Origin of the sequence: Brevundimonas sp. (assembly GCF_030704825.1) — a bacterium.
Classification (GTDB): Bacteria; Pseudomonadota; Alphaproteobacteria; order Caulobacterales; family Caulobacteraceae; genus Brevundimonas.
Genome location: NZ_JAUYNX010000027.1, coordinates 1 through 51,228 on the forward strand (window position 1 = coordinate 1; position 51,228 = coordinate 51,228).

Below are 51,228 nucleotides of genomic sequence, written 5' to 3' on the forward strand. Positions count from 1 at the left end.
TGACGATGAAGATCAGGTACAGGATGCCCAGCGGCGAGCGCGACTTGGCGCGGAAGGCGTGCGCGAACAGGCCCTTCGCCAGCCGCTGCACCGGCAGCGATTGCAGCCAGACCTGGCCCGGTCCCTTCAGGTGGGCGAAGAACAGACCCTCGCCGCCGAACAGCGCAGTCTTGGCCTTGCCGACGTAGCGGATGTCATAGGTCGCCGAAGTCTGCAGCGCCGCCAGGCAGCCGGTATCGACCTTGAGCGCATCGTTGGGGCCCAGGCTGAATTCGGTGAGGGTGCCGCTGGCGTGCACGAAGGCGAGGCCGCTGCCGCTGAGCTTCTGCATGATGAAGCCCTCGCCACCGAAGAAGCCGACCCGCAGGCGCTTCTTGAAGGCGATGCCGACCCGCACGCCCTGGGTGCCGCCGAGGAAGGCACCCTTCTGGCAGATGATGGCGCCGCCGTTCTCGGCCAGATCAATGGCGATGATCTTGCCGGGCGAGGGCGCGGCGAAAGCGACCCGCTGCGGCTGCAACGTCGGGTTGTGGAACAGCGTCGAGAACATGCTCTCGCCGGTGAAGGCGCGCTTGAAGGCGCCGACGATGCGCGACAAGAAGGGCTCGTTGGCGCCATCACCCAGCACGGTGTCCATGGTCACCGCGTCGTCCATGAACATCATCGAGCCCGGCTCGCCGACGGCGGCCCCGCCCGGCGGCAGGGTGAGCTGCACGTACTGCAGGTCGGAACCTTCGATGCGGTATTCGAACGCGGTGTCGCTGCTCATGGCTTTCCCTTGCGTGTGGAGTTCTGGTTGTGGCGCCGCGGCCCCGCCCGCGGACGCCAGGGCACTTTACAGGGCCAGGCGCCGCAGGTCGCCGATCAGCTTCACCAGGGCCACGGTATAGCGCGCGGCATAGGCACCGTCGATGACACGATGGTCATAGGACAGTGACAGCGGCAGCATCAGCCGCGGCTGGAAGGCCTTGCCGTCCCAGACCGGCTTCATCGTCGCCTTGCTGACGCCGAGGATGGCGACTTCCGGCGCGTTGACGATGGGCGTGAAGCCACCCGTCACGCCGAGACCGCCGAGGCTGGAGATCGAGAAGCAACCGCCGCGCATCTCGTCGGGCTTGAGCTTGCCGTCGCGCGCCTTCTTGGCCAGCTCGGCGCAGTCCTGCGCCAGCTGGACGATGCCCTTGCTCCAGACATCCTTCACCACCGGCACCACCAGGCCGTTCGGGGTGTCGGCGGCAAAGCCGATGTGGCAGTACTGCTTGAGGATGAGCGCATCGCCTTCGGGAGCCAGCGAGCTGTTGAACTCGGGGAATGCCTTCATCGCCACGCCAACCGCCTTCATCAGGAAGGGCAGCAGGGTGAGCTTGACGCCGCTGTCCTCGCTGGCGGTCTTGCGGAAGGCTTCCAGCTCGGTGATGTCGGCCTCGTCGAACTGGGTGACGTGCGGGACGTTGAGCCAGCTGCGCGACAGGTGCGCGGCGCTGAGCTTGCGGATGCGCGCCAGCTCCTTGCGCTCGATGGGGCCGTACTGGCTGAAGTCCTGCGCCGGAATCGGTGGGATGCCGCTGCCTCCGGCGGTTATCGCAGCAGACGCAGTCTGGGGCGCGGACATACGCAACTTCACGTAAGCCTGCACGTCTTCGACGGTGACGCGGCCTTTCTGGCCACTTCCCTTCACCAGCGCGACATCGACGCCGAGTTCGCGCGCGAACTTGCGGGTGGCGGGGCCGGCGTGGCCGGCGTCCGCAGCGGGCACTGCTTGGCTCCCTCCCCCCAACGTGGGGGAGGGTTGGGGTGGGGGGGGACTTTGCTTCGGAGGTTCGCTCTTCACAGCGACAGCCCCCCCACCCTTGCCCTCCCCCGCGAGGGGGGAGGGGACGCTCTGTGCAGGCGGCGCGCTGACAGCCACGGCACCGGCACTCTCCAGTTCGCAGATGAAGTCGCCCGGATTGAGCTTGTCGCCGTTCTTCACCTTCAGCCCACGCACGATGCCGGAAGCGGGTGCCGGCACCTCCATCGTCGACTTGTCCGACTCCAGCACGATCAGCGGCGCGTCCTTCTCGACGTGGGCACCGTCGGCGACCAGCACCTCGATCACCGGCACGTTCTTGAAGTCGCCGATGTCGGGGACGGTCACGGTGAGACGGGAGACGGGAGACGGGAGACGATCCGGGCCGGCAGCGGCAGCGGCCGGTACAGCCGGTGTCGATGTGGGCGATGCAACCGGCGCTGCGGCCTTCGAGGGCGCAGGCGGCGGTGCCATGGGAGCCGGCGCGGCTGCTTCGCCCGCCACTTCCAGCTGACAGATCAGATTCCCCTGCGAGAGCTTGTCGCCAACCTTCACCGCCAGCCCGCGCACGGTGCCGGCCGCTGGCGCCGGTACTTCCATGGTCGCCTTGTCGGATTCGAGCACGAGCAGGACGGCGTCCTTCTCGATGACGTCGCCGTCCTTCACCAGCACCTCGATCACCGGCACATCGCTGCTGCCGCCGATGTCCGGAACCTTCACCTCCAGGAGCTTGCTCATGGCTTCAGGCCTTCCACGGAGCAACACGCTCCGGCTTGATGCCGTAGATCTTGATCGCCTGCGTGACCCGCTCGGCCGGGATCGCGCCCTGCTCGGCGAGCGCCTTCAGCGCCTTGATGGTCACCCAGCGGCGGTCAATCTCGAAGAAGTCGCGCAGCGCCGGGCGGTTGTCGCTGCGCCCGAAACCGTCGGTGCCGAGCACGTGATAGGGCATCGGCACATAGGCGCGGATCTGCTCGGGCCAGGCGCGAATCCAGTCGCTCGACGCGATGGCCGGGCCAGTCATGCCGGTCAGGCATTCGGTGACGTAGGCGACCCTGGGCGTGGCCTGCGGATGCAGCAGGTTCCAGCGCTCGCAGTCCTGGGCATCGCGCGCCAGCTCGGTGAAGCTGGGCACGCTCCAGACATCGCTGCTCACGCCCCAATCGGCCTTCAGAATCTCGGCCGCAGCCAGCACCTCGCGCAACAGCGCGCCGCTGCCGAGCAGTTGCACGTGCGGGCCACTCACCGCGCCCTCGGCCGGCTTCAGCAGGTACATGCCGCGGACGATGCCGCTCTCGCAGCCGGCCGGCATCGCCGGCTGCTGGTAGTTCTCGTTGTAGACGCTGAGGTAGTAGTAGACGTCCCGGTGTTCGGCGTACATCTCCTTCATGCCCTGCTGGATCAGCACGACGAGTTCGTAGGCGAACGCCGGGTCGTAGGTCCGGCAGTTGGGGATGACGCTGGCGAAGGTATGGCTGTGACCGTCCTCGTGCTGCAGGCCTTCGCCGTTGAGCGTGGTGCGGCCGGCGGTGGCGCCCATCAGGAAGCCGCGGGTGCGCATGTCGGCAGCGGCCCAGGCGAGATCCGCCACGCGCTGGAAACCGAACATCGAATAGAAGATGTAGAAGGGCATCAGCGCCACGCCGTGGTTGGCGTAGCTGGTGCCGGCGGCGATCCAGCTCGACATCGAGCCGGCCTCGGTGATGCCCTCTTCCAGGATCTGGCCCTTGATGTCTTCCTTGTAGAAGGACAGCTGCTCGGCGTCTTCCGGGTTGTACTTCTGGCCGACCACGGAATAGATGCCGAGGCTGCGGAACATGCCCTCCATGCCGAAGGTGCGCGCCTCGTCCGGCACGATCGGCACCACGCGCTTGCCGACCTTGGGATCGCGGCAGAGCGTCTGCAGCAGCTGCACGAAGGCCATGGTGGTGCTGATCTCGCGCTCGCCGCTGCCCTGCAGCAGCTTGTCGAAGGCTTGCAGCGCCGGCACTTCCAGCGTTTCTTCGATCACCTTGCGCGCCGGTAGCGGACCGCCCAGGGCCTTGCGGCGTTCCTGCAGGTACTTGACCTCGGGCGAGTCCGGCGGCGGCCGGTAGAACGGGGTGTTGGCGACCTGCTCGTCGGTGAGCGGCAGCTGGAAGCGGTCGCGGAATTTCCTCAAGGCTTCCTCGCCCACCTTCTTCTGCGAGTGGGTGATGTTCTGGCCCTCGCCGGCCTCGCCCATGCCATAGCCCTTGACGGTCTTGGCCAGGATCACGGTCGGTGTGCCGGTGTGAGCACTGGCCGCCGCATAGGCGGCGTAGACCTTGTGCGGATCGTGACCGCCCCGGTTGAGCGCGCCGATCTGCTCGTCGCTCCAGGTCGCCACCATCCGCTCCAGCTCCGGGTACTTCTTGAAGAAGTGCTCGCGGGTGTAGGCGCCGCCCTTGGCCTTGTAGTTCTGGTACTCGCCGTCGACCGTTTCGTTGAAGGCCTGCAGCAGCTTGCCGCTGGTGTCCTGAGCGATCAGCGGGTCCCAGGCGCTGCCCCAGATCAGCTTGATGACATTCCAGCCGGCACCACGGAAGGCGCCTTCCAGCTCCTGGATGATCTTGCCGTTGCCGCGCACCGGGCCGTCGAGGCGCTGCAGGTTGCAGTTGACGACGAAGATGAGGTTATCGAGCTTCTCGCGCGCGGCTATGTCGAGCGCGCCCAGCGACTCCGGCTCGTCCATCTCGCCGTCACCGCAGAAGCACCAGACCTTGCGGCCCTCCATGTTGGCGACGCCCCGGTTGTGCAGGTACTTCATCAGCCGCGCCTGGTAGATCGCCTGGATCGGGCCCAGGCCCATCGACACCGTGGCGAACTGCCAGAAGTCCGGCATCAGCCAGGGGTGCGGATAGCTCGACAGGCCGGGTGCCAGGGCTTCCATGCGGAAGCGGTGAAGCTGCTCCTCGCCTAGGCGGCCCTCGACGAAGGCGCGGGCATAGAGGCCCGGCGTGTTGTGGCCCTGCACATAGATCAGGTCGCCGCCGAGTTCGTGGTCGGCGCCTTTCCAGAAATGGTTGAAGCCAACGTCGTAGAGCGTCGCCGCCGACTGGAAGGTGGCGATGTGGCCGCCGATGCCAGCGTGCTCGCGGTTGCTGTTGACCACCATCGCCAGCGCGTTCCAGCGGATGATCGAGCGGATCTTCCACTCCAGCGCGTGATCGCCGGGCGAGCGCGCCTCCAGGTGCGGCGGGATGGTGTTGATGTAGGCGGTATTGGCCGAGAACGGCAGGAAGGTGCCGTTGCGGCGCGCCTTCTCGTTCAGGGTTTCGAGCAGGAAGTGGGCGCGCTCCGGGCCCTCGCGCTGCAGCACCGAGGCGAGGGCGTCGAGCCATTCCCGGGTCTCCTGCGGATCGGTGTCCGCACTCGGTGTTTGCTCTGCCATGGCCCCGCTCTCCTTACCGGCGAATTCGACTCGGGACTGTAGACCTCGACCCGACGATACGTCCAATATATGAAAGCGCGTCTTGTCATCTGTTATAGGTATGGCTCATGGAGCTACGGCACCTGCGTTACTTCGTCGCGGTCGCCGAGGAGCGGCACTTCACCCGCGCCGCCAAGACCCTGGGCATCGGCCAACCGCCGCTGTCGCAGCAGATCCAGCAGCTGGAGCGCGAGCTGGGCGCGCCGCTGTTCCACCGCCTGCCGCGCGGCGTCGCGCTGACCCCGGCCGGCCAGGCTTTTCTCGACGACGCCCGCCGCATCCTGCGTGAAGCGCAGCAGGCGATCGAGCGCGTGCGCCGTGTCGCAAGTGGTGAGCAGGGCCGCATCCGCGTCGGGCTGATCAACTCCGCACCGTTTCATCCGCTGGTGCCGAGGGTGATCCGCGAGTTTCGCCGGCGCTATCCCGAGGTGGCGCTGAGCCTGGAGGAACGCACTACACCGGCCCTCGCCGCCGCCGTGCGCAACGAAACCGTGGACGTGGCCTTCGTGCGGCCGCTGCTCGATTCCGGCGAAGGCCTGTGCGTGGAGCCGGTGCTTGAAGAGCCGCTGCTGGTGGCGCTGCCGGCCGGCCACGCGCTCGCGCGGCGCAAGCGCCTGCCGCTGCTGGCGCTTTCGCTGGAGCCCTTCGTGCTGTTCTCGCGTCCGGTCGGTGCCGGTCTGCACGACGAGATCATCCAGGCCTGTCACGCCGCCGGCTTCAGCCCGAGGGTGGTGCAGGAGGCATCGCAGGTGACTTCCATCGTCAACCTCGTCGCCTCCGGACTGGGCGTGTCAATCGTCCCGGCCTCGATGCAGCAGATGCAGATCGAGGGCGTGACCTACCGGCCCATCCAGGGCATCAGCGCCAGGGCGCGGCTGAGCCTGATCTACCGCGAAGCCGATCGCGCGCTGCCGCAGATTCTCAACCTGCGGCAGCTCACACGGCGTCTCCGCGAGCCGCCTTCAGGCGCCGCCGACGGATTCGTGGCATCGCCAGCAGCAGCAGGGCGAACAGACCGCTGAGGCCGAAGGCGCCGCCAAAGCGGCCCTCGCCGTCGCCGCCGCCCGAACTTCCGCCCGAGCTGCTACCGGAGCTGCCTGCGACCTCGACGATCCCGGCCGCGACGTTCGGGCTGACCAGTCCGCGCGAGTCGCGCACCTGCAGGCTGGCGCGGTAGTTGCCGTCGCGGGTGTAGCTGTGCGCCAGCCTCGGGCTGGACTGCACCACCTGCGGGGTACCGTCGCCCGGATCGAACACGTACTCGATCAGGCTGTCCTCGGCGTCACTGCTGGCACTGGCGTCGAGCATCGACATCAGCGGCGCGCCGCCCTTGGCCGGAGTCACAGCGAGTCGCGCGGTCGGCGCGGTGTTGGTGCGGCAGAAATCGCCGGCGCGCAGCTCGTAGGGGTCGGATGCCTCGGCGGAGTCGAGCACGTTGGTGCTACGCACGATGTGGGTGCCCTGTGCCAGCGCGCCGACATGGACATTGGCCGAGACAGCGGCGAGCAGGTCGCCGTCCTTGAGATCAAACAGGGCGCGCGGCACCACCAGGGAGATCGTGCCGTCGTCGGTGGCGCTGCTGGCCGGGTCGAGCGTGCCTTCGACCGTGTACTGCTGCACTACCGCCACCGCCACCACGGTCTCGGTGCGGCTGCCGTAGACAAAGCTCATCTGGGCGCCGTCGCTGACCATGCCGACAAAGCGGTCGTTGGGATTGGTCAGCGGCTGGTCCGGAGTGTGGAACAGCACCGTATACATGCCGGTCGGCACCGGCGCCGCCAACGAGGCGACTTTGATTTGCACGATCAGCTTGTCGGCGGCGTCCGGCGGCTCGGCGATGCTGAGCGAGATCAGGTCGGCGCCATCGAGCGTGCCGTCACCGACGGCATCGGTGACCAAGCGCAGGCCGGGAATCGCGCAGCTGGTTTGCGCCTCCGGCACGACAATGGGCAGCTCGACCGTGTTGCTGGCGATACCCTCGCCCTGTGCGTTCACCGCCGTGACCTTGTAGTAGTACTTCTCGACCGTCGGGTCGGCCGTGAGATCGACATAGCCCGGGGTGCCGGCGGTGGTGCCGACAAAGCTCTCCGTGCCGGGCGCGGTGCCGCGGAACACGCGGTACTGGCTGATCGCCGCGCCGCCGTTTTCCGGCGGCTTCCAGGTCAGCTGGGTGCGTTCCGGCGTGCGGCTGCCGGCGAGACAGGCATTGGCGGGCGCGCGCGGTTCGACCGGGTCGAACTCGGCATACAAGGGTTTGCCGCCCACCTGGCGCGCGATCTTCGGGAAGGCCGCGAAGGGGTTGAGCGAGGGATTGCGGTCGCAGGCGCCAATGCAGCCATCGGCGTAGCCGTAGAGCGGATAGCCTTGCGCATCGATGCTGATCTCGTTGAAGTCGAGCAGGTTGCGATTCGGGTTGCCGCCACCCGAGTTCCAGATGCCCCCGAAGCCCTGCACTGGGTCGTTGGGCGTGGCATTGATCGTGGTCCAGGTCTGGCCGCCGTCGTAGGTGGTCGAGAAATACAGGTACCAGACGCCGGGGAAGTCCAGCGACACCGGATTGCCCTCGGTGTTGGTGCCGACGTAGGCGCAGGTGGCGCGGTCGCCGTCGCCGGCAATGGCGTGGGTGAACATCACATGCTTGATGCCCATGTCCTTGCCGACATCGACCACGCGCTCCCAGGTGGCGCCACGGTCCTTGGTGACGGCGACGCGGGCATTGCGGTCGCCGTCGGAATAGCAGAAGTACGCGGTGTTGTCGGTGGCGATGGCAACCGAGGGGTCGCGGATCGCTGGTGCGCTGTCCGGCACCGGGCGCTGGGTCCAGGTGCTGGCCGCATCGGTGGAGACGCTGATCGCAACATTGGGACCGCAGGCCTTGCTCGGCAGGTAGACGGTGCCATCCGGCGCAACTCGCACGTGGCCGTGGATGCCGGCGCACTGGGCCACCGTGTAGACCGGCGTCGGCGCGCCAAATGTCAGGCCGCCGTTGTCGGAGCGCGCGCAGGAGGCGAAGGCGATGTCCTGACCGCAGTAGTAGAAGGCGTTCGGGTAGAGCGGGTTGGGGATCGCATCCAGCGGCGGCGGGTAGGGCCCTGCGGCAATGGTCTGGTGGTCGACCGCGGAGGCGAAGGGTCCGCCCTGGTTGGGAATCCAGGTAGCGCCGTCGTCGTCGGAGTAGGCCATCACGCTGTTGGCGCCGGCCAGCTGGCCGATCCAAGTGCGGCCGGTCTCGTGGCCGCGCACCAGCGAGTCGGTGACGCCGATCGGATCGAGCGTGGTGACCGAGGTCAGCGGGCTGCTGCGGTTCTCCCATTCGCCGTCACAGGCCTGCGGCTGCGCCGGTTCGAGATCCTGCGGGTATTTCAGGAAAAGGGTCTTGAGGCCGGACAGGATGAAGGACTGCTTGCTCAGCGGGTTGTAGCCCACCGAGGGTTCGCCGGTGTTGCCGGACAGACCTTCCGGCGGGGCGTACACCTGGTAGCGCGGGATACCGGCGCCGATGGGATTGGGCAGCAGTCCATCGCCATTGCCCGGCTCCAGACTGACGCGACCGAAGACGACGCTGTTGTTGGCGGCCAGCGGCGTGATGTCCAGCCGCAGGTGACGGCTGCCGCTGCCGGCCGGGAAATAGAGGGTCATCGAGCCAAGGTCGGTGCTGTCGCTGGTCACCACCGCTTCCCCGCTATCGATGTCGGTCAGGGTGAAGGTGAACAGGTCGAGCTTGAAGTCCCAACCCAGGCCGATGCGAACCTGCGCCTGCGGATTCGTCATCGCGTAGTCAGCCGGCAGCTCGACGTTCAGCTCGTAGCTGTCACAGCCATCGGTGAAGGAGCAGAACACCCCGCCCGAGGTCAGGAAGGGTCCGCTCTCGAAACTGGTGGCCGGAGCAGCCGGGCTGATCGTGGCGCTGGCCGGCTCGGCGGCATGGCCGGTGACGGCGCCGAGCAGCAGCAATAGGGCGAGGCAGGAACGGGTGCGAACGGACATGGCGAAACTCCGCAGGAAGGCTTCGGCATCCTTGCCGTGCAGACTCGACCCTGAGTGGACTTACCTTAATTCAAAGCTTGAGGTCTTGTGCACTGTTCCGGGGTCCTGCTGCGGCGTCAGCGCCGCGGCAGCTCCATCGCCGGCGCCTCGAAGCCCTTGGTGCGCAACCAGTCGCGCAACGCATAGCCGGTGCCGGCGGGCCAGTACCGGACGTCACCGAAGGCGACGTGCTTCCAGTCCGCCAGCTCCTCATTGAGTCGGACGGTGCCGGTGGCCGGGACGTGGTAGGCGACGATCAGCTGGTTGTTGCGGACGAACTCGTAGACGCCAATATAGTTCGCGCCCTGGGGAGTGAGGCCCAGCTCTTCCTCGACCTCGCGCTGCACGCCGACTTCCGGCGACTCGCCCTGCTCCAGAAAGCCGGTGATCAGGGCGTAGAAACTGGCCGGCCAGGCGACGTTGCGGGCAAGGATGATCTTGCCCTCGTGCTCGACCACCGCCGCCACCACCGGCACCGGGTTGTTCCAGTGGATGAAGCCGCAGCTGGTATCGACGCAGACGCGGCGAACGCGACCGCCGTGCTCGGCATCGGTCAGGGGCTTGGAACACTGCGGGCAGTAGGCATACGGTTTCATGCCAAAAGCCTAGCAGTGCCGGACGTCATTTGCCGATGCAGAAGCGCCGGAAAATCTCGCCCAGCAGCTCGTCGCTGCTCTGCGCGCCGGTGATCCGGCCCAGGGCCTGCTGGGCCAGGCGCAGCTCTTCGGCGGCGAGCTCCGCGTGCGCGCCTTCGCGCAGCCGCTGCCGGGCCAGCCCCAGGTGCAGGCTGCCGGCGCGCAGGGCTTCAAGATGCCGGGCCCGGGCCAGGAACAGGCCTTCGCCAACATCGCACAGGCCGGCCTGTGCTTTCAGCGCGGCCACCAGCAACTCCAGCCCGAGGCCGGCCCGGGCCGACAGCCGCAACTCGCGGCCCGGCTCCAGTACCGCAGGTTCATGACCGGCGAGATCGCACTTGTTGCGCAGCAGCAGGCGCGGCATCGGCGGCAGCCGCGCCAGCAGGGCTTCGTCCTCGGCCGTGACCCCTTGGCGGTCGTCGACCAGGAACAGCGCCAACTCGGCCTTTTCCAGCGCGGCCCAGGCGCGGCGGATGCCTTCCTGTTCGAGCGGGTCGGTGGTCTCGCGCAGGCCGGCGGTGTCGATCACGGTGATCGGCAGACCGTCGAGCACCAAGTGCTCGCGCAAAAGGTCGCGGGTGGTGCCGGCCTGCTCGGAGACGATGGCGGCGTCGAAGCCGGCGAGGGCGTTGAGCAGGGTGGATTTGCCGACATTGGGCTGGCCGACGATGGCCACGCTCAGGCCCTCGCGCAGGCGCCGGCCCTGGGCGGCTTGCACCAGGGTGTCCGCGAGCAGTGCTTCGGCAGCGGCGAGGCGCTCCGCCAGTCGGGCGTCGGCCAGCCAGTCGATGTCCTCGTCGGAGAAATCCAGCGCGCCCTCGACAAATACGCGCAGCTCGGTGAGCTGCGCCACCAGGCGGTGGATGCGCTGCGAGAACTCGCCATCGAGCGTGCGCTGGGCGGCATGCACCGCCTGGGTCGAGGCGGCATCGATGAGATCGGCGATGGCCTCGGCCTGGGCGAGATCGAGGCGGCCGTTGAGATAGGCGCGTTCGGAGAACTCGCCCGGCGCGGCGATGCGCGCGCCCCGAGCGACCGCGACCCGCAGCAGCTCGGCCAGCAGCACCGGGCCGCCGTGGCCCTGCAGCTCGACCACGTCCTCGCCGGTGAACGAGGCGGGGCCGGGGAAACAGAGCACCAGGGCCTGATCCAGCACCCGGCCGGCGTCATCACGTAGCGGCCGCAGTCCGGCCTGGCGCGGCGGCGGGAGGCTGCCGGTGATCCGCTCGGCGATGGCGAACGCGGCGGGCCCGGACAGGCGCAGGATGCCAACCGCGCCGCGCCCGGCGGCGGTGGCGATGGCGGCGATGGTGTCGGTGGGATTCATCCGCCTGTCCAGCGCCGCCGATGACTCAGAGCTTGTGAAGAAACCGTAGCGAGCATGCCCAGTCGCAAGGAATAGGAGCACAGAAACCGCAGCGCACTACAGTGCGTGAGGATTGCGAGCACCGCATGGCACTTGGCCCCGCGTCGGGACTGGCAGTGCCAGTCCCGCTTGGGCCAAGTGCGCGAATGGGCAGCGCAGTAGGTTTATTCACAAGCTCTCACTTTTTGGCGGCTTCCTTCGCCACTGTCTCGTGCTCCAGCTTGCGGGTGATGTACCACTGCTGGGCAATGCTGATGACATTGCTGACGAACCAGTACAGCACCAGGCCGGCCGGGAAGAAGGTGAAGAAGGCCGCGAGCGCGATCGGCATGAACTGCATCATGCGCTGCTGCATCGGGTCCATGGTCGCCATCTGGCCGCCGAGCTTCTGCTGCAGCCACATGGAGATGCCGAACAGCACCGGCAGCACGTAGAAAGGGTCAGGCGCGGAGAGATCATTGAGCCAGAGGCCGAGACTGGCCTGGCGCAGTTCCACCGATTCCAGCAGCACCCAGTACAGGGCGATGAACACCGGGAACTGCACCAGCAGCGGCCAGCAGCCGGCCAGGGGGTTGAAGCCCTCCTTGGTGTAGAGCTCCATCATCGCCTTGTTCAGACGTTCGCGATCCCCGGCGTAGCGTTCGCGGATGTCGGTGATGCGCGGCGCGAATTTCTTCATCTTCGCCATCGAGCGGAACTGCGCTTCCGACAGCTTGTACATCAGGCCCTTGACGATCAGGGTCAGCAGGATGATGGCGATGCCCCAGTTGCCGAACAGCGCGTGCAGCTTGGCGAGCAGCCAGAACAAGGGCTTGGCGATGGGGGTGAGGATGCCGTAGTCCTCGGTCAGCTCCAGACCGGGGGCGATGCTGTCGAGATGACCCTGGAGCTTGGGGCCGATATAGAGGCCGGTGCTGAAGCTCTGCTCGCCGGCCGGCGCCACCGCCTGCAGCGGGCCGTGGTACTGGCCCAGATAGCCCTTCACGCTGCTGGGCTTGCCGGCGTAGCTGGCCTTTTCACCCGCAGGCGGAATGACGGCGGCGATGAAGTAGTGCTGCAGCATGGCCAGCCAGCCACCGGTCTGGCTGGTTTCGAGCGGCTCCTTGTTGAGCTTCTTGAAGTCGATCTTGCGGAAACGGTAGCCGCCGCTTTCCTTCTGCTCGTAGAAACCAAGGCCGAGGAAAGTCGATACGAACGGCACCTCCGGCCCGGCGGCGACCGGGCTGCGCTGCATGCGCACATAGGGCGAGGCCTGCACCGGCGCGGCGCTGCCATTGACCAGGGTCTGCACCAGTTCGATCTGGTAGCTGCCGCGCTTGAAGCGATACAGCTTGCGCAGACGCAGGCCGTCGGCGCCGACCGCTTCCAGCGGGACGTCGAGGCTGTCGCTGCCCTCGGCCAGGGTGTAGCTGGTGGCCGGCGAGCTGAACAGGGTGTTGGCGGTCACCAGCGGCTTGTCGCTGCCGGCCAGGCCGCTCTGCACGATGAAGAAGTGCGGGTCTTCCTCGCTGATGAGCGCGAGGTCGATGTCCGGCTGCGCCTTGGACACCGGGTAGCCAATCAGCTCGACCCGGCGCAGGTCGCCGCCGGCGAGAGAGATGTCCAGGCGGAGCTTGTCGGTGACCACGTGCAGTCGGGCACTGGAGCTGACGGCGGGCGCTTGCTCGGCCACTGCGGGCGCCGGCTGCGGATTCGCTGCGGTCGTGGCCGTCGCTGCGGATACGTCGGCCAGCACCGGCTCATCGGTGGTCGAAACCGCAGCCGGGGTCGTGGCGACGAGCGGCTTCGGGTGGTCCTTCTGCCAGGCCTGGTAGGTCAGGAACAGCAGCACGCCGAAAATGGCGATGAGGAAAAAACGGCGGTTTTCCATGCTCGGGACGCGTCCTTACTACTGTTTCGCGGGAGAGGCGGGATCGGGGTACAACTCAGGGGACCGGATCGTAACCGCCGGCGTTCAAGGGGTGGCAGCGGCAGATACGCTTCGCCGCCAGCCAGCTGCCTCGAGCAGCACCATGCCGCTCCAGCGCTTCGATGGCATAGCTGGAGCAGCTGGGAATGAAACGGCAACGCGGCGGCAGCAGCGGACTGATCAGGCGCTGATAACCACGGATGGGTACGATCAGGACTTGGCGCATGTGCTGTCGAGCTTGGCCCAGAGCCGCTCCACCGCCTCGACCTCGGCGTTGGCGGAATCCGTCAGCCGGCTGCGGAGGAACACCACCATGTCCACCGCCTGCAGACCGGTCTGGCGGTGACGGAAGCGCTCGCGGAGGAGCCGCTTGAGCCGGTTGCGCTGCACGGCGCGCTTGGCGAATTTCTTGCCGAGCGCGAAGCCGATGCGCGGATGCTCCAGGGCATTGGGCGCCAACACGGCGCTGAGCGGTCCCTGATGTAGACGGCGCCCCTGCTTGAAGGCGCGGTCAAACTGCGCCGGCGTCAGCAGCCGGACGCGCTGGGGAAAGCGCGCTCGGCTCACCGAACTGCTCCAGTCCGCTTACGGAATGAGGCGCTTGCGGCCCTTGGCACGGCGACGGGCCAGCACCAGGCGACCACCAGCGGTCGCCATGCGGGCGCGGAAGCCGTGGGTACGCTTGCGGCGCACGGTGTGCGGTTGATAAGTGCGCTTCGACATGGGATGTCTCGGGGGTGAGAATGCAAAAAGGCCGCGAAGTGTAAGCAGTCGACCCACAGCGAGCAAGTTTTAGACGATCATGGCGGCCGAACGGCGCACCAGCCTTGGCCTGGGCAGTCCGTTTATTTCATTGAGACAGCAGAACTCGCGGGATAGACTGCGAGGCCCCCCTTTATTTCCAGCGCGCATCCGATGTCGGGCGATACCCTGTGGTCAGATTGCGTGCTCCGGCTGGAAGCCCTGCTTCCGGAAGCGGAGGTGAACGCCTATCTGCGGCCCCTGCATGCGGTGCGTTCGCCCGACCAGCTGACCCTGTTGGCGCCCAACCGGGTGGTGGTGGACCGGGTACGGCGCGACTACCTGCCAGCGATTCGCCGGACGCTGAGCGAGTTGCTGCCCTACGACCTGACCCTCAACGTCACCGTCGGCGCGCCCTCTGCAGTACGCGCAGCAAGCCCCGAGCGGGTCGAGGAGCCGGCGGCCGCTGCGGTCAACGGCTCGTTCGCCAGCGGTCGGTTGGATCCGCGCTACACGCTCGACGCCTTCATCGAGGGCAAGTCGAACTCGCAGGCCCGCGCGGCAGCCGAATACGTAGCCAGCGCCCCGGGCGGGCAGTACAACCCCTTGCTGATCTACGGTGAATCGGGCCTGGGCAAGACCCACCTGATGCACGGCGTCGGCCACAGCATCCTGCGCAGCAATCCCAAGGCGCGGGTGGTGTACGTCGGTGCCGAGCAGTGGCTGAACCAGTTCACCTCCTCGATCCGGCTCGGCCGCGCCGAGGAGTTCAAGAACCATTACCGCACCGCCGATGCGCTGCTGATCGACGACATTCATTTCATCGCCGGCAAGGAGCGCACCCAGGAAGAGTTCTTCCACACCTTCAATGCGCTGATCGACGGCCGCAAGCAGATCGTGCTGACCTGTGACCGCTACCCGAAGGAGTTGGATGGCCTCGACGAGCGCCTGAAGACCCGCTTCGCCTGGGGACTGTCGGTGCCGGTGGATTCGCCGGACCTGGAAACCCGGGTGGCGATCCTGCTCAGCAAGGCCGAGCAGCAGGGCCTGAAGCTGAAGGAAGACGTTGCCTTCCTGATCGCCCGCCGGGTGCGGTCCAATGTGCGTGAACTGGAGGGGGCCCTGAACCGGTTGGCCGCCACGGCGCGCTTGAGTGGCAGCCAGGTAACCCCCGAGTTCGCCACCGAGAGCCTGCGTGACATGTTCGCGGTGTACGACCGCGCAGTCACCCTGGACAACATCAAGAAGGAGGTCGTGGCCTACTTCAACATCCGCCTCAACGACCTGTCTTCCGCCCGACGCACCCGTTCCCTGGCCCGGCCCCGGCAGATCGCCATGGCCCTGGCCAAGGAGCTGACCCAGCACAGTTACACCGAGATCGGAGATGCCTTCGGCAAGGACCACACCACGGTGCTGCATGCGCACCGGAAAGTGGCCGAACTGAGGGAGTCGGACCCCCGGGTTCGGGAGGATTACAGCAACCTGTTGCGTAAGCTAACAAACTGAGCACGACAGGGCAGATGTAAGGCTGACAAGTTGTGGATAAGCTTTGCGTAGGACGGGCCCGTGGTTTTATCCACCGGCAGCGCACAGGCTGATAAGGCTGGAAATGGCCTTGGAGCGGAGGCAGTTTGAGGATATAAGTCGATGAATAAAAAGACTTTCCTAAAGTTGTTCACCGAATCCATGTGGCGTTAATACAGTTATTGTTGAGGACTCTAGTTCATGCATATCCGTCACGTTCGCAACGAGTTGCTCGGTGCCCTGCAGACCGTCGTAGGGGTCGTGGAACGCCGGCAGACCCTGCCCATCCTGAGCAATGTGTTCCTGGAAGCGAGGGACGCGGAACTGGTGGTCCGGGCCACGGACCTCGAGATCGAGATGGAGGTCAGCACGCCGGTCCAGAACCTCAAGCCCGGTAAGGTGACGGCCCCGGCACGCAAGCTCTACGACATCCTGCGAGGCCTGTCCGAGGGCGCCGAGATCAGCTTCGAGGTGGTCGAGGAAGGACGCATGCTGGTGCGTTCCGGCAAGAGCCGCTACACCCTGGCAACCCTGGGGGCCGAGGAGTTCCCTTCGCTGGCCGGGATCCAGGCGGACACGCAGCTGACCCTGACGCACAAGGCCCTGCGCGATCTGATCGAGCGGGTCTCGTTTGCCATGGCGCAGCAGGATGTCCGCTACTACCTGAACGGAATGCTGCTGCACATTGGCCCGCGTTTCGTGCGCGCGGTGGCGACCGATGGTCATCGTTTGGCGATGTCGGAGCTACTGATCGAGACCGGCCTCAAGGAGGAGCAGCAGATCATCCTGCCGCGCAAAGCCGTGCTGGAGCTGGCTCGCCTGCTGGATGGCGGCGATGCCGAGGTCACGCTGAGCATCGGTGGTGGCCAGATCCAGGTGCAGCTGCTCAACCTGCGCATCACGTCCAAGCTCATTGACGGGCGCTTCCCGGACTATGAGCGGGTGATTCCGGATTCCCAGGATCGTCGCGTGCTGGGCAATCGGGAGAAGTTGCGCTCGGCCCTGGCGCGGGCTGCGATCCTGTCCAACGAGAAGTTTCGTGGCGTCCGCCTGCAACTGGAGCCGGACCTGCTGCGGATCCAGACCCAGAACCCGGAGCGCGAGGAAGCCGAGGAAGAGGTCGAGGTGCAGCTCGAAGGCGAGAGCATGGAGATCGGCTTCAACGTCACCTATCTGCTCGATGCCCTCGACGCGATGAAGACCGAGAACTTCGTGCTTGAGCTTCGTGGCCCGGACGCCAGCGGCCTGCTGTTTGAGGCCGGCGAAACCCAGAGCAAGTACGTGGTCATGCCGATGCGCCTCTAGTCCGGAGGCGCTTCGACAGATTCGATGCGGATCACGCAGGTAGCAGCGGAATCGCTGCGCAGCTTCGAGCGCCTGCGGTTTCAGCCGCATCCCCATATCAATATCTTCCACGGCGCCAATGCCGCTGGAAAGACCACGGTCCTCGAAGCGGTTTATCTGGGGGCCAGGGCCGGCAGCTTCCGCGCTCGCCGTCTGGATGAAGTCATCCGCGAAGGCGCGACCAGCGCCAAGGTTTCGCTAGCCGTTTGCGGCGATGACTTTCCTGCACCCCCAGTTATCTGGGGTGTTTCCTGCCGACGCGGCGAGGCGCAGATTCAGCGCTTTGATGAAGCGGCGAACCGCCGCGAACTCGCCGAGGCGATTCCGGTTGCTCTGGTTGACCGTCAACTTCATCGCGTTTTTGAGGAAGGCCCGGTTTACCGCCGTCGCTATCTGGACTGGGGATTGTTCTACGTGGAACAGTCATTCTTCGGACTCTGGCGTCGCTACGAGCGAGCACTGCGGCAACGCAATCAGGCGCTGCGCCAGAAGCTCAGCCTTCGACAGATTCAGGCTTGGGAGCCAGAGTTGGTCGCGTCTGGGGAGGCCCTCCATCAATTGCGGCGCGAACACCTGACGGTCTTGGAGCAGGAAGCGCGGGTCTGGTTGATGGAGATGCTGGGCAGCGACCGCTTCAGTTTGCAGTTGGTGGCCGGCTGGGACGAAGCCGTTAGCCTGAGCAAGGCGCTCGAATCCGGTTTTGAGGGCGACCGCAAAATGGGCTTCACCCACGCCGGTCCGCATCGGGCCGAACTACGGCTGCGATTCGAGGGCCACGAAGCCCGCAGCTTCGTCAGCCGCGGACAGCAGAAGATGCTGTCGGTGGCGATGGTACTGGCCCAGGCCGCGCTGGTCGCGCGCCATCGCCAACAGCATCCGGTCATCCTGCTCGATGACCTGGAAGCCGAGCTGTCCCAGGACTGGCAAAACCGCCTGCTGGCCGCATTAAAGCGTTACCCCGGACAAAGCCTGGTGACGTCGCTAGAATGGCGTGTTGCACCGGGCGTCGCGGGACTGAGTCCCTCCGACTACCGCTTGTTCCACGTGGAACAAGGCACTCTGGGTGTCGTGGAGACGCCCCAATAGATGCGCTGAAAAGCAGCGAACACGCTGCGATTGAGTAGGAATCTCGATGTCTGACCAAGAAAACAAGTACGACGCCTCCAGTATCCAGGCTCTGGAGGGTCTGGAGGCCGTGCGCAAGCGTCCCGGCATGTACATCGGCAATACCGATGACGGTTCCGGCTTGCACCACCTGGTGTTCGAGGTGGTCGACAATTCCATCGACGAAGCCCTGGCCGGTCACTGCTCGCAGATCGACGTGATCATGCACTCGGACAGCAGCATCACCGTCACCGACAACGGTCGCGGCATTCCGGTCGATCTGCACCCCAAGTTCAACGTCTCGGCCGCCGAAGTCATCATGACCGTGCTGCACGCCGGCGGTAAGTTCAACCAGAACTCCTACAAGGTTTCTGGCGGTCTGCACGGCGTTGGTGTCTCGGCGGTGAATGCCTTGTCCAGTCGCTTGCTGCTGTCGATCTGGCGCGATGGCTTTGCCCATGAGCAGGAATACGCCTGCGGCAAACCGGCCACGCCGCTCAAGCAGTTGGGCCCGAGCGACCGCCGTGGCACCGAAGTGCGCTTCTGGCCCGACGCCAGCATCTTTAAGCTCACCGAGTTCCATTACGACATCCTGGCCAAGCGTCTGCGCGAGCTGTCCTTCCTCAATTCCGGCGTCCGCATCTGCCTGCGTGAGGAACTGACCGGACGTGAGGACGTGTTCGAGTTCAAGGGCGGCATCCAGGCCTTCGTCGAGTTCCTCAACAAGGGCAAGACTGCAGTCCATCCCACGGTCATCCACTTCAGCAACCAGCAGGAGCGGGTGACGGTGGAAGTCGCCCTGCAATGGAACGACAGCTACGAGGAGCGGGTGCTCTGCTTCACCAACAACATCCCGCAGCGCGATGGCGGCACCCATCTGTCCGGCTTCCGCACCGCGCTGACCCGCTGCCTCAACGCCTACATCGAGAAGGAAGGCCTGGCCAAGAAGGAGAAGGTCGATTTCGCCGGTGAGGATGCCCGCGAAGGCCTGACCGCGATCATCTCGATCAAGGTGCCGGAGCCGCGCTTCTCCAGCCAGACCAAGGACAAACTGGTCACTGAGGAAGTGCAGCCGGCGGTCAGCTCGGCGATGAGTGAGTCGTTCAGCAACTTCCTGGTGGAGAACCCCAAGGAATCGCGCGCCATCGCCGGCAAGATGATCGAGGCCGCCCGCGCCCGCGAAGCCGCCAAGAAGGCCCGCGAGATGACCCGCCGCAAGGGCGTGCTCGACATCGCCGGCCTGCCCGGCAAGCTGGCGGATTGCCAGGAGAAGGATCCGGCCAAATCGGAGCTGTTCATCGTCGAAGGCGATTCCGCCGGCGGCTCGGCCAAACAGGCCCGCAACCGCGAGAACCAGGCGGTCCTGCCCCTGCGCGGCAAGATCCTCAACGTCGAACGCGCCCGCTTCGACCGGATGCTGTCATCCGAACTGATCGGCACGCTCATTCTGGCGCTCGGCACCGGCATCGGCCGCGACGATTTCAACGCCGACAAGCTGCGCTATCACAAGATCATCCTGATGGCCGACGCCGACGTCGACGGCGCCCACATCCGGACCCTGCTGCTGACCTTCTTCTACCGCCAGATGCCAGAGCTGATCGAGCGCGGCCACGTCTATATCGCCCAGCCGCCGCTCTACAAGGTCGCCAAGGGCAAGCAGTCCCGCTACCTCAAGGACCAGTCCGAGATGGACTCCTACCTGATCGAGGAAGGATCATCCGAGGCCGAGCTGGACCTGCCGACCGGCGAGCGCCGCACGGGTCTCGACCTGCAGGCCCTCGTGCGCGAGGCCAAGGCCTTCAAGGCCGGGGTCGACCGCCTGTCGCAGCGCGCCCCGGCCTTCGCCGTCGAACAGGCGGCCCTGGCCGGCCTGTTCGACGAGGACCCCGCCGACCCGTCGAAGGCCGCCGCCCGCCTCAACCTCTACGCCGAGGAAGGCGATGGCGAATGGACCGGCCAGCCCGGCGCCCAGGGGGCCGTGGCCTTCGAACGGGTGCGCCGCGCCGTCACCGAACGCATCGTGCTGGAAGAGGCTCTGATCCGCTCGCTGGACGCCCGTCGCCTGTCCGAACGCTCGGCCGCCTTCGAGGGCCTGTTCGACAGGCCCGCCACCTTCCGGCGCAAGGACAAGACCGTCACCGTCCGCGGCCCGCTGGACCTGCTCGAGGCGGTCCTCGACGCCGGCAAGAAGGGCATCGCCATCCAGCGCTACAAGGGCCTGGGCGAGATGAACCCGGAACAGCTGTGGGAAACCACGCTCGACGCCAACGCCCGCACCCTGCTGAAGGTGCAGGTCGAGCATCAGGAAGATGCATCGGATCTGTTCGCCAAACTGATGGGCGACGTGGTCGAGCCGCGCCGGGAGTTCATCCAGGCCAATGCGCTCGACGCGGCGGTGGACGCCTGACGACCCGGCCGGGTCCTAGTTCCGGCCGGCGTCGATGAAAGCCCTGACGGTGGCCCAGATCGGCGGCTGGGCGCGGACGCCGTCGCATACGATCGCCTTGATGAACGCCGGCGATGTGTTGGGGCGCACGTCTTCCCAGGCCGCGCCTTCCTCGGGATAGCGACCGATCTCCGCGCCGTCGGGGCCGTATTCCACCATGCCGGCCGTCCGCCATTTGCTTGTGCCGCACTGGATCTCGTAGGTCTCGACGGTGTGGCTGTAGTCGCCCGCGTCGCCGGCGCGGGGCGCCGTCGCCGCCAGCACCGTGGTGGTGTCGCCGTTCACGACGATGCTGTCGACGTCGGCCATGAAGACATTGTTCTGGCTGCGGGCGAACGGATGCCACTCCTCAGCCGCGGCGGACGTCCCACCGGCCGCCAGAACGATCAGGCTCAATACAAGATATTTCACGATGACCTCCCCGGATCCCCCTGCCCATGATGCTCCCCCGGACAACTTTGGCAAGGGTGGACAAGGGCCCTGGTCGATGGTCGACCGGCGGACGATCCGTGTGACGCCGGGCGTGCTCTGGACCGCCCCGGCGCCCGGGAAGCGGCGCCGGCGACCAGCAAGCCCCCGGACGTCGATCGCCGGGTTTCGGTACTTGTGCAGTGCAACATTCCGTGTAACCAATAGGGCGTCATACGTTTGAACGTGGCGCCTGACGGTTCGTCCCCAATGAGGGGAGACGCTCCGGACATTCAGCAGATTTCGGCAATGAAGCCGCCCGGGGGCGCTCTGACATGAGCCGCGCCGAGGCGGCTTTTCCGCGTCCGCGATCCGACCCGATTTTGCGACCTGGTGAACGACAGGAATGAAGATGATCGACAAGCGCAAGTTTCTGACCGCCGGGGGCTCGCTGCTCCTGACTTCGAGCGCTGCGGCCCTGCTGGCCGGTTGCGGGGACAGGAAGGCGACGCCGGGCGCGGCGCCCGCGACGCCCGGAGCGGTCGAGAAACCGAGTCTCACGCTGGGATTCATCAAGCTGACGGACATGGCTCCGCTGGCCATCGCCAAGGAAAAGGGCTTCTTCGCCGAGGAGGGGCTGAACGTCGCCCTGGAGCCGCAGGCCAACTGGAAGGTGCTGCTGGACGGCGTCATCGGCGGGCAACTGGACGCGGCGCACATGCTGGCCGGTCAGCCGATCGCGGCGACCATCGGCCTGGGGACCCGGGCGGAGCTGATCGCCCCCCTGTCGCTGGACCTGAACGGCAACGCAGTCACGGTGTCGAACCGCATCTGGGCCCAGATCGAACCGACCCTGCCCAAGGGCGCCGACGGCCGGCCGACGCACCCGATCCCGGCCTCGGTCTTGCGGCCCGTGGTCGACCGGTTCCGGTCGGAGGGCAAACCGCTGAAATTCGGCATGGTCTTCCCGGTCTCGACCCATAATTACGAGCTTCGCTACTGGCTGGCGGCGGGTGGGATCCATCCGGGCTTCTATCTCCCCGGCGATGTGGGGGGCACGACGGGGGCGGACATCCAGCTGTCGGTGACGCCCCCGCCGCAGATGCCGGCGACGCTCGAGGCCGGCACCATCGAGGGCTATTGCGTCGGGGAGCCGTGGAACCAGGCGGCGGTCAAGAAGAGGATCGGCGTGCCGATCATCACCGACCACGACATCTGGGCCCGGAATCCGGAAAAGGTCCTGGGCATGACCAGGGCCTTCGCCGCGCGGCATCCGGCGACCACCACCGCGCTGATCCGGGCGATCATCAAGGCCCAGCACTGGCTGGACGCCGACGATGGCGCCAACCGCTCAGAGGCGGTGCAGATCCTGGCGCGGCCCAACTATGTCGGCGCCGACGCCGAGGTGATCGCGGCCTCGATGACGGGACAGTTCACCTACGCGCCGGGCGACACCCGGCCGGCGCCCGATTTCAACATCTTCTTCCGCGACTTCGCCGGCTATCCGTTCGCCTCGGACGCGGTCTGGTATCTGACCCAGATGCGGCGCTGGGGGCAGATCGCCGAGGACCATCCCGATCAGTGGTATGTCGACACGGCCAGGGCCGTGTACCGGGCCGATCTCTATCTGGCGGCGGCCAACTCCCTGGCGGCCGAGGGCGCGATTCCGGCGGCCTCCATCCCGACGACCGACGGGTTCAAGGGCGTGCAGACGGGCTTCATCGACGGCGTCGCCTACGACGGGCGGGCGCCCAACGCCTATCTGGCGAAATTCGCGATCGGCCTGAAGGCAGGGCAGACGGTCACCGCCGCCGGCGTTTCGGCGGCGTGATCGAATCGCGGGGATGCAGGAGATGACGATGAGCCAGCTCAAGTCCGCGGCCGGATCGATCGAGAAGTCGTTCAAACGGCCCACGCCGACGGTGCTCGAAACCACCCTCCAGAAAACGCCGAAGGCGCAGCCGCCCGGTGGGGCGGGTCCTGTTTCGGGGTTCGCGGCGGTCGGTCCAAAAGCCCGGGCGGTGATCCTGCCCATGGTCGGGATCGTGGTCTTCATCCTGTTGTGGGCGCTGACCGCGCCGATGGTGAAGACCTCGCTGGGCGCCTTGCCGGGACCGGTCGCCGTGGCCGGGCAAGGCGTGTCGCTGGTCGGGGAATGGCGGGCGGGACAGGCCGAAAAGTCGGCGTTCTACACCGCCCAGTCCGACCGCAACGCCGCACTCCAGGCCGCCGGTCGCGGGAGCGAGGCGCAGCATTTCCGGTATTCGGGCTCGCCCGGCTTCATCGATCAGATCTTCACCTCGCTGTTCACCGTGGCGTTCGGGTTCGGCCTGGCGTCCCTGGTCGCGACGCCGCTGGGCCTGGTCTGCGGTCTGTCGAAGGGGTTCAACGCCGCGTTCAATCCGCTGGTGCAGATCTTCAAGCCGATCAGCCCGCTGGCCTGGCTGCCCATCGTGACCATGGTGGTGTCGGCGACGATGACCAGTCCCGATCCGATGCTGCCCAAGAGTTTCGTCATCTCGGCCATCGTGGTGATGCTGTGCTCGCTGTGGCCGACGCTGATCAATACGGCGGTGGGCGCGGCCTCCATCGACAAGGACCTGCTGAACGTCGGCCGGGTGTTGCGTCTCAGCCCTTACGCCCGGCTGCGGCGGCTGATCCTGCCGTCGGCGCTGCCCTACATCTTCACCGGCATGCGTCTTTCGCTGGGCGTGGGCTGGATGGTGCTGATCGCCGCTGAAATGCTGGCCCAGAACCCGGGTCTCGGAAAGTTCGTCTGGGACGAGTTCCAGAATGGCAGCGAACAGTCGCTGGCGCGAATCATGTTCGCGGTCATCGTCATCGGCGTGATCGGCTTCCTGCTCGACCGGCTGATGATGGCGCTGCAGGCGCTGGCCTCGCGGAACCACGGGAAATGAGGCCCCCGATCCTGTCGTTGAGAGGCCTGTCCAAATCCTGGGTCGGCGCCTCCGGCGAGGAGACCCGGGTGCTGGCCGGCGTCGACCTGGAGGTCGAGGAGGGCGAGTTCATCGCGGTCCTGGGCTTCTCCGGCGCCGGCAAGACCACCCTGGTTTCCGCCATCGCCGGGCTGATCCAGCCGGACGCCGGCCAGATCCTGATCCGGGGCGCGCCCTGCGCCGGACCGGGACCGGATCGGGGCGTGGTGTTCCAGAGTTACTCGCTGTTCCCCTGGCTGACAGTCGAGCAGAACGTGCGGCTGGCCGTCGACGCCGTCCATCGGTCCATGCCCGCGGACGAGCGCGCCGAACTGACGCGGTCCACGGTGAACCTGGTCGGCCTGGGTCACGCCCTGGACCGGAAACCCGCCCAGCTGTCGGGCGGAATGCGCCAGCGGGTCGCGGTGGCGCGAGCCCTGGCGACGAAACCTGAAATCCTGCTGCTGGACGAGCCGCTGTCGGCGCTGGACGCCCTGACGCGGGCCAAACTCCAGGACGAGATCGAGCGCATCCGCGGCCAGGAAAGGCGCACCATCTTCCTGGTCACCAACGACGTGGACGAAGCCCTCCTGCTGGCCGACCGGATCGCGGTCCTGACCCCGGCTCCCGAGGCCCATATCGGCCGGATCTTCGAGGTCGGCCTCGCCCGGCCGCGCGTCCGCACCGACCTCAACCACGACGAGGCCTACAAGGCGCTGCGGAACGAGATCGTCGGCTATCTCGGGCGTCTCGCCGGCGGGGTGAAGGAGACGGCGCCGTCCAATGTGATCGATCTGCCGACCGTGACGCCGCTGGACCTGACGGCGCCGCCCAAGGCCTACCAGGACGCGGCCTACAGCCCGATCAACCGGCGCTATCTCGAGTTCTACAACCTGTCCAGGGTCTATCCGAGCCCGAAGGGCCCGCTGACGGTCGTGGAGAACATCAACCTGCTGATGGACCGCGGCGAGTTCATCTCCCTGATCGGACATTCGGGGTGCGGCAAGTCGACGGTGCTGACGATGGCCGCGGGACTGAACCGGATCTCGGACGGCGGCATCGTGCTCAACGGGCGCGAAATCGAGATCGCCGGACCGGACAAGGCGGTGGTGTTCCAGTCCCCGTCGCTGATGCCCTGGCTGACGGCGCGCCAGAACGTGGCTCTGGGGGTCGAGCGGGTCTATCCCCACGCGACGCGGGCCGAACGGGCCGACATCGTCGCCTACTACCTGGAGCGGGTCGGCCTGGGCGACGCGATGGACAAGATGGCGGCCGACCTGTCCAGCGGCATGCGCCAGAGGGTCGGCATCGCCCGGGCCTTCGCCCTGTCGCCCCGGCTTCTGCTGCTCGACGAGCCGTTCGGGATGCTGGACAGCCTGACGCGATGGGACCTGCAGGACGTGCTGGTCGAGGTCTGGAACCGCACCAGGGTCACCACCGTCATGGTCACCCATGACGTCGACGAGGCCATCCTGCTGGCCGACCGGGTGGTGATGATGACCAACGGACCCAACGCCACGATCGGCAGGGTGCTGAAGGTCGATCTGCCGCGCCCGCGCGACCGGCGGGCTCTGCTGGGCCACCCACAGTTCTACGCGTATCGCGAGGAGGTGCTGCAATTCCTGGCCGACTATGAACACGGCGCGCACGCCGACGCCGCCTGATCGTCCTCTCCCGATCAGCGGCGACTGACCTTTCACATCCATGGGGGATGCCATGAAGATGCTCGAACTCGCTCTCGGCGGAGCTCTGTTCGCCGCCCTGTCGACGCCCGCGCTGGCCCAGACCGCCCCGCCCCGGGACGGGATCACGCCGATCGTCGAGGGCCGGGTGCGCTATGAGGGCGTGGACCGCGACGAACCCCTGACCGACGCGGACGCGGTCACGGCGCGGCTGCGGCTCGGATTCGAGGCGAGAAAGGGCGTCTGGTCGTTGCTGGCCGAGGCCGAGGGCGTGCTGGCGTTCGCCGACGACTACAACGACACCAACGCCGGCAACGGCGTCGAGCCGTTCGCGATCATCGCCGATCCGGCGAACCTCGAGCTGAACCGGCTGCAGGTTCAGTACAGGACCGCGCCCCTGACCATCACCCTCGGTCGGCAGAGGATCAATCTGGACGACCAGAGGTTCGTCGGATCGGCGGGCTGGCGCCAGAGCGAACAGACGTTCGACGCCGTTCGGGCCGAGGGAGCCGTCGGGCCGGTCAGGCTGGACCTGACCTACAGCAATGCGCAGCGCACGGTCTTCGGCGCCGACGCCGGGCCGCGCGAGAGCTTCGACGGCGAATTCGTCTTTCTCGGCGCCGGGTTGTCGGCGGGGCCGGTGACGCTGAAGGCCTTCGGCTATCTGCTGGATTTCGACGAGGCGATCCAGTTCGCCAATTCCAGCGACACCTTCGGGCTGCGCGCCACCGGGGCGATCCCGCTGGCCGGCCATGCCCCGATCACGATCGCCGCGAGCTATGCGCGCCAGACCGACGCCGGGTCCAATCCCGGAAACTACGACGCCGACTACCTGGCGCTCGACGTCGGCGGGGCGGTCGCCGGGTTCACGGTCAATGCGGGTTACGAACAGCTCGGGGCCGACAACGGGCGCGGCTTCCAGACCCCGCTGGCGACGCTGCACAAGTTCAACGGCTGGGCCGACGTCTTCCTGACCACGCCCGCGCAGGGGCTTCAGGACGCCTACGTCAGCGTCGGGCGGCGCTTCGCGAACGTCACCGGACTGCCGGGCCTGAACGCGGTCGTCACCTATCACGACTTCACCAGCGACGTCGGCGGGATCGACTACGGGACCGAGTGGGACGCCCAGATCGGCTACAAGCCGGGCAAGTTCGGCGTCGCCGCCAAATATGCGAACTACCAGGCCGAGGGCTTTTCGGTCGACGTCCGGAAGATCTGGCTCCAGCTGGAATGGGCGCTGTGATCGGGCGCGGCGGCTGATGCGGGTCTTTCTCGCCGGCATCCCGCTGGAAGGCGCGCGGGTCGTGGTGATCGGCGGCGGCGAGGCGGCGCTGGCCAAGCTTCGGCTGTTTGTCGGCTCGCCCGCCGATCTGGTCTGGTTCGCGCCGGGCGATGCGCCGGGCGCCGACCGGAGGCCTCAGGGCGCGCCCTCCCCTTTCGCCCGGACGCCGACGCCGGAGGACCTGGCCGGCGCGCGGCTGGTCTTCGTGGCTCTGGACGATGAGGCCGAGGCCTCACGGGTCGCCGGGCTGGCGCGGGCCGCGGGAGCGCAGGTCAATGTCGTCGATCGTCCGGGGTTGAGCGATTTCCAGACGCCCGCGCTGATCGACCGGGACCAGGTCGTCATCGGCGTCGCCACCGGCGGGGCGGCTCCGATCCTGGCCCGCGACGTCCGCGCCAGGATCGAGGGGGTTCTGCCGGAAGCGCTCGGGCCCCTGGCCGCGCTGGCCGGACGGATCAGGGAACGCGTCAAGGCCGGCGCGCCGGACTTCCTGGCGCGCCGCCGGTTCTGGGAGAAGGCGTTCCGGGGGGCCGCGGCGGATATGGTCGCGGAGGGACGGATCGAGGCGGCGCACGACGAAATGATCCGGCTGCTGGACGCGGCGGCGCCCGGGGCCGGCGTCGTCCATCTTCTGGGGTCGGGGACGGGCGATCCCGAACTGCTGACCCTCAAGGCGCTCCGGATTCTGCAGGACGCCGATGTGATCCTGCATGACGCCGGAGTTCCGCCCGGCGTTCTGGCGCGGGCCAGGCGGGATGCGCCCCGGCGTGATGTGTCGGCGATGACCGCGCCGGAGGTCCGGGACCTGATCGCCGGACACCTGGCGCAGGGCGAGCGGGTCGTGCGGCTCTACGTCGGCGATCCCGGGGCGCCCGGGCCGGCGGCGTGCGAGCGCGGCGCCCTGAAGGACACAGGCGTCGAGGCCTTCGTCATCCCCGTCGTCCCGGACCCCCGCCACGTCTGGACTCTTGATGACCGCCACGGCTTACTCGTTCCGGGACCTTCAGATTGCGTATCGCCATAGTCGATGACAGCGGACTGCGTGCGGCCATCCTGAAAGAGGGACTGGCCGAGGCGGGCTATACCGACATCGAGGTCGTGGCCCCTCACGGCGGCTTCGTCGCCCGGCTCGAGCGGATGGCTCCGGACATCGTGCTGATGGACCTGGGCGACCCCAGCCGCGACGCGCTCGAGGAAATGCTGACCGTCAGCCGCGCCCTGGCCCGGCCCATCGCCATGTTCGTGGACCGGTCCGACGACGCCATGATCGGCGCCGCCATTGACGCGGGCGTGTCGGCCTATGTCGTCGACGGCCTGCGCAAGGAACGGGTCAGGCCGATCCTGGAACTGGCCATTCGCCGGTTCAACGCCTTCAACGCCCTGAGGGTGGAGCGCGACGACGCCATCACGGCCCTGGCCGACCGCAAGACGCTGGATCGGGCCAAGGCCATACTGATGCAGGGCCGCGGCCTGACCGAGCCCGAGGCCCACGCCCTGTTGCGCTCCACCGCCATGAACCAGAGCCGCCGCATCGTGGAGGTGGCCGAGGCCCTGATCACGGCCCACGCCCTGCTGGACCCGCCCAAAGGAACAGGCCGATGACCCCGATCTCCATCGCCTTCCTGCCCCTGACCGACAGCGCCGTCCTGGTGGCGGCGAAGGAACAGGGGTTCGCCGCCGAGGCCGGCCTCGATCTGAATCTGGTCCGCAGCACGTCCTGGGCGACGGTGCGGGACCGGCTGGTCTATGGCCAGGTGCAGGCCGCGCACATGCTGGCGCCGCTCGCCGTCGCGGTGACCCTGGGCCTGAGCCAGCAGCCCGCGCCGCTGGTCGCGCCCTTCCGCCTGAACCTGAACGGCAACGCCCTGACCCTGTCGCCGGAGTTCGCCGCGGCCCTGGATCCGGTGCTGGCCAACCGGGTCGAGGACCCGGTCGCGACCGCCCATGATTTCGCCTCGGCGATCGGCATGCACCGCAGGAAGCCGGTCATCGGGGTCGTGCACCGGTTTTCGACCCACGCCCTGATGCTGCGCTACTGGCTGGGGTTCGCCGGGGTCGATCCGGACCGGGATTTGACGCTCAGGGTCCTGCCGCCGTCCCTGATGGTGGAGGCGCTGCGCGCCGGAGAGATCGACGGCTTCATCGCCGGCGAGCCGTGGAACAGCGTCGCCGTGGCGGAGGGACTGGGCCAGATCGCCGCCTTCGGATCGCGGCTGTGGCGCCGCGGGGTCGAAAAGGTGCTGGCGATGCGGGCCGACTGGACCGAGACCCGTCCCGAGGCGCTGGACGCCCTGCTGGTCGCGCTGGACCGGTCGGCGGCCTGGTGCGACGCGCCGGAGAACCATCCGGCGCTGGCGGCGATGCTGGCCGCGCCGGCCTATGTGAACCGGCCGGTCGAGGTCATAACGCCGGCCCTGTCCGGGCGCCTCGTTCTGGGTCGGGGCGAGCCGCCGCTGTCCGAACCGGACTTCCTGATGCTGCACCGCGAGGCCGCCAACGCCCCGTCGCCCGACCATGGCCTCTGGATCTACTCGCAGTTCGTCCGTTGGGGGATGGTCGAAGCGTCAGACGCTGCGCAGGCGGCCGCGGCCGCTGTCTTCAGGCCCGACCTGTATCGCCGCGCCGTGGTCGACAGGACGCTCCCGGGGCCGGTCGAGGGATTTTTCGACAACAGACCCTTCGATCCGGCCCGCATCGACGACTATGTGGGGGCCTTCAAGCCGGGCCAGGCCTGACCGGCCGGATTGCTGCACTGCAAAATATCCCCTTGCCGCATGAGGTGAAACGAGTCACCTTCGGAATCCGGGGCAAGGACGCCCCGGCGTTTTCGGACTTCCACCGCAGGATCGTCCGACCATCGCACCCCTGACCTGCGTCAGGCCCGGGGTGATCGAGATTTGGCAAAGCCGCCATGCAGCCGCTGGGAAAACCAGCGTCCGCATGGCGGCTTTTTCGTTTTGAGGCCCCGGAATGGACGGTTTCACAAGGACCATGGAGCGCCGGGCGGCCCTGCCGCTGGAGGCCCGGGAGCATCTGGTCGTCATCGGCAACGGCATGGCCGGGTGTCGGGCGGTCGAGGAACTGCTGGCGCGGGACGCCGGGCGGTATCGCGTCACCATCTTCGGGGCCGAGCCCCATGTGAACTACAACCGGATCATGCTGTCCCCGGTGCTGGCGGGCGAGAAGACGTTCGACCAGATCGTGATCAACGACCGGGCCTGGTACGACGACAATTCCATCGAGCTGATCGTTTCGGACCCCGTCGAGGCTATCGATCGGGCGGAAAAGACGGTGACGGCGCGGTCGGGGCGGGTCGTCGGCTATGACCGGCTGCTGATCGCGACGGGGTCAGATCCCGTCATCATCCCGGTCCCGGGTCACACGCTGGACGGGGTGATCAGCTTTCGCGACATGACGGACGTCGACCGCATGGTGGCGGCCGCGGACGCGGGCGGAGACGCCGTGGTCATCGGCGGAGGGCTTCTGGGCCTCGAGGCCGCGCACGGTCTCACCCTGCGCGGCATGAAGGTCACCGTCATCCACCTGATGCCGACCCTGATGGAGCGTCAGCTCGACGAGGCCGCCGGCTGGCTGCTGAGGTCGGCGCTGGAAGGGCGGGGACAGACGATCGTGACCGGCGGCGACACCGCCGAGATCGTCGGCGAGACCCGGGTGGAAGGCGTGCGGCTCAAGGACGGGCGGCTGATCCCGGCCTCGCTGGTGGTCATGGCCGTCGGCATCCGGCCCAATGTCCGGCTCGCGCGGGAGGCCGGACTGGCGGTCGGGCGCGGAATCCATGTCGACGACCACATGGCGACGTCCGATCCGGCGGTGCTGGCGGTCGGGGAATGCGTCGAGCACGAGGGTCAGGTCTATGGCCTGGTCGCGCCGCTGTGGGACATGTGCCGGGCGCTGGCCGACGGCCTGACCGGGCGGCACACGGGCTATCGCGGCTCGGTCACCTCCACCCGGCTCAAGGTCTCCGGAATCGACGTGTTTTCCGCCGGCGACTTCTCGGGCGGGGAGGGCGCCCAGGACATCGTGCTGCGGGACGCCTCGCGCGGCGTCTACAAGCGGGTCGTGGTCAGGGAGGACCGCATCGTCGGCGCGGTGCTGTACGGCGATACCGGCGACGGGGGCTGGTATTTCGACCTGATGAGGAAGGCGGAGGACATCAGCGCCGTCCGCGACATGCTGATCTTCGGCCAGGCCTTCGCCCTCGGAGGTGGGGCCGGGGACCCTAACGCGGCCGTTGCGGCGCTCTCGGACGACGCCGAGATCTGCGGCTGCAACGGCGTTTCCAAGGGCCGGGTGGTCACGGCGATCACGGAGGGGGCGGCGACGCTGGACGCCGTGCGGTCAGGCTGCAAGGCCTCGGCGAGCTGCGGGTCCTGCACCGGCCTGGTCGAGAGCCTGCTGGCGGTGACGCTGGGCGACGACTACGGCGGCGAGCGGGCCGTCAGGACGATGTGCAAATGCACCAGCTTCGGCCACGACGACGTCCGTCGCGAGATCCTGGCCCAGGCCATGCGGTCGATCCCCGAGGTGATGCAGAGGCTGCACTGGTCCACCCCCGACGGCTGTTCCACCTGCCGGCCGGCGCTGAACTACTACCTCCTGTGCGCGCTGCCGGGCGAATATGACGACGACCAGCAGAGCCGGTTCGTCAACGAACGGATGCACGCCAACATCCAGAAAGATGGCACATACTCCGTCGTGCCGCGGATGTGGGGCGGGGTCACCAGTCCGCGCGAACTGCGCGCCATCGCCGACGTGGTCGAGAAATACGACGCCCCCCTGGTCAAGGTCACGGGCGGCCAGCGACTCGATATCTTCGGGATCAGGAAGGCCGACCTGCCGGCCGTCTGGGCCGATCTGAACGCCGCCGGGATGGTCTCGGGCCACGCCTACGGCAAGTCGCTCAGGACGGTGAAGACCTGCGTCGGCTCGGACTGGTGCCGGTTCGGCACCCAGGACTCGACCGGTCTGGGCATCCAGACCGAGCGGATGACCTGGGGCAGCTGGATGCCGCACAAGTTCAAGATCGCGGTCTCGGGGTGCCCCCGCAACTGCGCCGAGGCGACGATCAAGGACTTCGGGGTCATCTGCGTCGACAGCGGCTATGAACTCCACGTCGGCGGCAACGGCGGCATCAAGGTCCGGGTCACGGATCTGCTGTGCAAGGTCGCGACCGAGGCGGAGGCGTTGCACTACTGCGCCGCCTTCATCCAGCTGTACCGCGAGGAGGCGCGGTATCTGGAGCGCACAGCGCCCTGGATCGAACGGGTCGGGCTGGAGACGATCAGGGCGCGTATCGTCGACGACGCCGGGGGCCGCGACGCCCTGGCCGCGCGGTTCCACCATTCGCAGCGCTTCAGCCAGGACGACCCGTGGGCGGCGCGGGCGAACGGCGCCGAAAGCGAGCAGCACCGGCCGCTCAGCCTGACGGAGCCCGCGTGATGGCCGCCGGTCGCTGGATCGACGTCGGGCGGGTCGAGGACATTCCCCGACGCGGCGCCCGGACCGTCGTCATCCCGGGCGGCGACGAGATCGCCGTCTTCCGTGCGGGGGACGACGCCGTCTTCGCCCTGATCAACCGCTGCCCGCACAAGGGCGGCCCGCTGAGCCAGGGGATCGTGCACGGCCACAGCGTCGCCTGTCCGCTGCACAACTGGAACATCGCCCTGGCGACAGGTGAAGCGCAGGGCCCCGACAGCGGCTGCACGCCGACGGTCGAGGTCCGGATCACGGATGGACGGATCCTGATCGCCGCCGCCGCGACCCTGATCGAAATGGTCTGAAGTGACGGGGCCGGTCTCCACCACCTGTCCGTATTGCGGCGTCGGATGCGGCGTCATGGCGACCGTGACCGGCGACAGGACGGTGGAGATCGCCGGAGACCGCGACCATCCGGCCAACGGCGGCCGGCTGTGCTCCAAGGGCACGCATCTGGGCGAGACCGTGGGGCTGGAGGGCCGGCTGCTGCATCCGATGATCGGCGATCGCCGGGCGGGCTGGGACGAGGCGCTCGATCTGATCGCCGGGCGCTTCTCCGCGGCGATCGCCGAACACGGCCCCGACAGCGTCGCCTTCTACGTCTCGGGCCAGTTGCTGACCGAGGACTACTACGTCGCCAACAAGCTGATGAAGGGGTTCATCGGCTCGGCCAATATCGACACCAATTCGCGGCTGTGCATGTCCAGCGCGGTGGCGGCGCATCTGAGGGCGTTCGGCGAGGATGTCGTGCCGGCCTGCTACGACGACCTGGAGCAGGCCGATCTGATCGTCCTGACGGGATCCAACACCGCCTGGTGCCACCCGATCGTCTGGCAGCGGATCGAGGCGGCGCGGGCGGCGCGGGGCGCCAAACTGGTCGTCATCGACCCGCGCCGGACCGAGACCGCCGACCTGGCCGACCTGCATCTGGCCCTGCGGCCGGGCAGCGACGTGGCCCTGTTCAACGGCCTGCTGGCAGGGCTGAAGGCGCGCGGCGCCCTGGACCGGAGCTATCTGTCCGCGCAGGTCGCCGCGCCCGAAGGCTTCTGGGACGCTCTGGAACGCGGGGGCGGGCTCGAGGGTACCGCCGCGGCCTGCGACCTTTCGCGCGCCGAACTGGAGACCTTCGTCGATCTGGTCGCCGATCATCCGCGCATGGTCACCCTGTTCAGCCAGGGCGTGAACCAGTCGACGCAGGGCACGGACAAGGCCAACGCCATCATCAACGTCCATCTGGCGACCGGCCGCATCGGCAAGCCGGGGGCCGCGCCCTTCTCGATCACCGGCCAGCCCAATGCGATGGGCGGCCGCGAGGTCGGGGGGCTGGCCGCGACCCTGGCCGCGCACATGGATTTCGCGGCGGACAATGTGGATCGGGTGCGCCGGTTCTGGCGCGCGCCGAGCATGGCGACGAGCCCCGGCCTGAAGGCCGTCGACCTGTTCGGGGCGGTGGGCGACGGGCGGGTCAAGGCGATCTGGATCATGGCCACCAATCCGGCGGTCAGCATGCCCGACGCCGGCGCGGTGCGGGCGGCGCTGGCCGCCTGTCCGTTCGTGGTGGTGTCCGACATGATGGCGGACACCGACACCGGCCGGTTCGCCCACGCCCGCCTGCCTGCGGCCGCCTGGGGCGAGAAGGACGGCACGGTCACCAATTCCGAACGGATGATCAGCCGCCAGCGTCCGTTCTTCGCGGCGCCGGGCGAGGCGCGGGCTGACTGGCGGGCGCTGGCCGATGTCGCGCGTCGCATGGGCCATGGCGCGGCGTTCGGCTGGGATACGCCCGGTCAGGTGTTCGACGAGCACTGCCGGCTGACGGCATTCGAGAACAACGGCGCGCGCAGACTCGATCTGTCGCCTCTGATCGGCATGGATGAAGCCGCGTACGCGGCTCTGGAGCCGACCCGCTGGGGCCGGGATCGCGAGTTCGCCGACGGCCGGTTCTCGACCCCCGACGGTCGGGCCCGAATGGTCGCGGTGACGCAACAGCCGCTGACTGCGAACGGCATGACCCTGAACACCGGCCGGTATCGCGATCAGTGGCACACGATGAGCCGTACCGGCCTGTCGCCGCGCCTGTCGCAACACCGGCGTGAACCCCTGGTCGAGGTGCATCCCGACGACGCGGCCCGGCTCGGGCTGGCCGAGGGCGATCTCGCGACAGTGACGACGGCGCGGGGCCGCAGCGTGTTCCGCGTCTCGGTCACCGACGCCCAGCGCCGCGGCGAGGCCTTCGTTCCGATCCACTGGACCGACCGAACGGGCTCCGGCGGGCGGACGGGACTGCTGCCGGACGCCTCGGTCGATCCGGTCTCGGGCCAGCCGGGGTTCAAGCTGACGGCCATGACCCTGGCGCAGCTTCGGACCGAATGGCGGGCTTTTCTGATCGTGCGGGGAACGCCGGCTGTCGAGCCCGACTGCGTCTGGTGGGCTGCGGCGGCCGTGCCGGGCGGGCGGCTGATCGAACTGGCCGGCGACGGAGACCCCTCCGTTCTCGAGGCCCTGTTGCCGAAAGGCGAGCGAATGACCGCCGTCGACCCGGCGCGCGGTTCCTTGCGGACGGGGATCCTGGCCGATGGCCGGTTGCAGGGCGCGCTGTTCGTGGCCCGGGACGGATCCCTGCCCGGTCGGGACTGGCTGATCGCCCAATTGTCCGAGGCGGCCGCGCCGTCGGGTCTGCTGGCCGGACGGGCGCCCGGGCCGGCCGCGGATCGCGGACCGATCGTCTGCGTCTGTTTCGACGTCGGCGCCCGCACGATCCTGACCGCCATCGCCGCCCGCAGCCTGACCACGGTCGCCGAGGTCGGCGCGGCCCTGTCGGCCGGAACGAACTGCGGCTCCTGCCGTCCCGCCATCGCCAGACTGATCGCCGCCTGAGGAGGACCGCCCATGCCTCGCCGCCCCGACACCCGGAACGCCGGCCCGCCCGGCCCCCGACTGATCGCGCCCGGAGAGGTGTGGCTGGTCGGCGCCGGTCCGGGCGACCCGGACCTGCTGACCCGTCAGGCCGAACGGCTGATCCGCGCCGCCGACATCGTCTTCCACGACGCCCTCGTGGGGCCGGGCGTTCTGGCCCTGATCCCGGCCGGCGTCGAGCGCGTCGGCGTCGGCAAGCGGGCCGGCGCGCACTCGAGGGATCAGGGCGGGATCAACGACCTGCTGCTGGCGGCGGCGCTCGCCGGGCGACGCGTGGTCCGGCTCAAGGGAGGAGACCCCTCGATGTTCGGCCGCTCGGCGGAAGAGGTCGCGCACCTCGCCGCGCATGGCGTCCGCGTCCAGGTCGCGCCCGGGATCACGACCGCCAGCGCGGCCGCGGCCCGCGCCGGCGTGTCCCTGACCCTGCGGGGCCTGGCCCGGCGGGTCCAGTTCGTCACCGCCCATGCCCGCGCGGGCGAGAAGCTCGACCTCGACTGGGACGCATTGGCCGATTCCGCCGCGACGCTCGGCGTCTATATGGGTCGATCGGCCGCGCCCGAGCTAACCCGCCGGTTGCTGGCCCGCGGCATGGCGGGGGCGACGCCCGTGCTGGTCGCGGTCGATGTCAGCCTGCCCGGCGAGCGGCTGTTGTTCACGCGGCTCGACCTGCTGCCGCTCAGCGTCGCCGCCCTGGCCGAGGACGCGCCGACGCTGCTGCTGATCGGCCATGCGGTGGGTCGACCCGATCAGACCGGAACCTTCCGGCCCGACCAGGCGGCGGCTCCCGTCGCCGGCGCCGCGGCATGACGGAACGGATTCTCGGCGCCGTGCTGGCGGGCGGGCGTTCCAGCCGGTTCGGATCGGACAAGGCCATGGCCCTGTTCGAGTGCCGTCCGCTGCTGGACCACGTGGTCGACGCCCTGTCGGACCAGGTCGACATGGTGGCGGTCTGCGGCCGCGACCTGGCCGGACGACTCTGCCTCCCGGACCGGCCCCGTCCAGACCTCGGGCCCCTGGGCGGGCTGGCGGCGGCCCTGCGCCACGCCCTGGATCATGGATACCAGGCCGTGGTCAGCGCCGGGTGCGATGCGCCGATGCTGCCCGCCGACCTGGTGCTCCGGCTCCAGTGCGGCGGACCGGTCAGCTATCTGCGGGGCTCGCCGATCACGGGACTCTGGCCAGCTGCGCTGTCGCCGTCGCTGGACAGGTTCATCGCCGGCAGCCCCGGCCGCTCGGTGCGGGCCTGGGCGGATTCGGCGGGCGCGGTCGCGATCGACCTGCCCCGGCCGGTCGCCAATATCAACACGGCGCGGGATCTCCGGCGTCTTGAAATGACGCGCTGACGCCATGTTCCTCTCTGGCGGGATCAAGCAGGTGATGCGACACAGGGGTGTCCGCGTGGGCGGCCAGGGCCTCGGGACAGTCGATGAGGTGCGCCGTGCCTTTTGATGGGGATTCCGCGCCCGCCGCGCCGCTGGTCGATCCGTTCGGCCGGACGATCGACTATGTGCGGGTGTCGGTTACGGACCGCTGCGACCTGCGCTGCACCTATTGCATGGCCGAGCGGCAGACCTTCCTGCCGCGCGCCGACCTGCTGACGCTCGAGGAACTCGACCGGCTGTGTTCCGCCTTCATCGATCTGGGCACGACGCGGCTGCGGCTGACGGGCGGCGAGCCGCTGATCCGGAAGGGCTTCATGGACCTGGTCGCCGGCCTGTCCCGGCATCTCGACGGCGGACGGTTGAAGGAACTGACCCTGACCACCAACGGCGCCCGGCTGGCGCACCATGCCGAGGCCCTGGCGCGCTACGGGGTGAAGCGGATCAATGTGTCGATCGATACGCTGGATCCCGACGACTACCGCCGGATCACGCGAGGCGGGAACCTGGCGGACGTGCTGGAAGGCGTGGAAGCGGCGCTGGGCGCGGGGCTGAAGGTCAAGATCAACACCGTGGCGCTGAAGGGCGATAACGCCCACGCCCTGCCCGGGATGATCGCCTGGGCCCACGGTCGGGGCATGGATCTCACCCTGATCGAGACCATGCCGCTCGGCCAGATCGAGGCCGACCGGACGGATCAGTACCTGCCGTTGTCCCGGGTGCGCGCCGCGCTGGAAAGGGACTGGACCCTGAGGCCTCTGGCCCAACGGACAGGCGGTCCGGCGCGCTATGCGAGGGTCGAGGAGACGGGCGGCGTACTGGGCTTCATCACGCCGATGACCCACACCTTCTGCGAGACCTGCAACCGGGTGCGGGTGACCTGCACCGGGACGCTGTTCCTGTGCCTGGGTCAGGACGACCACGCCGACCTGCGCGCCGTGCTGAGAGACCATCCCGACGACGATGCGCCGCTGCGGGACGCGATCCGCGCGGCCATCGCGCGGAAGCCGAAGGGTCACGACTTCGCCATCGGCGAGCGCGGCGCGGCGCCGGCGGTGTCGCGACCGATGTCGATGACGGGCGGCTGAACGCCGGGGCGCGGACGGTCGACGCGCCGGGTCCCCGTCGACTGATTTCACGCCGGCGTCCGAAACCTTCCGCCGGTTCGGGGATTCCCCTCCCATGGCCCTCACGCTCGATACGCTTCTCGAAGGTTCTCCGGCTTACGGCGTCGTGGACGCCCGGGACGGGGCGGTGCTGTTCCGGCGTCCGGGACATGAGGCGGCCTTCGAGGCCCTCGCCGCCGAGGTGCTGGACGCCTCGGGCGAGGCGTTCGAGGCCATTCCGCTGACCGGCGACGGCCCGCGCTGCGACCGCCTGTTCGTCGCTCCGCTGCGGGAACACCGGTCCTTCGACCCGCGCTGACGGCCGCCGGCCCCGCCGGTTCGTTGACATCGGGACGGTCCCGGGTTCAAGCCGTGACGATGAACACACGGCCCAAGCTTCGACGTCTGCTGGACCTGCCTGGCGTCGCCGATCTGGAACTGAAGGCGCTGATGAAGCCGCGCCATGCCGATCCGGACGCGCGCGCCGAATTTCCCGACATCGACGCGACGGCCCGGGCCGCCTTCGGCCTGACCGTCGAGGCGGCCGAGGCCATCTCCCTGCCCGCCGACTGGGACGGTATCGAACAGCTTGAGGGCTTCGACCTGATCGACGCCTTCGCGGCCGAGGGCTGGGATGTCGCGGACGACCGGCGCAAGCCGCTGCGCATGCTGTCCCACTTCGCCCTCCCGCTGGCCCTGGCGATGCGGGGCATCGCCGGCGAACTGCCTTTCCAGCCGGAGGATACGACGCCCGACCCCTGGGGCGCCGGCATGGCCGCCGAGGCCAAACGCTTCCGCAAACGCTAGGATTTGGCCGGGATCAGCAGCCCGCGCTGCACCGCCGGCCGCGCCAGCCCGCGTTCCAGCCACGCCGGAACGGCCTTCAGGCCGTCGAACCCGACCAGATCGCGCGCCTCGTAGAAGCCGATCAGATTGCGCACCCAGCCCAGGGTGGCGACGTCGGCGATGGAATAGTCGTCCATGATCCAGTCGCGGCCCTTGAGGCGTGTCTCCAGCACGCCGAGAAGCCGTTTCGATTCCGCGACATAGCGTTCCAGCGGACGCTTGTCCTCCCAAGCCTTGCCGGCGAATTTGTGGAAGAAGCCGACCTGGCCGAACATCGGGCCGATGGCGGCCATCTGGAACATGACCCACTGCAGGGTCTCGTAGCGGGTCGCCGGATCGGCGGACATCAGCTGGCCGGTCTTCTCTGCCAGGTAGATCAGGATGGCGCCGGACTCGAACAGGGCCAGCGGCTTTCCGCCCGGGCCGTCGGGATCGATGATGGCGGGGATCTTGCCATTGGGATTGAGCGACAGGAATTCCGGCGTCCAGCTCTCGTTCTTTCCGATATCGACCAGATGCGCCTCATACGGCAGCCCGATCTCCTCCAGCATGATCGAGACCTTCACCCCGTTGGGCGTGTCGAGCGAATAGAGCTGCAGGCGGTCGGAATGCCGCGCGGGCCAGCGCCGGGTGATCGGAAAAGCGGACAGATCGGCCATGGAGGTCTCCGGCTGGGGTCCGGCTGGATGTAGGCGGGCCGCCCCCAATCGCAACCGTCCGGGTGGCGTATCGATGCGTCCGATTTTGACGCAGGTGCGTGGCAGGGTGAAGCCAGACACGGGGCGATCCGGACGCATCGGACCCTTCGGACGCTTCGGACGATGTTTTCGCGCTGAACGCTCCGGACGGAGCGGACGCTTCGAACGCTTCGGACGGTGTTTTCTGCATCCGGACGCGCCGGCCTCCCGACTGGACCCGGCGCGCCGGCGCGGGCAATGGAGACGCATGACTTTTCCGATCCCCTCCCCCGCCGACTGGCGCGGCCTGGCCGAGAAGGCGCTCAAGGACCGGCCGCTGGAAAGCCTGGTGCATCTGGACGCCGACGGGCTGGCGGTGCGGCCCCTGTATGCAGCCGCGACCGGCGGGGCGGCGGTATCCGCGCCTCGGCCCTCAAACGCCGATGGTCGGGCCTGGGACGTGCGGACCCTGGTCGAGGGCGACGAGGCGGGCGCCGTCAACGCCGCAGTCCTTGCCGACCTCGAGGGCGGGGCGGCCTCGGTGCTGCTCAAGGGCGCGGTTCTGGCGGATTCGGAGCCTCTGGCGCGCGCGCTCGAGGGCGTGGCGCTGGAACTGGCGGCCGTGGGCCTGGACGCCGGGCTCGACGGCCCCGAGGCGGCCAATGCGCTGGCGGTCGCGGCCAAGGGCTCGCCCCGCGCGAAACTGATATTCCACATGGACCCGCTGTCCGCCTTCGCCGAAGCCGGCGCGGCCCCGCGCGCCATCGACGAGCACCTGATGCTGGCGGCCAATACGGCGGCGCGTCATGCGGGGGCCTATCCCGAGGCTTCCTTCTTCATGGCCGGCGGGCGCGTCGTGCACGAGGCCGGCGGGTCGATCGGGCAGGAGCTGGGCTTCGCGGCGGCCAACGCGGCCGCCCTGATCCGGGCGGCGGTCGCGGCGGGGATGTCGGCCGAAGCGGCGCTGAAGGGCACGGTGCTCGGCGTCTCGGTCGACCAGGAGTATTTCGACGGCTTGGCCAAGGTCCGCGCCCTGCGCCTGATCTGGCGCTCGATCGGCAGGGCGTTCGGCGCCGAGACCCCGGCGGTGATCGAGGCCCGTTCGTCGCGGCGTATGCTGTCGGCGCGCGATCCCTGGCCCAATCTGCTGCGGCTGACGGCGGCGGGTTTCGCCGGCGCGGTCGGCGGGGCCGACGCCCTGGTCCTGGACGGCCTGTCGCGCGCCAACGGCCGCTCGGACGCCTTCGCCCGGCGACAGGCGCGCAACACCCAGGCGGTGCTGATGGAGGAGGCCAACCTCGGACGGGTCGACGATCCGGCGGCCGGCTCATGGTACCTCGACGCACGCACCCGTGATCTGGCCGAGGCCGGCTGGGCCGAGTTCCAGCGCATCGAGGGCGAAGGCGGCCTGATCGTCGCCCTGCGCACCGGTGATATCCAGGACCGCGTCGCCGCCGCCCGCGCCGAGCGCGAGGCGGCGTTGGCGAGCGGGACCGCACAACTGGTCGGGGTGACGAAATTCGTCGACCCGGACCCGCGTCCGGCGCCTTTCGAAGCCGCCGGCAGGCCGGTGAAACGCGCTGGCGGCGACGCCTGCGACCCCCTGATCCCGATCCGGTTCGCCGCGCCGTTCGAGACCCAGGCATGGGAGGCGGCCCGATGAGCGCGCCCGACTTCACGAGGGTCGCCCTCGACCTCGGCCCCACCGGAGCCGGTCCGGTCCGCGACGCCTGGAGGACGCCCGAGGGCCTGACCGTCGCGACCGCCTATGGCCCTGACGCCGTCGAGGGCCTCGACTTCATCCACGGCCTGCCCGGCATCGCCCCCTATGGGCGGGGCCCCTATCCGACCATGTATGCGTCCAACCCGTGGACCATCCGCCAGTACGCCGGATTCTCGACCGCCGAGGCGTCCAACGCCTTCTATCGTCGCAACCTCGCCGCCGGTCAGAAGGGGCTGTCGATCGCCTTCGACCTGGCCACCCACCGCGGCTATGACAGCGACCATCCGCGGGTGAAGGGCGACGTCGGCATGGCCGGCGTGGCCATCGACAGCATCTACGACATGCGCACCCTGTTCGACGGCATCCCGCTGGACCAGATGTCGGTGTCCATGACCATGAACGGCGCCGTCCTGCCGATCCTGGCCCTCTATGTCGTCGCCGCCGAAGAACAGGGCGTGCCCCACGCGGCCCTGACCGGGACCATCCAGAACGACATTCTCAAGGAGTTCATGGTCCGCAACACCTACATCTATCCGCCCGGGCCCTCGATGCGGATCGTGTCGGACATCTTCGCCTGGACCGCGGCCGAGACGCCGAAATTCAACTCCATCTCGATCAGCGGCTACCACATGCAGGAGGCCGGAGCCTCGGCCGATCTGGAGCTGGCCTACACCCTCGCCGACGGCGTCGAATATCTGAAGGCCGGGGTCGCCTCGGGCATGGACGTGGACCGGTTCGCACCGCGCCTGAGCTTCTTCTGGGCCATCGGCATGAACTATTTCATGGAGGTCGCCAAGCTGCGCGCCGGCCGTCTGCTGTGGGCCGAGGCCGTGTCGAAATTCGGCGCGAAAGACCCCCGCTCCCTGTCCCTGCGCGCCCACTGCCAGACCTCGGGCTGGTCGCTGGCGGCCCAGGACGTGTTCAACAATGTGCCCCGCACCATGGTCGAGGCCATGGCGGCGGCGGGCGGCCAGACCCAGAGCCTGCACACCAACGCGCTGGACGAGGCCCTGGCCCTGCCCACCGATTTCTCGGCCCGGATCGCGCGCAACACCCAGCTGCTGCTGCAGATGGAGACCGGCCTGACCCGCGTCATCGACCCGTGGGGCGGCAGTTTCTATGTCGAGCGCCTGACCCACGAGCTGGCGGAGAAGGCCCGCGTCCTGATGGCCGAGGTCGAGGCGCTCGGCGGCATGGCCAGGGCCATCGAGGCCGGCGTGCCCAAGATGCGGATCGAGGAGGCCTCGGCCCGGACACAGGCGCGCATCGACACGGGCCAGCAGACCGTCGTCGGGGTGAACCGCTATCTGTCCGACGCCGTCGACGACATCCCCATGCTGAAGGTCGACAACGCCGCCGTCCTGGCCGCCCAGATCGATAAGCTGAAGCGGCTGCGCGCAGAGCGCGACGGGGCGAAGACCCGGGCCGCCCTCGACGCCCTCACCGAGGGCGCGCGCGGGACCGCCAATCTGCTGGAACTGTCGGTTCAGGCGGCACGCGCCTACGCCACCGTCGGCGAGATTTCCGATGCACTGGAAGCCGCCTTCGGCCGTCACGTGGCGAGCGTGAAAACGGTGTCGGGGGTCTATGCGAAAGAGGCCGGCGCCGATCCGAAGATCAGCCGCGCCCGCGACATGGTCGCCGCCTTCGTCGAGAACGACGGCGGCCCGCCGCGCATCCTGATCGCCAAACTGGGTCAGGACGGCCACGACCGGGGCCAGAAGGTCATCGCCACCGCCTATGGCGACCTCGGCCTCGAGGCTGTCGCCGGCTCGCTGTTCCAGACCCCGTCCGAGGCCGCGAAGGAGGCGGTCGAGCGCAACGTCCACGCCGTCGGCGCCTCATCCTTGGCGGCGGGTCACCTGACGCTGGTGCCCGAGTTGAAGGCCGAGCTGGAGAAGCTGGGCCGGGCCGACATCATGATCGTGGTCGGGGGGGTGATCCCGCCGTCGGACGTCCAGACCCTGATCGACATGGGCGCGGCCGCCGTCTATCCGCCCGGCTCGGTCATCGCCGATACGGCCATCGACCTGATCGAAAAGCTGAACCAGCGCCTGGGCTACGCCCAGAAGACCTAGGGCCTTTGGTTCGCCGGCAGGGCGGCGACTTCCTCGGCGGTCAGTTTGCGGCTGATCCGCACGCGGCAGACCGAGGTGGAGGCCGAGTCCGGAAGCACGACCCGGGCCCAGTCGTCGGTGCACAGCCGCGTGCCGACGGTTCCGCCGTCCGGGACCAGGGCCACCCGGTTGGCGAAGTCCAGATCGGGGCAGCCTCCTGCGGCATTGAGCTCATAGATGTCGTCGTGGCCGGCGCGAAGGAAGACCTGGTCGGGCCGGCCGGGGCGGAAATTGGTGACTTGGCTGACGCTGAAACACTGTCGGGCTCGCGGCGGGGCCTCGCTTCCGCCCGCGCCGCCGTCCGCGGTGGGGGCGCAGGCGGCCAGAAGGGCGAACAGGCTCACGGCGACGGGGAGCGGGGCGCGCATGACAGTCTCCTGAGAGGCGATACCGGAGCTCAACCGTCCGCCTTTCCAGCAGGTTCCACAAGCCCCTCGCCAACGGCGAAGCGCAAGGGATCGACGCGCGCCGCCGAGCTGGCCGGCAGGGGCGACGGGGTGTCGGTCGCCAGCGCCGCGACATGCTCGGCCAGCAGGGGCGCGGCGCAGAAGCCGCGCGAGCCCAGTCCGCCGAGAACGAAGAGGCCGGGCGCCAGAACGCCGGCCAGCGGCAGCCGGTCAGGCGTCGTGGCCCTCACGGCCGTGCGGGCGCGGGTCGGCCCCGCCCGGGCGATGCCCGCGGCCAGCCGCGGCAGGCGCGCGGCGAGGGTCGCCAGATTTCGCGCGCTGGCCCCGGCCGTGGGGAGGCCGCCGGTCTCGCCGCGATCATGGGTGGCGCCGAACAGCAGGCCGGAGCCGGTGGGGACTGCATAGCCGCCCCAGGCCACAGGGTCGGTCCGGACGCCCTCGACCCAGTCGGCCTGGCCTTGCACCGGCGACAGCGGCAGGTGGGAAGCCAGGGCGGCGGTCCCCCATCCGGCGGCGACCACCACGGCGCCGGCTTCGATGATCGCCTCGCCCGCCTCGTCCAGCAGGGCCCAACCCCGGCCGGCGGGTTCGATCCGCCCGACCGTCGCGACGATCCGGTCGGCAGCGGCCAACCAGGCGTCGAGGATGGCTGCGGGCCGGACGGCCATGGCCTCTTCCATCCAGAGACCTCCGCCGGTTGCCGGCTCGCCCAACCGATCGGCGCAGGCGGCGGCGTCGAGGGCGGTCATGGCGCCGGCGGGCCAGAGATCCTGACCCGGGATCGCCCGGAACCGCCGGGCGTCCCGGGGCGACTGTTCCAGCTGCAGCACCCCCCGGGCGACGACGGCGCCGGGGACGGCCGCGTACAGCGCGACGGCGCGCTCCAGCGCCTGGGCGTACAGGCCGGCGATCTCGCCATCGCCGACATCAAGACGCGGCGTGACCAGCCCGGCGGGGAAGCCCGAGCCGCCGGCGCCGGGCCGGTCGGCCTCGATCACCGTCGCCCGGACCCCGAGCGCAGCGAAGGCGCGGGCCAGCGCCGCTCCGGCGATGCCGGCCCCGACGAGGGCGACCGGGGAAACGGCGGCCGGGTCGACGGCCGTCCCGGGAGCCCGCGCCTCCAGCCGTTCGCGCTTGCGGCCGTGACCGGGGCGCTTTTCGACGGTGAAGCCGCGCTCGGCCAGACCGCGCCGCACCGCCCCGGCGACGGTGAAGGTCGCGGCTCTCGCCCCCGGCGCCGAGCGGGCGGCGATCCCGTCCAGCACCGCCTCGGACCACATGGCCGGATTGGTCGAGGGGGCGAAGCCGTCCAGAAACCAGGCGTCGGCGCGGCCGGTCCACCGGGACAGCGCCCAGACGACATCGCCGACGGCCAGATCGAGGGTGGCTCCGAAATCGGGCAGGTCGAGACGATGAAACCCCGGCGTCGTCGCGGGCCAGACATCCAACAGCGCCCGGGCAGCCTCGGCGACATCCGGCCAAGCGGCGAGCGCCCGCGCCGCATCGTCGCGGGTCAGCGGAAAGCCCTCGACCGAAAAGAGGTTCAACCGGGCGCCGGGCGGTCCCTCCCGCCGCCACAGGTGCAGCAGGGCGGCGATGTTCAGGCCCGTGCCGAAGCCCAGCTCGGCCACGGTGAAACGCCCTCGCCCGTTCCAGGCCTCCGGCAGACTGCAACCGGCGAGGAAGACCGCCCGGGCCTCGGCCAAGCCGTCCTCCCGCGAGAAATAGACGTCGTCGAACCGCCCCGAGCGCGGCTCGCCCTCGTCGGTCCAGAGCAGGCGGGGCGAGCGATCTTCAGCCATGCAAGACCGCTATACCGGTCGCGCCGGGACGCAACGAAAAAGGGCCGTCCGCCCGGGACGACCCTCTCGTTTCAGGCGCCGGCGATCACTGGGCCGGCGCGGTCGGGGGGTTCAGTCGCCGCGCGGTCTCGGTGACGTTGTTGCCGGCGGTGTCGCCCGGCTGGGCGACGGGCGCCGCGGCGCCGTCGGTCATCGGCGGCGCGCCGGGGGCCGGGGTCAGGGTCTCGCCGGACGTGGAGGCGGACGGGGCGTTGGCGGCGGCGGCGGCCTCGGCGGCGGACTGTTCGGCGGTCACCGAGGTATCGGCGGCGGCGCCGGAGGCTTCGGCCGCTTCGGTCGCAGCCTCGTCGGTGGCGGCCTCGTTGGTCCGGTTGCAGGCGGTCAGGGTGAGCGCGACGGCGGTCGCGGCGATCAGGGCGGCAATGCGCATGGGCGAATCCTCTCGGGTTGGCGGCGACGACGGCGACCCGCTCATCGGGAGGCCGACGGCCAAGCTTTGGCCGAAACTAGAATGCCATCGTTCGTCCGATGTTCCGAACGCCCTCGGACAAAGAAAAAGGGCCGCCCGCGAGGGCGGCCCTTCCTCTTCGGACCCGAAGGTCCGTCGTATCGTCTCAGTCTTACTGAGCCGGGGCAGCCGGAGCGGCCGGGGCCATGGCGGCGTCGGCGGCCGGGGCCGGAGCAGCGGCGGCGTCGGCGGTCGCGGCGGCGGCCGTGGCGTCGGCGGCGGCGGCGTCGGCGGTCGCGGCGGCGTCCGTGGCGGTGTCGGCGGCGGCGGCGGCGTCGGCCGAAGCTTCTTCAGCCTTGTCTTCGGCGGCCGGGGTGCAGGCGGCCAAGGCCAGAGCGGCGACCGAAGCGGCGACCAGAGCGGTGATGCGCATGTTGTTTATCCTTCAGAAGGTTCACGCGAGGTCATGAATCCTCGCAGTCCCGAGATAACGGCCTCGTGAGCAGAAGCGCAAGCGAAATTCTCACGCGTTCGTGAACCGGCGTCCTGCAACGCCGGAAAACTTCCCGCAAACGCGAAAGCGGGCCGGGGTCTTCGACCGCTATTGCGGGGGCGGGCTGGTCGCCGGCGAGGTCGTGCCGGGTTCGACCGGCAGGGTTGGCGGCGTCTGCCCGGGCGGATAGACGCCGTCGGAGTTTCCGGGCGCCGCCGGGCTGGCCGGGGGCGCGGCAGGCTCCTCCGGCACGGCTACTGCGGCCGTGTCTTCCGCAACTTCAGGTGCGGCGGCCGCGGTGTCCCCGGTCTCGCTACGGGGCGTGCAGGCGGCCAGGGCGAGAGCTCCGGCCGCAGCGGCGATGATGATGCGCATGGCGTCCTCCCGGCGATCATCCGGCCGAACCCGCCGCCCGGCCACGCGATCGCTCAGGACCCTAACCGGCGAGGCCGGACGGCGTTCCCGGATCCGTGATCGTCCGTGAACAACACAGACGATTCGGGGTCAGCCGGCTCCGGATCACGCTTCGGCCGGCGCCGCCGACAGGGATTCCTCCATTTCGAGGAAGGACGGCTGGGCCGAGGACGGGATGTCGCCGCGGCCGATCTCGACCGAAATCTGGGCGGCGTTGCCGTGCAGATGGGCCACCAGCACCGACTGGATGATCTTGTAGAATGCGGATTCCTCGTCGATGATCGACTTCAGGCGCGCCGCGATAGGCCCTACCAGGCCATAGGCCAGAAAGACGCCCAGGAAGGTGCCGACAAGGGCGCCGCCGATCATGCCGCCGAGAATTTCCGGGGGCTCGGTGATCGAGCCCATGGTCTTGATGACCCCCAGCACCGCCGCGACGATGCCCAGGGCCGGGAGGGCGTCGGCCAATTGCTGAAGCGCGTGCGGCACGCCCTCGGCCTCATGGTGATGCTTCTCGAGCTGCTTTTCCATGGCGTCCTCGATCTGATGCGGATCCTCGAGGTTCATGGTCATCATCCGCAGGGTGTCGCAGATGAAGTCGGTGGCGAAATGGTCCTTCAGCACCTTGGGGTATTTCTGGAAGATCGTGCTCTCGGCCGGCTTTTCGATGTGGCTTTCGAGGGCGATCACGCCCTTGGATTTCATCGTCTTGGTCAGCTGGAACAGCAGGGACAGCAGGTCCTTGTAGTCCTGCCGCTTCCACTTGGGCCCCGCGAAGGCCTTGGCGAGACCGCCGAAGGTGGATTTCAGCACCGACACGCTGTTGGAGATCAGATAGGCGGCGATCCCGGCGCCGCCGATGGCCATCATCTCGTGCGGCAGGGCGTGCAGGATGACCTCGAACTTGCCGCCCGAGATGATGTAGCTGCCGAACACGAGGGCGAACAGCAGAACGATGCCGATAATCTGGAACATGGAGAGACAGGTCGTCCTGCGCGCGAGAGACGCCGACCTTCGCCGTTAATGATTAAGGGGCGGTTGCGAAGCGCCGCCCTAGAGCCGGGTCTCGCCCGCCAGAATCGCGGCGCGCGCCGCCTCGCCGAGCCTGGCGTAGCCGTTCTTCCCGCCCCGGACGTAGAGGGGGCCGTCCACCTTGTCGGGGTCGAAGCCGTCGGCGACGAGGTCCGTCTTCCTGTATTTGAAGGTGCCAGTGGTGTCGGCGGACTTGATCAGGCGGACGAAGACCGGACGGGCATAGGCCGGAAGCTCCTGATCGACCCAGTCGGCGAAGGGCCGGGGCGCGAACCGGCCGTCGATCACCAGGGCCACCATGCCGGCCTTGCCGTCCTGACCGGGGACCGGAACGCCGTAGGCGATCACCTCCCTCACCCCCGGGGCGTCGGCCAGTCGCTGCTCGACCTCGGCCGTCGAGACGTTCTCGCCCTTCCAGCGGAAGGTGTCGCCGATGCGGTCGATGAAATAGACGTAGCCCTCGCTGTCCTGCTTCATCAGATCGCCGGTACGGAACCAGCGATCGCCGCGCTCGAAGACGTCGCGCAGAATCTTCTTCTCCGACGCCGCCTTGTCGGCATAGCCGGAGAAGGCGTGGCGGGTGTCGTCGCCGATCCGGCCCAGGGCCTCGCCCACCTCGCCGGCCCTGGCCAGCTGACACAGGCCGTCGGCCCCGCGAACCGGCTCCTCGGTGTCCATGTCAAACCGGACGAGGCGGAAATTGATCTGCTTTTTCAGGAAACCCGGCACCCGACCGATCGCGCCCGGCTTTCCGTCGAAATTGAACACCGAGACATTACCCTCGGTCGAGCCGTAGAATTCCAGAATGTCCGGTATGGCGAACCGCTTCTGGAAGTCGGTCCAGACATCGGGGCGCAGGCCGTTGCCGAAGGCCAGACGCAGCTTGTGCGACCTCTCGTCCGGATTCTCCGGGCAGTTGACCAGATAACGGCACAGCTCGCCGATATAGACGAACAGGGTCGCGCCCGAGGCCTTCACGTCCGGCCAGAAATTCGTCGCCGAAAACCGCTTGCGCAGCACCAGCCTGCCGCCGTTCAGCAGGGCCGGCCCGACCCCGACGAGCCCCCCGGTAGAATGGTAGAGCGGCAGGACGTTGAAGGTGACATCCTTTTCGGTCGCCGCCGTGGCTCCAGCGAAGGCGCGCATATAGGTGCGGGCCCGGGCATGGGTGATCCTGGCCGCCTTGGGCATGCCGGTGGTGCCGGACGTGTAGATGTAGAGGGCCGTATCGCGGTTGGTCAGGCCGGAGCGGGTCGACCGCGCGGGGCGCACCGACGAGCCGCTGCGCACCGGCTTGTCCAGGCCGCGCCGTTCGTCGGCCTCGTCCTCGTCCCGGAGACCCAGCACCCAGAGCATCAGATTGCGCCCCGACAGGACCCGCGCGTCCTCGACCCGCTTCCAGCAGTCCTCGTCCGTAACGACCTGGGAGGCGTTCGAGATCGACAAACAGTGGGCCAGGGCGTGGCCGGTCAGATTGGTGTTGATCAGGGCGGTGGCCACGCCGACCTTGGAGAAGCCCATCCAGGCGGCGATATATTCGGCCCGGTTCAGCATCACCAGGGCGATGGTGTCGCCGCGCTTCAGCCGACGGCTCTGGGCCCAGTGGCCGAAGCGGTTGGCCATGGCGTCCAGCTCGCGATAGGTCACGGCGCGGCGGTCGTCCTGGATTGCGATATGGTCGCCGAAGCGGTCCACCGCCTCTTCCCAGTCGTCACAGACCAGATCGACGCTGTCCAATTCGATCGGCTTGATCCGCTTGAGCAGACGGCGCAGCCCCTTGGCGAAACGCATGTTGCGCTTGATGTTCGCCACCAGACCCATCGTCGTATCCGCTCCGTCGAAAGCCGTCCGCCGATTGGTGATGAAGAAGCCGCCCGCCGCGGTCAACCGGCAGGGGAATCGGATCGGCGTTTGCGGCCATATGAACGCCGGTTTGCTTCAGGGCGTGGCGCCGATGCGGCGGTGACGCCGGGTGAACCTGTCGAACCCTGACAGCCACTTGAAGAACCGGCGGCGGCAGCGCTTAATCGACGAACGAGGATTTGCCGGCGCGGGGCCGGGACGATCCCGGGGGACCTCACCGATGAAATATCTTCTGACCGCCGCCTGCGCGCTGGCTCTCGCCGGGCCCGTCATGGCCCAGGACTACAACGCCGACCCCAACTACGGCGACATCACCCTGGCGCCCGGCTTCACGCCCGATCCGCACCTGGTCAGTCTGCGCGCGGGAGGTGACATCAGCGCCTCGAACGCGGGCAGCGGCTGCACCGGCTATATTACCAACGCGCCCGACTTCCGGCTGAACTGGAGCGGCAAGGGTTCGCTGAACATCAAGATTTCGGTGCTTTCCAAGGCCGACACCACCCTGGTGGTCAACGGTCCGAACGGCGAATGGTATTGCGACGACGACGCGGGCGAGGACAACAACCCGCTGATCACCCTGGGCTCGCAGGCCGGACGCTACGAAATCTGGGTCGGCACCTATTCCAGCGGCGACCCTCAGCCTGCCGTGCTGTCGATTTCGGAAATCACCAACTTCTGACTCCCGCCTACAAGTAATCACAAGACAAGAAGCCGCACCGTTGCCGCCATAAATGTGGCGACAACGGTGTTTCTTCACGGCGAAATAAGAATCGCGGAACCGTGGTCTCACGGATTGGTTCCTTCCATGAGTTTTGGAGGAATAACGATGTCCGTAACCTATCCCGACGATCCGATCACGCCGTATGGCGACCTTCGCAAGACACCGCGCGTCGACCCGCAAGCCGAGCCGGATCACGAAGAGCCGTTCGTTCCCGTCTATGCCCGTCGCGGCAAGGCGCGCACGGGCCAGAGCAAGATCAAGGCCTGGATGATCCTGGTCCCCGTCGGCGCCATCGCGCTCGGCGGCATCGGCGCCATGCTGGTGATGGGCGGCGGCGAGGAGGCTTCAGCCCCGCTGGCCGAACCGGCCGCCACCGCCCCGGTGCTGTCGGCCACCCCGGCGCCGACCGAGGCGGCCGTCGCTCCGCCGACCAGCGCCTCGACCCCCGCGCCGGTGGTCGCCGCCCCGCCGGTCGTCCGTGAAGCCGCCCCGCTTCGCCGCGCCGCCCCGGCTCCGGCCCGCCGCGAGGCTCCCCGGGTCCAGGCCCCCGCCGCCACGCCTCGCGTCGCGTCCCCGGCGCCGACCACCCCGACCGGGCCGCAGAGTTATACGCCCGCGCCGGCGACCTCGCCGACGTCGACCCTGAACACGGCGCCCGCGACCCCGGCTTCCCCGCCGGCCTCGCCCCCGCCCCCGCTGATCGTGGTCGAGCCCCTGGGCTGATCGTTCGGCCCTGAACAGAAAGACCCCGGCGGATCCCTCCGCCGGGGTCTTTTGCCGTCCCGTCAGGCTGCCGGCGACACCCGCCAGATGACATTGCCGACGTCATCCGCGACCAGCAGGGCGCCCGCGCCGTCGAACTGCACCCCGACCGGCCGGCCCATGGCCTGATCCTCATCGTTGAGGAAGCCGGTCAGGACGTCCTCGGGCGGTCCCGCCGGAACCCCGCCGGCGAAGGGCACGAAGATCACCCGATAACCGTTCCGCGGCGTCCGGTTCCACGATCCGTGCTGACCCACAAAGGCCCCGCCGCGGTAGCGGGCCGGAAAGAGTCCGCCCTCGCCAAAGGTCAGGCCCAGCGAGGCCGTGTGCGAGCCGAGCGCATAGTCGGGCTTCAGCGCCCGCGCGACCATGTCCGGATTGCG

At 68.5% G+C, this 51,228-nt stretch carries 44 protein-coding genes; 24 read left to right on the plus strand and 20 right to left on the minus strand.

Annotated features, from left to right (window positions below; translation table 11 throughout):
- The 3 genes from Q8Q71_RS13570 to aceE form a co-directional block, all read right to left on the minus strand.
- On the minus strand, positions 1 to 769 hold a 769-nt coding region (locus Q8Q71_RS13570; RefSeq protein ID WP_305760134.1), incomplete at its 3' end, for a TIGR00266 family protein.
- 66 nt (positions 770 to 835) lie between these two features.
- Positions 836 to 2,527: a dihydrolipoyllysine-residue acetyltransferase gene (gene aceF / locus Q8Q71_RS13575; protein ID WP_305760135.1), complete on the minus strand. Its 1,692-nt coding sequence runs from the start codon at positions 2,525 to 2,527 to the stop codon at positions 836 to 838.
- A gap of 4 nt (positions 2,528 to 2,531) precedes the next feature.
- Positions 2,532 to 5,201 (minus strand): pyruvate dehydrogenase (acetyl-transferring), homodimeric type, encoded by a 2,670-nt coding sequence (aceE, locus tag Q8Q71_RS13580; RefSeq protein WP_305760136.1) that lies wholly within the window; start codon positions 5,199 to 5,201, stop codon positions 2,532 to 2,534.
- Positions 5,202 to 5,308: 107 nt separating this feature from the next.
- Between aceE and Q8Q71_RS13585 the strand changes: the two genes are divergently transcribed.
- Positions 5,309 to 6,262: a LysR family transcriptional regulator gene (locus tag Q8Q71_RS13585; protein WP_305760137.1), complete on the plus strand. Its 954-nt coding sequence runs from the start codon at positions 5,309 to 5,311 to the stop codon at positions 6,260 to 6,262.
- On the opposite strand, the gene Q8Q71_RS13590 is transcribed toward Q8Q71_RS13585, so the two are convergent.
- The 7 genes from Q8Q71_RS13590 to rpmH all read right to left on the minus strand — a co-directional run bounded on the left by Q8Q71_RS13590 (position 6,177) and on the right by rpmH (position 13,899).
- Positions 6,177 to 9,227, minus strand: a complete 3,051-nt coding sequence (locus Q8Q71_RS13590; RefSeq protein ID WP_305760138.1) for a PKD domain-containing protein — start codon at positions 9,225 to 9,227, stop codon at positions 6,177 to 6,179. The two genes, Q8Q71_RS13585 and Q8Q71_RS13590, sit on opposite strands and share 86 nt — an antisense overlap.
- A gap of 116 nt (positions 9,228 to 9,343) precedes the next feature.
- Positions 9,344 to 9,862: an NUDIX hydrolase gene (locus tag Q8Q71_RS13595; RefSeq protein WP_305760139.1), complete on the minus strand. Its 519-nt coding sequence runs from the start codon at positions 9,860 to 9,862 to the stop codon at positions 9,344 to 9,346.
- 25 nt (positions 9,863 to 9,887) lie between these two features.
- The gene (mnmE, locus tag Q8Q71_RS13600; RefSeq protein WP_305760140.1) at positions 9,888 to 11,228 is read right to left on the minus strand and encodes a tRNA uridine-5-carboxymethylaminomethyl(34) synthesis GTPase MnmE; all 1,341 of its coding nucleotides are present in this window, start codon (positions 11,226 to 11,228) and stop codon (positions 9,888 to 9,890) included.
- A gap of 217 nt (positions 11,229 to 11,445) precedes the next feature.
- A complete protein-coding gene (gene yidC, locus Q8Q71_RS13605; RefSeq protein WP_305760141.1) occupies positions 11,446 to 13,137 on the minus strand; it encodes a membrane protein insertase YidC in 1,692 nt (563 codons plus the stop codon).
- A 55-nt stretch (positions 13,138 to 13,192) separates the two neighbouring features.
- Positions 13,193 to 13,402, minus strand: a complete 210-nt coding sequence (gene yidD, locus Q8Q71_RS13610; protein ID WP_305760142.1) for a membrane protein insertion efficiency factor YidD — start codon at positions 13,400 to 13,402, stop codon at positions 13,193 to 13,195.
- Positions 13,387 to 13,743 carry a ribonuclease P protein component gene (gene rnpA, locus Q8Q71_RS13615; RefSeq protein ID WP_305760143.1) on the minus strand — a complete coding sequence of 119 codons (357 nt, stop codon included), beginning with the start codon at positions 13,741 to 13,743 and terminating at the stop codon, positions 13,387 to 13,389. The genes yidD and rnpA overlap by 16 nt, the downstream gene beginning before the upstream one ends.
- 18 nt (positions 13,744 to 13,761) lie before the next feature.
- Positions 13,762 to 13,899 (minus strand): 50S ribosomal protein L34, encoded by a 138-nt coding sequence (rpmH, locus tag Q8Q71_RS13620; RefSeq protein WP_305760144.1) that lies wholly within the window; start codon positions 13,897 to 13,899, stop codon positions 13,762 to 13,764.
- Between the two features lie 192 nt (positions 13,900 to 14,091).
- Here rpmH and dnaA point away from each other — a divergent pair, with 192 nt between their 5' ends.
- The 4 genes from dnaA to gyrB all read left to right on the plus strand — a co-directional run bounded on the left by dnaA (position 14,092) and on the right by gyrB (position 20,296).
- Entirely contained in the window at positions 14,092 to 15,423 is a 1,332-nt protein-coding gene (gene dnaA / locus Q8Q71_RS13625; protein ID WP_305760145.1) for a chromosomal replication initiator protein DnaA, read from the plus strand.
- A 219-nt stretch (positions 15,424 to 15,642) separates the two neighbouring features.
- On the plus strand, positions 15,643 to 16,746 hold the full coding sequence (dnaN, locus tag Q8Q71_RS13630; RefSeq protein ID WP_305760146.1) for a DNA polymerase III subunit beta: 1,104 nt from the start codon (positions 15,643 to 15,645) through the stop codon (positions 16,744 to 16,746).
- 24 nt (positions 16,747 to 16,770) lie between these two features.
- On the plus strand, positions 16,771 to 17,871 hold the full coding sequence (locus tag Q8Q71_RS13635; protein ID WP_305760147.1) for a DNA replication/repair protein RecF: 1,101 nt from the start codon (positions 16,771 to 16,773) through the stop codon (positions 17,869 to 17,871).
- Between the two features lie 40 nt (positions 17,872 to 17,911).
- A complete protein-coding gene (gene gyrB, locus Q8Q71_RS13640; RefSeq protein ID WP_371315966.1) occupies positions 17,912 to 20,296 on the plus strand; it encodes a DNA topoisomerase (ATP-hydrolyzing) subunit B in 2,385 nt (794 codons plus the stop codon).
- A 15-nt stretch (positions 20,297 to 20,311) separates the two neighbouring features.
- Here gyrB and Q8Q71_RS13645 read toward each other — a convergent pair whose 3' ends face one another.
- Positions 20,312 to 20,746: a surface-adhesin E family protein gene (locus Q8Q71_RS13645; protein WP_305760149.1), complete on the minus strand. Its 435-nt coding sequence runs from the start codon at positions 20,744 to 20,746 to the stop codon at positions 20,312 to 20,314.
- A gap of 403 nt (positions 20,747 to 21,149) precedes the next feature.
- Between Q8Q71_RS13645 and Q8Q71_RS13650 the strand changes: the two genes are divergently transcribed.
- The 15 genes from Q8Q71_RS13650 to Q8Q71_RS13720 all read left to right on the plus strand — a co-directional run bounded on the left by Q8Q71_RS13650 (position 21,150) and on the right by Q8Q71_RS13720 (position 38,347).
- Positions 21,150 to 22,574 (plus strand): CmpA/NrtA family ABC transporter substrate-binding protein, encoded by a 1,425-nt coding sequence (locus Q8Q71_RS13650; protein WP_305760150.1) that lies wholly within the window; start codon positions 21,150 to 21,152, stop codon positions 22,572 to 22,574.
- A gap of 28 nt (positions 22,575 to 22,602) precedes the next feature.
- Positions 22,603 to 23,661, plus strand: a complete 1,059-nt coding sequence (locus tag Q8Q71_RS13655) for an ABC transporter permease (protein WP_305760151.1) — start codon at positions 22,603 to 22,605, stop codon at positions 23,659 to 23,661.
- The gene (locus tag Q8Q71_RS13660; protein ID WP_305760152.1) at positions 23,658 to 25,343 is read left to right on the plus strand and encodes an ABC transporter ATP-binding protein; all 1,686 of its coding nucleotides are present in this window, start codon (positions 23,658 to 23,660) and stop codon (positions 25,341 to 25,343) included. Before Q8Q71_RS13655 ends, Q8Q71_RS13660 begins: the two co-directional genes overlap by 4 nt.
- Before the next feature lie 52 nt (positions 25,344 to 25,395).
- Positions 25,396 to 26,604 carry an alginate export family protein gene (locus Q8Q71_RS13665; protein ID WP_305760153.1) on the plus strand — a complete coding sequence of 403 codons (1,209 nt, stop codon included), beginning with the start codon at positions 25,396 to 25,398 and terminating at the stop codon, positions 26,602 to 26,604.
- A 16-nt stretch (positions 26,605 to 26,620) separates the two neighbouring features.
- Entirely contained in the window at positions 26,621 to 27,667 is a 1,047-nt protein-coding gene (locus Q8Q71_RS13670; protein ID WP_305760154.1) for an NAD(P)-dependent oxidoreductase, read from the plus strand.
- On the plus strand, positions 27,652 to 28,245 hold the full coding sequence (locus tag Q8Q71_RS13675) for an ANTAR domain-containing response regulator (RefSeq protein ID WP_305760155.1): 594 nt from the start codon (positions 27,652 to 27,654) through the stop codon (positions 28,243 to 28,245). The genes Q8Q71_RS13670 and Q8Q71_RS13675 overlap by 16 nt, the downstream gene beginning before the upstream one ends.
- Positions 28,242 to 29,378, plus strand: coding sequence for a CmpA/NrtA family ABC transporter substrate-binding protein (locus Q8Q71_RS13680; protein ID WP_305760156.1), 1,137 nt, complete (start codon positions 28,242 to 28,244; stop codon positions 29,376 to 29,378). The genes Q8Q71_RS13675 and Q8Q71_RS13680 overlap by 4 nt, the downstream gene beginning before the upstream one ends.
- A gap of 319 nt (positions 29,379 to 29,697) precedes the next feature.
- Positions 29,698 to 32,103: a nitrite reductase large subunit NirB gene (gene nirB / locus Q8Q71_RS13685; RefSeq protein WP_305760176.1), complete on the plus strand. Its 2,406-nt coding sequence runs from the start codon at positions 29,698 to 29,700 to the stop codon at positions 32,101 to 32,103.
- Positions 32,103 to 32,444 carry a nitrite reductase small subunit NirD gene (gene nirD, locus Q8Q71_RS13690; protein WP_305760157.1) on the plus strand — a complete coding sequence of 114 codons (342 nt, stop codon included), beginning with the start codon at positions 32,103 to 32,105 and terminating at the stop codon, positions 32,442 to 32,444. Before nirB ends, nirD begins: the two co-directional genes overlap by 1 nt.
- A 1-nt stretch (position 32,445) precedes the next feature.
- Positions 32,446 to 35,016 carry a nitrate reductase gene (locus Q8Q71_RS13695; protein ID WP_305760158.1) on the plus strand — a complete coding sequence of 857 codons (2,571 nt, stop codon included), beginning with the start codon at positions 32,446 to 32,448 and terminating at the stop codon, positions 35,014 to 35,016.
- A 12-nt stretch (positions 35,017 to 35,028) separates the two neighbouring features.
- Positions 35,029 to 35,862, plus strand: coding sequence for a uroporphyrinogen-III C-methyltransferase (gene cobA, locus Q8Q71_RS13700; RefSeq protein WP_305760159.1), 834 nt, complete (start codon positions 35,029 to 35,031; stop codon positions 35,860 to 35,862).
- Entirely contained in the window at positions 35,859 to 36,398 is a 540-nt protein-coding gene (locus Q8Q71_RS13705; RefSeq protein ID WP_305760160.1) for a molybdenum cofactor guanylyltransferase, read from the plus strand. The genes cobA and Q8Q71_RS13705 overlap by 4 nt, the downstream gene beginning before the upstream one ends.
- Positions 36,399 to 36,481: 83 nt before the next feature.
- Positions 36,482 to 37,522: a GTP 3',8-cyclase MoaA gene (gene moaA, locus Q8Q71_RS13710; protein ID WP_371315964.1), complete on the plus strand. Its 1,041-nt coding sequence runs from the start codon at positions 36,482 to 36,484 to the stop codon at positions 37,520 to 37,522.
- Positions 37,523 to 37,616: 94 nt separating this feature from the next.
- Positions 37,617 to 37,859 carry a hypothetical protein gene (locus Q8Q71_RS13715; RefSeq protein WP_305760162.1) on the plus strand — a complete coding sequence of 81 codons (243 nt, stop codon included), beginning with the start codon at positions 37,617 to 37,619 and terminating at the stop codon, positions 37,857 to 37,859.
- A gap of 59 nt (positions 37,860 to 37,918) precedes the next feature.
- Entirely contained in the window at positions 37,919 to 38,347 is a 429-nt protein-coding gene (locus tag Q8Q71_RS13720; protein WP_305760163.1) for a hypothetical protein, read from the plus strand.
- Here Q8Q71_RS13720 and Q8Q71_RS13725 read toward each other — a convergent pair.
- Positions 38,344 to 39,045, minus strand: a complete 702-nt coding sequence (locus Q8Q71_RS13725) for a glutathione S-transferase N-terminal domain-containing protein (protein WP_305760164.1) — start codon at positions 39,043 to 39,045, stop codon at positions 38,344 to 38,346. The two genes, Q8Q71_RS13720 and Q8Q71_RS13725, sit on opposite strands and share 4 nt — an antisense overlap.
- 286 nt (positions 39,046 to 39,331) lie before the next feature.
- On the opposite strand from Q8Q71_RS13725, the gene Q8Q71_RS13730 reads away from it, so the two are divergent.
- Both Q8Q71_RS13730 and scpA read left to right on the plus strand, forming a co-directional pair.
- Positions 39,332 to 40,726, plus strand: a complete 1,395-nt coding sequence (locus tag Q8Q71_RS13730; RefSeq protein WP_305760165.1) for a methylmalonyl-CoA mutase family protein — start codon at positions 39,332 to 39,334, stop codon at positions 40,724 to 40,726.
- A complete protein-coding gene (gene scpA, locus Q8Q71_RS13735) occupies positions 40,723 to 42,864 on the plus strand; it encodes a methylmalonyl-CoA mutase (protein ID WP_305760166.1) in 2,142 nt (713 codons plus the stop codon). Before Q8Q71_RS13730 ends, scpA begins: the two co-directional genes overlap by 4 nt.
- On the opposite strand, the gene Q8Q71_RS13740 is transcribed toward scpA, so the two are convergent.
- The 7 genes from Q8Q71_RS13740 to Q8Q71_RS13770 form a co-directional block, all read right to left on the minus strand.
- A complete protein-coding gene (locus Q8Q71_RS13740; RefSeq protein WP_305760167.1) occupies positions 42,861 to 43,271 on the minus strand; it encodes a DUF6491 family protein in 411 nt (136 codons plus the stop codon). The genes scpA and Q8Q71_RS13740 overlap by 4 nt on opposite strands.
- A 29-nt stretch (positions 43,272 to 43,300) precedes the next feature.
- Positions 43,301 to 45,112, minus strand: a complete 1,812-nt coding sequence (gene mnmD / locus Q8Q71_RS13745) for a tRNA (5-methylaminomethyl-2-thiouridine)(34)-methyltransferase MnmD (RefSeq protein WP_305760168.1) — start codon at positions 45,110 to 45,112, stop codon at positions 43,301 to 43,303.
- An 85-nt stretch (positions 45,113 to 45,197) separates the two neighbouring features.
- Positions 45,198 to 45,542, minus strand: a complete 345-nt coding sequence (locus Q8Q71_RS13750; RefSeq protein WP_305760169.1) for a hypothetical protein — start codon at positions 45,540 to 45,542, stop codon at positions 45,198 to 45,200.
- A gap of 190 nt (positions 45,543 to 45,732) precedes the next feature.
- Positions 45,733 to 45,993, minus strand: coding sequence for a hypothetical protein (locus Q8Q71_RS13755; protein WP_305760170.1), 261 nt, complete (start codon positions 45,991 to 45,993; stop codon positions 45,733 to 45,735).
- Between the two features lie 168 nt (positions 45,994 to 46,161).
- Positions 46,162 to 46,428, minus strand: coding sequence for a hypothetical protein (locus tag Q8Q71_RS13760; protein WP_305760171.1), 267 nt, complete (start codon positions 46,426 to 46,428; stop codon positions 46,162 to 46,164).
- Between the two features lie 144 nt (positions 46,429 to 46,572).
- A complete protein-coding gene (gene motA, locus Q8Q71_RS13765; RefSeq protein WP_305760172.1) occupies positions 46,573 to 47,442 on the minus strand; it encodes a flagellar motor stator protein MotA in 870 nt (289 codons plus the stop codon).
- 78 nt (positions 47,443 to 47,520) lie between these two features.
- Positions 47,521 to 49,320 carry a long-chain-acyl-CoA synthetase gene (locus Q8Q71_RS13770; protein ID WP_305760173.1) on the minus strand — a complete coding sequence of 600 codons (1,800 nt, stop codon included), beginning with the start codon at positions 49,318 to 49,320 and terminating at the stop codon, positions 47,521 to 47,523.
- A 262-nt stretch (positions 49,321 to 49,582) separates the two neighbouring features.
- Between Q8Q71_RS13770 and Q8Q71_RS13775 the strand changes: the two genes are divergently transcribed.
- Both Q8Q71_RS13775 and Q8Q71_RS13780 read left to right on the plus strand, forming a co-directional pair.
- Positions 49,583 to 50,041, plus strand: coding sequence for a peptidase S1 (locus Q8Q71_RS13775; RefSeq protein ID WP_305760174.1), 459 nt, complete (start codon positions 49,583 to 49,585; stop codon positions 50,039 to 50,041).
- A gap of 147 nt (positions 50,042 to 50,188) precedes the next feature.
- Positions 50,189 to 50,806, plus strand: coding sequence for a hypothetical protein (locus Q8Q71_RS13780; RefSeq protein WP_305760175.1), 618 nt, complete (start codon positions 50,189 to 50,191; stop codon positions 50,804 to 50,806).
- 62 nt (positions 50,807 to 50,868) lie between these two features.
- Here the strand turns inward: Q8Q71_RS13780 and Q8Q71_RS13785 are convergent.
- A partial coding sequence (locus Q8Q71_RS13785; protein ID WP_371315965.1) for a sorbosone dehydrogenase family protein occupies positions 50,869 to 51,228 on the minus strand: 360 nt, incomplete at its 5' end.

What these genes read in the sequence shown, in the direction of transcription:
- aceF (WP_305760135.1), bottom strand. Translation starts at nt 2,527, where the DNA reads ATGAGCAAGCTCCTGGAGGTGAAGGTTCCGGACATCGGCGGCAGCAGC.
- aceE (WP_305760136.1), bottom strand. Translation starts at nt 5,201, where the DNA reads ATGGCAGAGCAAACACCGAGTGCGGACACCGATCCGCAGGAGACCCGG.
- Q8Q71_RS13585 (WP_305760137.1), top strand. Translation starts at nt 5,309, where the DNA reads ATGGAGCTACGGCACCTGCGTTACTTCGTCGCGGTCGCCGAGGAGCGG.
- Q8Q71_RS13590 (WP_305760138.1), bottom strand. Translation starts at nt 9,227, where the DNA reads ATGTCCGTTCGCACCCGTTCCTGCCTCGCCCTATTGCTGCTGCTCGGC.
- Q8Q71_RS13595 (WP_305760139.1), bottom strand. Translation starts at nt 9,862, where the DNA reads ATGAAACCGTATGCCTACTGCCCGCAGTGTTCCAAGCCCCTGACCGAT.
- mnmE (WP_305760140.1), bottom strand. Translation starts at nt 11,228, where the DNA reads ATGAATCCCACCGACACCATCGCCGCCATCGCCACCGCCGCCGGGCGC.
- yidC (WP_305760141.1), bottom strand. Translation starts at nt 13,137, where the DNA reads ATGGAAAACCGCCGTTTTTTCCTCATCGCCATTTTCGGCGTGCTGCTG.
- yidD (WP_305760142.1), bottom strand. Translation starts at nt 13,402, where the DNA reads ATGCGCCAAGTCCTGATCGTACCCATCCGTGGTTATCAGCGCCTGATC.
- rpmH (WP_305760144.1), bottom strand. Translation starts at nt 13,899, where the DNA reads ATGTCGAAGCGCACTTATCAACCGCACACCGTGCGCCGCAAGCGTACC.
- dnaA (WP_305760145.1), top strand. Translation starts at nt 14,092, where the DNA reads ATGTCGGGCGATACCCTGTGGTCAGATTGCGTGCTCCGGCTGGAAGCC.
- dnaN (WP_305760146.1), top strand. Translation starts at nt 15,643, where the DNA reads ATGCATATCCGTCACGTTCGCAACGAGTTGCTCGGTGCCCTGCAGACC.
- Q8Q71_RS13635 (WP_305760147.1), top strand. Translation starts at nt 16,771, where the DNA reads ATGCGGATCACGCAGGTAGCAGCGGAATCGCTGCGCAGCTTCGAGCGC.
- Q8Q71_RS13650 (WP_305760150.1), top strand. Translation starts at nt 21,150, where the DNA reads ATGAAGATGATCGACAAGCGCAAGTTTCTGACCGCCGGGGGCTCGCTG.
- Q8Q71_RS13655 (WP_305760151.1), top strand. Translation starts at nt 22,603, where the DNA reads ATGAGCCAGCTCAAGTCCGCGGCCGGATCGATCGAGAAGTCGTTCAAA.
- Q8Q71_RS13660 (WP_305760152.1), top strand. Translation starts at nt 23,658, where the DNA reads ATGAGGCCCCCGATCCTGTCGTTGAGAGGCCTGTCCAAATCCTGGGTC.
- Q8Q71_RS13665 (WP_305760153.1), top strand. Translation starts at nt 25,396, where the DNA reads ATGAAGATGCTCGAACTCGCTCTCGGCGGAGCTCTGTTCGCCGCCCTG.
- Q8Q71_RS13670 (WP_305760154.1), top strand. Translation starts at nt 26,621, where the DNA reads ATGCGGGTCTTTCTCGCCGGCATCCCGCTGGAAGGCGCGCGGGTCGTG.
- Q8Q71_RS13680 (WP_305760156.1), top strand. Translation starts at nt 28,242, where the DNA reads ATGACCCCGATCTCCATCGCCTTCCTGCCCCTGACCGACAGCGCCGTC.
- nirB (WP_305760176.1), top strand. Translation starts at nt 29,698, where the DNA reads ATGGCCGGGTGTCGGGCGGTCGAGGAACTGCTGGCGCGGGACGCCGGG.
- nirD (WP_305760157.1), top strand. Translation starts at nt 32,103, where the DNA reads ATGGCCGCCGGTCGCTGGATCGACGTCGGGCGGGTCGAGGACATTCCC.
- cobA (WP_305760159.1), top strand. Translation starts at nt 35,029, where the DNA reads ATGCCTCGCCGCCCCGACACCCGGAACGCCGGCCCGCCCGGCCCCCGA.
- Q8Q71_RS13705 (WP_305760160.1), top strand. Translation starts at nt 35,859, where the DNA reads ATGACGGAACGGATTCTCGGCGCCGTGCTGGCGGGCGGGCGTTCCAGC.
- moaA (WP_371315964.1), top strand. Translation starts at nt 36,482, where the DNA reads ATGAGGTGCGCCGTGCCTTTTGATGGGGATTCCGCGCCCGCCGCGCCG.
- Q8Q71_RS13715 (WP_305760162.1), top strand. Translation starts at nt 37,617, where the DNA reads ATGGCCCTCACGCTCGATACGCTTCTCGAAGGTTCTCCGGCTTACGGC.
- Q8Q71_RS13720 (WP_305760163.1), top strand. Translation starts at nt 37,919, where the DNA reads ATGAACACACGGCCCAAGCTTCGACGTCTGCTGGACCTGCCTGGCGTC.
- Q8Q71_RS13725 (WP_305760164.1), bottom strand. Translation starts at nt 39,045, where the DNA reads ATGGCCGATCTGTCCGCTTTTCCGATCACCCGGCGCTGGCCCGCGCGG.
- Q8Q71_RS13730 (WP_305760165.1), top strand. Translation starts at nt 39,332, where the DNA reads ATGACTTTTCCGATCCCCTCCCCCGCCGACTGGCGCGGCCTGGCCGAG.
- scpA (WP_305760166.1), top strand. Translation starts at nt 40,723, where the DNA reads ATGAGCGCGCCCGACTTCACGAGGGTCGCCCTCGACCTCGGCCCCACC.
- Q8Q71_RS13740 (WP_305760167.1), bottom strand. Translation starts at nt 43,271, where the DNA reads ATGCGCGCCCCGCTCCCCGTCGCCGTGAGCCTGTTCGCCCTTCTGGCC.
- mnmD (WP_305760168.1), bottom strand. Translation starts at nt 45,112, where the DNA reads ATGGCTGAAGATCGCTCGCCCCGCCTGCTCTGGACCGACGAGGGCGAG.
- Q8Q71_RS13750 (WP_305760169.1), bottom strand. Translation starts at nt 45,542, where the DNA reads ATGCGCATTGCCGCCCTGATCGCCGCGACCGCCGTCGCGCTCACCCTG.
- Q8Q71_RS13755 (WP_305760170.1), bottom strand. Translation starts at nt 45,993, where the DNA reads ATGCGCATCACCGCTCTGGTCGCCGCTTCGGTCGCCGCTCTGGCCTTG.
- Q8Q71_RS13760 (WP_305760171.1), bottom strand. Translation starts at nt 46,428, where the DNA reads ATGCGCATCATCATCGCCGCTGCGGCCGGAGCTCTCGCCCTGGCCGCC.
- motA (WP_305760172.1), bottom strand. Translation starts at nt 47,442, where the DNA reads ATGTTCCAGATTATCGGCATCGTTCTGCTGTTCGCCCTCGTGTTCGGC.
- Q8Q71_RS13770 (WP_305760173.1), bottom strand. Translation starts at nt 49,320, where the DNA reads ATGGGTCTGGTGGCGAACATCAAGCGCAACATGCGTTTCGCCAAGGGG.
- Q8Q71_RS13775 (WP_305760174.1), top strand. Translation starts at nt 49,583, where the DNA reads ATGAAATATCTTCTGACCGCCGCCTGCGCGCTGGCTCTCGCCGGGCCC.
- Q8Q71_RS13780 (WP_305760175.1), top strand. Translation starts at nt 50,189, where the DNA reads ATGTCCGTAACCTATCCCGACGATCCGATCACGCCGTATGGCGACCTT.